Raw genomic sequence first — 55,690 nt, forward strand, 5'->3', positions numbered from 1 at the left:
TTCGGCCAGCGCCACGCGGTCATCATCGACCGCGAGACGGGCGACGAGTTCACGCCGCTGCTGTACCTGGCCGACGAGCAGGCCCGGTACAACGTCTACAACTCCCTGCTGTCCGAGTACGCGGCGATGGGCTTCGAGTACGGCTACTCGCTGGCCCGCCCCGACGCGCTCGTGCTGTGGGAGGCGCAGTTCGGCGACTTCGTCAACGGCGCGCAGACGGTCGTGGACGAGTTCATCTCGTCGGCGGAGCAGAAGTGGAACCAGACCTCCGGTGTGGTCCTGCTCCTCCCGCACGGCTACGAGGGCCAGGGCCCGGACCACTCCTCGGCCCGCCCGGAGCGCTTCCTCCAGCTGTGCGCGCAGAACAACATGACGGTCGCGATGCCGACCTCGCCGGCGAACTACTTCCACCTCCTGCGGTGGCAGGTGCACAACCCGCACCACAAGCCGCTGGTGGTCTTCACCCCGAAGTCGATGCTGCGCCTGAAGGCGGCGGCGTCGACGGCGGAGGAGTTCACGACGGGCCGCTTCCAGCCGGTCATCGGCGACGACTCGGTCGACCCGGCCGCGGTCAAGAAGGTCGTCTTCTGCGCCGGCAAGGTCTACTACGACCTGGAGGCCGAGCGGAAGAAGCGCGGCGTCACGGACACGGCCATCATCCGCATCGAGCGCCTGTACCCGCTGCCGGGTGCCGAGCTCCAGGCGGAGATCGCCAAGTACCCGAACGCCGAGAAGTACCTGTGGGCCCAGGAGGAGCCGGCGAACCAGGGTGCCTGGCCGTTCATCGCGCTCAACCTGATCGACCACCTGGACCTGGCGGTCGGCGCCGACGTCCCGCACGGCGAGCGCCTGCGCCGGATCTCGCGCCCGCACGGCTCGTCCCCGGCCGTCGGTTCCGCGAAGCGCCACCAGGCGGAGCAGGAGCAGCTGGTGCGTGAGGTGTTCGAGGCCTGATCCCTCGCACGGCCCGAGGTGAAGGGCGCGGCCCCCGGTGCTTCCGGGGGCCGCGCCCTTCACCGCGTTCCGGCCCATGGGGCGGGGGCGCATAACCTGGACGGGTAGGACCCGAGGCCCCAGGCGGCCCATTCCCAGGAGAGCACCTGTGTACTTCACCGATCGAGGCATCGAGGAACTGGAGAAGCGGCGCGGCGAGGAGGAGGTCACCTTCGAGTGGCTCGCCGAGCAGCTGCGGACGTTCGTCGACCTGAACCCGGACTTCGAGGTGCCGGTGGAGCGGCTGGCCACCTGGCTGGCGCGGCTGGACGACGAGGACGAGGACGAGTAGCAGCGCCCGTCCTCCCTTGCTGACCCCCGCGGGGTGCCGGTCACGGCACCCCGCGCTCGCATGTCCGGGAGACCTCGCCCGGCCCCGAGGACCACGGGAACGGGTGTCTTGACTTTCGCGTACCGCGATATATCGTGAACAGCGGAGGACGCGATATGGCGCGTTCGGTCGGGAGGTCTTCACCATGTCCGAGTGGTCCGTCGCGGATCCCGGGAAGCTCACGTTCGACGAGCCCGTGAGCGAGCTCCACGTGCGCATCGTCAACGGAACAGTGAACGTCGTGGGCACGGACGAGGGTTCCGCCAGACTCGAGGTCTCCGAGATCGACGGCCCGCCCCTGATCGTCACCCACCGGGACGGCACGCTCACCGTGGCCTACGAGGACCTGCCCTGGAAGGGCTTCCTGAAGTGGCTGGACCGCAAGGGCTGGCGCCGCAGCGCGGTGGTCTCCCTGGCGGTGCCCGCCCGCACGCGCGTGGAGGTGGGCGTCGTCGGCGCCGCGGCCGTGGTGTCCGGGATCGACGCGGGCACCGAGGTGAAGGGCGTCTCCGGCGACACCACCCTGGTGGGCCTCGCGGGACCGGTCCGCGCGGACACGGTCGCGGGGAATCTGGAGGCCCAGGCCCTCACCGGGGACCTCCGCTTCAACTCCGTCTCCGGGGACCTGACCGTGGTGGAGGCCGGCTCGTCCGTCAAGGCGGACTCGGTGAGCGGCTCGATGATCGTCGACCTCGACTCGGCCGACGGACCCACCGACATCAGCCTCACCAGCGTCTCGGGCGAGATCGCCATCCGGTTGCCCCAGCCGGCCGACGCCGAGGTGGAGGCCAACACCGCGAGCGGCACGGTCTCCAGCGCCTTCGAGGACCTCCGGGTGACCGGCCAGTGGGGCGCCAAGCGGATCACCGGCCGGCTCGGCGCGGGCAACGGCCGGCTGAAGGCCACGACGGTCTCCGGCTCCATCGCGCTGCTGCGCCGGCCGCCGGCGGAGGACACGCCGTGGGAGCCGGAACCGGAGGACACCGGACCGGCGGGCGGCACACCGGGCGGCCCGGGGGACAATTCCCCTTCCGGCCGGAACGACGGCACCACCGGCGCCCCGGCCGACGGCACGACCGACAAGAAGGTGCTCTGACATGCCCCCCGTCTTCGCCCACGGCCGCCTCCGCCTGTATCTGCTGAAGCTGCTCGACGAGGCCCCGCGCCACGGGTACGAGGTGATCCGGCTCCTCGAGGAGCGTTTCCAGGGCCTCTACGCGCCGTCGGCGGGCACGGTGTACCCGCGCCTGGCCAAGCTGGAGGCGGAGGGACTGGTCACCCACACCACCGAGGGCGGCCGCAAGGTGTACGCCATCACCGACGCGGGCCGCGCCGAGCTGGCCGACCGCAGCGGCGAGCTGGCCGACCTGGAGCTGGAGATCCGCGACTCGGTCGCCGAGCTCGCCGCCGAGATCCGGGCCGATGTGCGCGGCGCGGCCGGTGACCTGCGGCGGGAGATGCGGGCGGCGGCCGGCGAGGCCCGCCGGGGCAACGGCACCGCGGCCGAGGGCGCAGGGGGCCTCGGCGACAGTGCCGATCTGGGCGACAAGGAGGCCTGGCGCGCCGCCAAGGAGGAGATGCGCCGGGTCAAGCAGGAGTGGAAGGAGCAGGCCCGCCGCGCCAAGGACGAGAGCCGCCGCGCCCGTGACGAGGCCCAGCGGGCCCGGCGCCAGGCCAAGGAGGCGCAGGAGCGGGCCCGCGCCCAGGCGCAGGAGGAGGTGCAGCGCATCGCCCAGCGGGTGCAGGAGCAGATGCAGGACCACTTCTCGCGGGGAGACTGGCCGACGGGACTGCGCGAGGGCCTGGGAGAACTGGTCAAGGAGGTCGGCGAGTTCGGAAAGGACTTCGGGAAGGACCTCGGCAGGGACTGGGGCTTCGGCCGCACCGGCGCCGGCACCGGCACGTCCGCCTCGCGGCCGGACTACTCCCGCACTCCCGCGGACTTCCCGGCGGAGTACGAGCCGGCGTGGGCCCACGAGGACACCGCGGACTCCACCGGTGACCCGGCCCGCGACCTGGACCGGCTGCTGGACCGCTTCCGGGACGACATCCGTGACGCGGCCCGCGACCACGGCGTCACGGCCGACCAGCTCCGCGACGCCCGCGGCGAGCTGTCGACCGCGGCGGCCCGGATCGGGGCGCTACTGCGCATGCCGAAGGCCTGAGCAGGCACGGGAGGGGCTCGCGGGTCAGGCGCAGGCGGCCTCTCCCCCGCCGCCGAGCACCCTCGTCAGCGACTCGTGTGTCACCCCGTGATCGGCGAGCACCTCGGCGGGCAGCCCGGGGCGGACGGTCAGGGCGAGGAGAAGATGCTCGTCGCCGATGTGCCGGTCGCCGCGGGCGACGGCGACCCGCAGGGCGCTCTCCAAGGCCTTCTTGGCGTCCCTGCCGAATGCCCGGCGCCCGGACCACCGGCGTCCGCCCGCCCGGTTGCCGGACATCGCTCCGGCACCGTGGGCCTCCTCCACCCGGGCGACGATCTCCGCGACGTCGATCCCCAGCCCGGCGAGCGCCTCGGTCTCGGCCTGCGACAGGCCGGCTCGCCGCCGCGCCTCCTCCAGCGCCCGCCGCACCGACTCCCTGGCCTCGCCGGCCCCGAGCGCGGTCAGCGCGAACGAGGCGCGGCTGCCCTCCCGGTCCAGCAGGGCGAGGAGGAGGTGCTCGGCGCCGACGGTCTGCGCCTGCGTCCGTTCTGCGTGCTCGAAGGCCTCCTGGACCACGGCACGGGCATCCTTCGTGAACCGTTCGAACATCAATGCCTCCCGTACTTCTTGTGCACGGCCTGCCTGCTGACTCCGAGCTCCGTGGCGATCTCCTGCCACGACCAGCCCTGATTGCGCGCGCTGCGGACCTGCACCGCCTCCAGCTGCTCCAGCAGGCGGCGCAGTGCGGCGACGGCACGCAGCCCGACCCGGGGGTCGCGGTCGCCCGCACGCGCGGCGAGATCCGTTGCTTCACTCATGCGGTCAACCTAGGTTGACACCGTGGATGTGTCAACCCTCATTGACACCTCGTCCCGTCCGGGAACGCGAGCGGCGGGCCCGGAGCACCGGACCCGCCGCGCGCGGACGTGAGAGGGGGCTCAGGACCCGCTGAGCACGATCTTGCCGAACAGCTCTCCGGACGCCATCCGCTCGAAGCCCTCGCGGGCCCGGTCCAGCGGAAGCACCTCGTCGACGACCGGGCGGACGCCGGTGGCGGCACAGAAGGAGAGCAGGTCCTCCAGCTCGTCCTTGGTGCCCATCGTGGAGCCGACGACCTTGAGCTCCAGGAAGAAGATCCGGGTCAGCTCGGCGTGGGAGGGCCGGTCGCCGCTGGTGGCACCGGAGATGACGAGCGTGCCACCGGGCTTCAGCGACTTCACCGAGTGGGACCAGGTCGCGGCGCCCACGGTCTCGATGACCGCGTCGACACGCTGCGGCAGCCGGGCGCCGGGCTCCACGGCCTCCACGGCGCCCAGCTCCAGGGCCCTCTTCCGCTTGGCCTCGTCCCGGCTGGTGGCGAAGACCCGCAGTCCCGCGGCCTTGCCGAGCACGATCGCGGCCGTGGCGACCCCGCCACCGGCGCCCTGCACCAGCACCGAGTCCCCCGGGCGCACCCCGGCGTTGGTGAACAGCATCCGGTAGGCCGTCAGCCAGGCGGTCGGCAGGCAGGCGGCCTCCTCGAAGGAGAGCTCCTTCGGCTTGGGCAGGATGTTCCAGGTCGGCACGGCGACCTGCTCGGCGAACGTCCCCGGGTACCGCTCGGTGAGGATGGAGCGCGGCTCCCCGGGTCCGACCCCGTACCCGGTCTGGCCGATCACGGAGTGCAGGACGACCTCGTTGCCGTCGGCGTCGACACCGGCGGCGTCGCAGCCGAGGATCATCGGCAGCCGGTCCTCGGGGAGGCCGACACCGCGCAGGGACCACAGGTCGTGGTGATTGAGGGAAGCGGCCCGCACATCGACGACACTCCAGCCGGGACGGGCCTCGGGGGCCGGACGCTCCCCCAACTCCAGACCGTTCAGCGGCTGGTCGCGGTCGATTCGGGCGGCGTAGACAGCGAACATGACCTTGACGATAGGTTCCCCGACCGCCGACCGGAACCACACCGCCCTGTGACACACACCCTCTTGCCACACGGCTGCACGAGCTACGGACAGTCGCGCACATGGCTGCGGGCGATCGTGCCTCCCCCAGTGCCTGAACGGCCTGGGAGGTACCCCCAGGGCGGCACGGGTGGGCGGTGGGGGTCCCCCGCCCGAGCGAAGCCGAGAGTGAGTGGGGGAGGCGCCCCGCGACGCCGGTCAGCGCACCCACCCCCTGAGCCGAACCCCGACGACCCGAACCCCGGCCCAGCCCACCCCGGTCCCACCCAAGGCGAACGGCCCCGTCCACCAGGACGAGGCCGTTCACACGCAAAGGGTCACACCGTCACCGGCGCGCAACCCCCTCCGCCCGAGCCGCCGCAGCCACCGCCGCCGTGACGGCCGGCGCGACGCGCTCGTCGAACGGGGACGGGATGACGTAGTCCGCCGCGAGGTCGTCGCCCACGACGGAGGCCAGCGCCTCCGCCGCCGCGAGCTTCATGCCCTCGGTGATCCGCGACGCCCGCACCTGCAGCGCGCCCGCGAAGATGCCGGGGAACGCCAGCACGTTGTTGATCTGGTTCGGGAAGTCCGACCGCCCCGTCGCCACGACCGCCGCGTACTTGTGCGCGACCTCCGGGTGCACCTCGGGGTTCGGGTTGGCCATGGCGAAGACGAACGCGCCCTCGGCCATCGAGGCCACCGCCGGCTCCGGCACCGTACCGCCGGAGACGCCGATGAAGACGTCGGCGCCCGCGAGGGCCGCCTCCAGCGGGCCGGACAGCCCGGCCTTGTTGGTGAAGGAGGCCAGCTCCTGCTTGACCGGCGTCAGGTCGTCACGGTCGGCCGAGACGACGCCCTTGCGGTCGGCGACCGCGACGTCCCCGATGCCGGCCTCGACCAGCATCTTGGCGATGGCGACACCGGCCGCGCCCGCGCCCGAGATCACCGCCCGCAGCTCACCCAGCGCCCGCCCGCTCAGCCGCGCCGCGTTGCGCAGCGCGGCCAGCGTCACGACCGCCGTGCCGTGCTGGTCGTCGTGGAAGATCGGGATGTCCAGCCGCTCCTGGAGCTTGCGCTCGATCTCGAAGCACCGCGGTGCCGAGATGTCCTCCAGGTTGACTCCGCCGAACGAGGGCGCGAGGCGCACCACCGTCTCGACGATCTCGTCGGCGTCCGTGCAGTCGAGCGCGATCGGGACCGCGTCCACACCGCCGAACTGCTTGAAAAGGATCGCCTTCCCTTCCATCACCGGAAGAGAGGCCTCGGGACCGATGTCCCCGAGTCCCAGAACCGCCGTACCGTCCGTCACGACCGCCACGACCGACGACTTCCACGTGTAGTCGTGCACGAGGTCGGGCTGCTCGGCGATCGCGCTGCACACTTTCGCGACGCCGGGCGTGTACGCCAGGGACAGGTCGTCCTTGTCGCGGACCGGCACGGTGGCCTGCACAGCCATCTTGCCGCCGCGGTGCAGCGCGAACGCCGGGTCGAAGGAGTCGAGGGGCTCCGCCCCGGCCTCCTGCTCCGCACTGACGTCGCTGTCGCTGCGAGGATTGACGATCTCCGCTGCCACTTTGTCTTACCCCTTAAGTGTTCATGGTTTGAGGGTTTGTCCACTCCTGGTGAGGGGTGGGCGGGCACCGCCCAGGGACATGGCACGTTGATGCGCATGGGCCCCTGCGCGACGGGCGCGCCGCACACGCGCCCTGAGCCCCTGATGAGGGGTGTAAAGAACCTTCTTACCCGACGGACCGCTTCCGCGACGAGTCCGATAAGTGCAAGCTCACATGTCGGACGCCGCACGTCGCATGTCGGTGACATGACTCATAGCCGGTTATCCGGTCAACTTCTCGGCACCTCTTGACAGCCACGGAGAACCGCACTTCCACGGGCACGCGCGCCCGACGAACCACGTCCGCATGACGGGAAATACCGAAGATCTTTCGGCCGGAAGGACTGATTCCCGCAAAGGTTGGGTCGTGATGTACCGACCTGGTGCGGTTCGGGGGGTCACCCGTTATCCGATTTTGACATGACGGCTCCCCTGAATGGCCGAGTCCGAATGGCAAGATGCCGTAATCACACGAGGTCGCGGCACTCGAAGGTGTGTGCCCTCGTCGACCCACCGCGCCTGTCGGTCCCCCGGCCGGCGTCCCGTCCCATCGGCAACTCCATCATCCGCCGGAGGAACCACCATGACCGCAAGCTCCACCCGTCGTCCGACCGCCGCGCAGTCCCGGCTAGCAGCGGTCGGTGCGATCGCGGTCGCAGGCGCTCTGCTGCTCACCGGATGCGGCGACCAGACCAAGAAGAACGACGGCGGCGGCGACAGCGGGGCCACCTCGGGAGCCCCGCTGGCCGAAAAGCTGCCGCAGGCGATACGTGACAAGGGCGTCATCAAGGTCGGATCCGACATCGCCTACGCTCCGGTCGAGTTCAAGGACGACTCCGGCAAGACGGCCGGCATCGACCCGGACCTCGCGGCGGCCCTGGGCAAGCAGCTCGGCGTGAAGTTCGAGTTCCAGAACGCCACGTTCGACACCCTCGTCGGCGGTCTCGCCTCCAAGCGCTACGACATCGCCATGTCGGCCATGACCGACACCAAGGACCGGCAGGAGGGCATCGACGGCGACACCGGCAAGAAGGTCGGCGCCGGCGTCGACTTCGTCGACTACTTCACCGCGGGCGTCTCGCTCTACACCAACAAGGGCGACGACCAGGGCATCAAGACCTGGGACGACCTGTGCGGCAAGACCATGGCCGTCCAGCGCAACACCTTCTCCCACGACCTGGCCAAGGAACAGGCGCAGAAGTGCGAGAAGGCCGGCAAGAAGACGCTGAAGATCGAGGACTTCGCGACCAACCCCGAGGCCGAGACCCGGATGCGCTCCAAGGGCGCGAACGTCGTCTCCGCCGACTTCCCGATCGCCGCGTACTCCGTGAAGAACTCCGGCGGCGGCAACTACTTCGAGATCGTCGGCGACCAGGTCGAGGCGGGCCCCTACGGCATCGCCGTCGCCAAGGACAACACCCAGCTGCGCGACGCGCTGCAGGCGGCCGTGCAGGCCGTCATCGACAGCGGCGAGTACAAGAAGATCGTCGAGAAGTGGGGTGTCGCGGACGGCGCGGTCACCGAGGCCAAGATCAACGGCGGCTCCTGAACCGTCCCGTTCGACGCGGCTCTGAAAGGCTCCATCCGTGACTGTTGACGTCAACAAGACGACCGGTCCCGACGCGATGCCCCCCGCCGGGCCGGAGGCCATCAAGGCCATTCCGGTCCGGCACCCGGGACGGTACGTGTCCGCGGTCGTCGCGCTCGCCCTCCTGGGCGCGGTCGTCTACGCCTTCGCGCAAGGCAAGATCAACTGGGGAGCGATCCCCGACTACTTCTTCGACGACCGCATCCTCGACGGCGTCTGGAACACCCTGGTCCTCACGGTGCTCTCGATGGTGATCGGCATCGCCGGCGGCATCCTGCTCGCCGTGATGAGGCTGTCGAAGAACCCGGTGACCTCGTCGGTGGCGTGGTTCTACATCTGGTTCTTCCGCGGCACCCCGGTCCTGGTCCAGCTCTTCGTCTGGTTCAACCTGGGCCTGGTCTTCGAGTACATCAACCTGGGTCCGATCTACAAGGACTACTGGTCGTCCTTCATGACGCCGCTGCTGACGGCGTTGCTCGGCCTGGGTCTCAACGAGGCCGCCTACATGGCCGAGATCTGCCGCGCCGGTCTGCTCTCGGTCGACGAGGGGCAGACCGAGGCGTCGCACGCCCTGGGCATGAGCCACCCGAAGACGCTCCGCCGGATCGTGATCCCGCAGGCGATGCGGGTCATCGTGCCGCCCACGGGCAACGAGGTCATCAACATGCTGAAGACGACCTCGCTCGTCTCGGCGGTGCAGTTCTACGACCTGTTCAAGCAGGCCCAGGACATCGGCCAGAACGCGGGCTCCACGGTCGAGATGTACTTCCTGGCCGCCGCCTGGTACCTGATCATGACCTCGATCCTGAGCGTCGGGCAGTACTACGTCGAGCGCTACTACGCCCGCGGATCGAGCCGGTCCCTGCCGCCGACGCCGTTGCAGCGCTTCAAGGCCGCGGTTCTGCCCACGCGCCGTCCGAAGGGAGCCGCGGCATGAAGCAGTCCTCCTCCCACGCCATGGTCAAGGCCGAGGGCGTGCACAAGTCCTTCGGCGCGGTCGAGGTCCTCAAGGGCATCGACCTGGAGGTGAAGCAGGGCGAGGTGTTCTGCCTCATCGGCCCCTCCGGCTCCGGCAAGTCGACCTTCCTGCGGTGCATCAACCACCTGGAGAAGATCAACGCCGGACGGCTGTACGTCGACGGGGACTTGGTCGGCTACCGCCAGAAGGGCGACAAGCTCTACGAGCTCAAGGACAGCGAGGTCGCCCTCAAGCGCCGGGACATCGGCATGGTCTTCCAGCGCTTCAACCTGTTCCCGCACATGACGGCCGTGGAGAACGTCATGGAGGCGCCGGTCCAGGTCAAGGGCGTCAGCAGGGCGCAGGCCAGGGAGCGCGCCATGCAGCTGCTGGAGCGCGTGGGCCTGGGCGACAAGTCCGGCAACTACCCCTCGCAGCTCTCCGGCGGCCAGCAGCAGCGGGTGGCGATCGCCCGGGCCCTCGCGATGGACCCGAAGCTGATGCTGTTCGACGAGCCGACCTCGGCCCTGGACCCGGAGCTGGTCGGTGACGTCCTGGACGTCATGCGCGACCTGGCCGAGTCCGGCATGACGATGGTCGTGGTCACCCACGAGATGGGCTTCGCCCGCGAGGTGGGCGACAGCCTGGTCTTCATGGACGGCGGCGTGGTGGTCGAGTCGGGCAACCCGCGCGACGTGCTGACCGACCCGCAGCACGAGCGGACGAAGTCGTTCCTGTCCAAGGTGCTCTGATCACACGCACACGCCGAGGGGCGGTACGGAGATCCGTACCGCCCCTCGTCGTGCGGTCCTACTTCAGCGCCAGCAGCAGCGTGTCCGACGGCGAGCACCACACCGGCCGCACCTCGCCGAAGCCCTTCTCGCGCAGCACGCGCGCGTGCCATCCGGCCGAGGGCATCTCGCCGTCGGCGTGCTCGCCGTAGATCTCGAAGCGTCGGGCCGTGGGCTCGGCGAGGACGGGGTCCTTGGCGGCGAGCTGCCACCATTCGGACCAGTCGAGGGCACCTTCCCGCTTGGCCTCCTCCATGCGGGCGTGCCGCTGCGCGCGCTCGGCCGCGTTGATCCGCGGCGTGGTCTCGTCGATCATGTGGTCCGCGTTCATGAAGACACCGCCGTCGCGGACCAGCTCCGCGACCCGACCGTAGAGGGCGGCGAGGGGTTCGGCGTGGAACCAGTGCAGGGCCGTCGCGGTCAGGACGGCGTCGTAGGAGTCGTACGGGAGCTTCGCCGGCCAGTCGGGGTCCTTGAGGTCCGCGGTGACGAAGGAGACCCGGTCGTCACCCGCGAAGGTGCCCTCGGCGATGGCGAGGAGCGCGGGGTCGAGGTCCACGCCGGTGCTGACGGCGTCCGGGAACCGGGCGAGCAGCCGGGCGGTGATGGTGCCGGTGCCGCAGGCGAGGTCGAGCACGCGCGGTGCGGGGCCGGTCAGGGCCTCGACCATGTCGAGCATGATCCGGAAGCGTTCCTCGCGGTCCGGCATGTACCACTCCTGCTGCCGGTCCCAGCTCGCCTGCCACGCGTTCCAGTCCGCACCGGTCGTGGTGATCTCCGCGTCCGTCATCGAGCCCCTCCGTCACGTCGGCATACGTAATACCCTGTAGGCACGATCAGCTGTTACCTGACCGCAGGCACGACCATAGAGCCCCTTCGTAAGGACTACAAGTGGAACTGGCCTATTACTCGGATTACGCCGTACGCCTCGTCAACACCGAGGAACCGGCCCGGGGGCAGGACTCCCTGACCTCGGTCGAGGCCGTCCGCGAACTCTTCGGCGCCAACCAGTCGGCGGCCCGGCGGGCCACGGACTCGGACGTGACCCGGTTCCGCTCGGTCCGGGGGCGGCTGCGGGCGGTCTTCGAGGCGGCCGACGAGGGCGACGAGACGCTCGCCGTGGACCTCCTCAACTCCCTGCTCCTGGAGTTCCCGGTGAGCCCCCAGATCTCCGGCCACGACCACCGCGACGACGACGGCCGCCCCCTGTGGCACATGCACCTGGCGGACCACCCGTCCAACGCGACCGCCGGTTTCGCCGCCATCGCCGCCATGGGCCTGGCCTTCCACCTCACCGAGTACGGCGTGGACCGCCTCGGCCTGTGCGAGGCGTCCCCCTGCCGCAACGCCTACCTGGACACCTCCACCAACCGCTCCCGGCGCTACTGCTCCGACCGCTGCGCCACCCGCGCCAACGTGGCGGCCTACCGCGCCCGCAAGCGCCTGGAGGCGGACCGGTCGGACAGCACCGGCCTGAGCGCTGAGACGGCCCAGCGGGCCACGGCGAGCGGCGAGCGCTGACCGGGCCTGCGCGGCCGGTACCGGAAGCGCACCCTGCCCAGCACGAGGTCCTCGGGGACCGTCCCGTAGTCGGTGCTGTCGCCGCCGGCGAAGGCGTTGTCCCCGAGCACCCACCAACCCGCCCCGCGCCGCTCCGCCGCCCGCTTGACGACCAGCAGGTCCTGCTGGAAGGGATGCCGCAGCACGACCACGTCACCGGGCCTGATCCTGGCCCCCCAGTGCACGAGCAGCAGGTCCCCGTGGTGCAGCGTGGGCACCATCGACGGCCCGGTCACCTCGGCCGGCCCGAACGGCAGCGGCCCTCTCGCCCGTCCGGTCTCCTGCGACAGCTCCGGCATCACCCGGCACCTCCCCGGTCTTTCCTCCACCAGTCTCAGTCTCACCCCGGACTTTTGTCCTAAGCCCACGGGGGCACTCGCGAAATCGGGTCTCCCAGGGAGTAATGTCCCCCCTGAGAAGACGATCACGAGGAAGGAACGCTCCATGCTTTCCCGCCTGTTTGCCCCCAAGGTCACGGTCAGCGCCCACTGCGACCTGCCCTGCGGCGTGTACGACCCGGCCCAGGCCCGCATCGAGGCGGAGTCGGTGAAGGCCGTCCAGGAGAAGATGGCCGGCAACGACGACCCGCACTTCCAGGCGCGCGCCACGGTCATCAAGGAGCAGCGCGCCGAGCTCGCGAAGCACCACGTCTCCGTGCTGTGGAGCGACTACTTCAAGCCCCCGCACTTCGAGAAGTACCCGGAGCTGCACCAGCTGGTCAACGACACCCTGAAGGCCCTGTCGGCCGCCAAGGGATCGACCGACCCGGCCACCGGCCAGAAGGCGCTGGACTACATCGCCCAGATCGACAAGATCTTCTGGGAGACCAAGAAGGCCTGACCCGGGCCAGTCACTCCGCACGCCCGCGATCGGTGCACCATCGCAGGCGGACGGACACCCTTCGAGGGGCCCGGCCGCACCGCGCGGCCGGGCCCCTCGTGCGTGGGTCGCGGGTGGCGAGGCCCCGCGACGCCGGCATGATCCGAACGACAGGTTCTAGTGCGGCTCGCGCCACATGGGCCACATCCGGGGGCCGTCCGGCAGGTCCAGGGCGCGGCCGGTGAACTCGAAGCCGAGGCGTTCGTACAGCCCCCGGCTGCGGGCGCTGCTCGCCTCCAGATAGGCCGGCAGTCTCTCGCGGTCGCAGCGGTCGAGGACCGACTCGACGAGCGCGGTGCCCAGGCCCTCGCCCTGCCGTCCCGGGGCCACACCGATCATCCACAGGTACGCGTGGGCACGTCCGGCGGGGTGGATGTCCTCCGTCAGCCTGGCGATCCGCTCGACGCGCTCGTTGTCCGGGTCCACCGCCGCGCGCACCTGGGCGGGCCCGTCGGCGCCCCCGTCGTGCGCGTCGTCGTGCGCGTCCTCCGGCACGGACAGCCACAGCGCGCAGGCCGCGCCGTCCTCGGTGATGTCGATCCACCCGTCCGCGAGCACGGCGTCGGTGAAGGCGGCCATGAGCCGGTGGTGGGTCCCGCGGCGGTACTCGTCGCCGGGGAAGACCCAGCGGCTCACCGGATCGTCCTGGAACGCCTCGTCCAGCAGCCGCACGACCAGGTCCCGGTCGTGCTCCACCGCCGTCCGGATCGCCACACCCATGCCCAACCCGCCCTTCCACCTCAACAGCGCCCGTCCGTACGGCGGTTGAGCCTATCGGCAGGCACCGGCGGGGCGTGAACGGTGTTCCCGGCGGGGTGGCGGGCCCCGCACACCGTGGGGAAGTGCGGGACCCGCCGTACCGGAGCCCTGGGCGGTGCGGTCGTACGGCGGTCAGGTGCCGAACGGCCCTGTACGGGCTCCGGGGTCTTGCGCGGCCGTGGCCGTCAGGTGCTGCGCCGGGTCACGAACTCGGCCAGGGCGAGCAGGCCGCCCGCCGCCTCCGGCTCGGGAACCGCGCGGGCGAGCTCCTGCATGGCCCGCGCCATCCGGTCGGCCGCCTGGGCCTGTGCCCAGTCCCGGCCGCCCGCCCGCTCCACGGCCACTGCCGTGCGCTCCAGGTCCTCCTCGTCCTCCGTGTACGGCGCCGCGTACAGCTCGGCGAGCGCGGCGGCCTCCGGGGTGCCGGCCGCGAGAGCCGCGACCACCGGCAGCGACTTCTTGCGGGCGGCCAGGTCCGCGCCGGCCGGTTTCCCGGTGTGGCCCGGGTCGCCCCATATGCCGATGACGTCGTCGATGAGCTGGAAGGCCAGACCGGCCTCGCGGCCGAAGGCGTCCAGCGCCCGGACGTCCTCGTCGGCCGCCCCGGCGTACAGCCCGCCGATGGCACAGGCGCACCCCAGCAGCGCACCGGTCTTCGCCTCGGCCATCGCCAGGGTCTCACCGAGGGTGACCTCGCCGGGGGCGCGCCGCTCCATGGCGGTGTCCACCTGCTGCCCCTCGCACAGCTCGATGACGCAGTCCGCCAGCCGGACGGCCGCCGCGGCGGACGCCGGATGCGGGTCCGTCGCGAGCAGCCGCAGGGCCAGCGCCTGCAGGGCGTCCCCCGCGAGGATCGCGTCCGCTTGGCCGAACACGGCCCAGGCGGTCGGCCGGTGACGGCGCGTGGCGTCGCGGTCCATCACGTCGTCGTGCAGCAACGTGAAGTTGTGGACCAGCTCCACCGCCGCGGCCGCCCGTACCGCCGCCGCCCGGGCCCCGGCCCCGCCGAGCGCGGCGGCCGAGGTGAGAACGAGGGCGGGGCGGATCGCCTTGCCCGCGTTCGCGGAGGCGGGCGTGCCGTCCGCGTGCTGCCAGCCGAAGTGGTAGAGCGCGACCCGGCGCATGGCGTCGGGGAGCGTCGCCATGGCGGAGCGCAGTTCGGGATCGACCGAGGCCCGGGACCGGTGCAGGAGTTCCGCCGCCTCCTGCCCGTCGGACACGGGCGCCACCCCGGGCTCCCTGTCGCGCTGCCCCCCGATGGTCCCGTGCCGTTCCAGGGTTCCGGTGGGGTGGGGCGCCTCGGCGGCGCCCTGCCCGGCTTCCGTCATCGGCTCACCTCCCCCATGCGTCCGCCTCCGTACCCCCGGGGTGTACCCGCCCGGGCGGGCGGGAACACGGCGTTCGGGAGACTGGCGTCACCGCCAGCGGCCGATCTCGACGTTCTCCAGGACGCCGAGTGCGTCGGGCACGAGGACCGCGGCCGAGTAGTAGGCCGTGACCAGGTACTTGATGACGGCCTGTTCGTTGATGCCCATGAACCGCACCGACAGACTCGGCTCGATCTCGTCCGGGATGCCGGTGGCCCGCAGTCCGATGACGCCCTGGTCCGCCTCGCCCGTACGCATCGCGATGATCGAGGTCGTGCGGGCCTCGCTGACCGGGATCTTGTTGCAGGGGTAGATGGGGACGCCGCGCCAGGTCGGGATGCGGTTGCCGGCGATGTCGATCGTCTCGGGGACCAGTCCGCGCTTGTTGAGCTCGCGTCCGATGGCGGCGATCGCCCGCGGGTGGGCGAGGAGCAGCTTGGTGCCGCGCCGGCGGCTGAGCAGCTCGTCCAGGTCGTCCGGGCCGGGCACGCCGTCGTGCGGCTGGATCCGCTGGTCGTACTCGCAGTTGTGCAGCAGCCCGAACTCGCGGTTGTTGATCAGCTCGTGCTCCTGGCGCTCCTTCAGCGCCTCGACCGTCAGCCGGACCTGCTGCTCCGTCTGGTTCATCGGCTGGTTGTAGAGGTCGGCGACGCGCGAGTGGATGCGCAGCACGGTCTGGGCGACGCTCAGCTCGTACTCACGGGGCCGCGCCTCGTAGTCGACGAAGGTGTGCGGGATGTCCGGCTCGCCGCTGTGGCCGGCGGCGAGGTCGATGGCCTTCTCGCCGTGCTTGTTGGTCCGCTGCTCGGGGATCGAGCGCTGCCGCTGGAGGTGCTCGCGCAGGGTGTCCGAGCGCTCCGCGAGCTGCTCCACCTGCCGGCGGGGCAGGACGAGGACCGTGCAGGCGGTGACCGTGCGGGCGGTGTACTCCCAGATGGCGTCCCCGTCGAGCAGCGCCTGGTCGCCGAAGTAGGCGCCGTCGGCGAGGACTCCGAGCACCGCGTCGTCACCGTACGGGCCGGTGCCGATCTTCTCGACCTTGCCGTGCGCCAGCAGGTAGACCTCGTCGGCCTGACCGCCGAACGAGGCGATCACCTCGCCCGGGCCGAACTCCCGCTGCTCGCAGCGCTGGGCGAGTTCCGACAGGACCTCCTCGTCCTCGTAGGAGCGCAGGGCCGGCAGCTCGCCCAGCTCCGCGGGGATCACCTCGACGCGGTCGCCGGTCTTCACGAACGTCACCCGGCCGTCGCCGACGGCGAAGGTCATGCGCCGGTTCACCCGGTACGTGCCGCCCTGGATGTCCACCCACGGGAGCGTGCGCAGCAGCCAGCGCGAGCTGATCTCCTGCATCTGAGGTACGGACTTGGTCGTGGTGGCCAGGTTCCGCGCGGCCGCCGTGCCGAGGCTCTGCTGCGGCCTGGTCTGCTCGGTGCGGACCTCTTCGCCTACCGACATAAGGAATTGCCCTCCCGGTCATGCCGGACGCCTGCGTCCGGCATCGATGTGCGCGGACCAGCCTTCCTCACGCAACGTGCCGGTGCTATTACCCGAAAGAGCGGGAATGGATCACCGTCCGCCGGGGCAGGGAGAGGGGTTCGCACCGCCGCGCGAAGCAGGACCCCGCCGCCGTGCCGGGGCGGAGGATGTCCGGATCGGCTCGCACACGGCCCGAACAAGTCATAGGGACAGCTCCGTTTCGGTACAAGCACCGTACGAGGCGGTCGCGCCCGGCGGTCGTCGCGCAGCGTGAAGGAGTCGGTCATGGCCTCACCCATGTCCGCGGGCAGTTTCCTCAAGGCCCTGAAGGCCGAGGGTCTCACCGTCGTCGAGGTCGGCGACTGGCGGCACCACAACCGCAACCACAAGGGTCCGTGGGGCCCCGTCCACGGCGTGATGATCCACCACACGGTCACCAAGGGCAGCGCGCGGACCGTGGACATCTGCCGCAAGGGCTACGAGGGCCTGCCGGGCCCGCTGTGCCACGGCGTCGTCACCAAGGACGGCAAGGTCCACCTGGTCGGCTACGGCCGGGCCAACCACGCGGGACTCGGCGACGACGAGGTCCTGCGCGCGGTCGTCGCGGAGAAGGCGCTGCCCCGGGACAACGAGGCGAACACCGACGGCAACCGGCACTTCTACGGCTTCGAGTGCGAGAACCTCGGCAACGGCGAGGACCCCTGGCCGGCCGCGCAGCTGGAGGCGATCGAGCGGGTCGCCGCCGCCGTCTGCCGCCACCACGGCTGGACGGAACGTTCCGTCATCGGCCACCTCGAATGGCAGCCCGGGAAGGTGGACCCGCGGGGGTTCACGATGGCGTCGATGCGGGCGCGGATCCGGGACCGGCTGAAGTGACCGGACGCCGCGCGCCGAGCGGCGTGACAATGGCGGGGTGACCAGCACCGGACCCTCCGACTCCGCCGATCTCGCCGCCCTGCGCCCCCGGCTGCCCTCGCCGGTGCAGGAGGCCGTGGACGAGCGGTTCGAGCGGCGCGGGGTACGGCTGCTGCTGAAGCGCGACGATCTGATCCATCCGGACCTGGTCGGCAACAAATGGCGCAAACTCGCACCGAATCTCGCCACGGCGCACGGCCGTACCGTCGTCACCTTCGGGGGCGCCTACTCCAATCACCTGCGGGCCACGGCCGCCGCCGGACGGCTGCTCGGCCTGTCCACGGTCGGCGTGGTGCGCGGCCAGGAGCTGGCCGGGCGGCCGCTGAACCCGTCCCTGGCCCGGTGCGTGGCCGACGGCATGCGGCTGCACTTCACCGACCGCTCGGCGTACCGCCGCAAGGCCGATCCCGGGACCCTGGCGGCCCTGCTGCGGGCTGCCGGCGCCGAGGACGCGGTCGTCGTCCCCGAGGGCGGCAGCAACGCCGCGGCCGTCCGCGGCTGCCGGGCCCTCGGCGAGGAGCTGGCGGAGCACGCCGATGTCGTCGCGCTCGCCTGCGGCACCGGCGGCACGCTCGCCGGGCTGGCCGCCGGACTCCCCCGGGGCCGGCGGGCACTGGGGATCCCCGTGCTCAAGGGCGGCTTCCTGGCCGACGAGATACGACGGCTCCAGCAGAGGGCCTTCGGCGGACCGCGCGGCACCTGGAGCCTCGACGACCGCTTCCACGGCGGCGGCTACGCCCGCGTCTCCCCCGAGCTCGACTCCTTCGCCGCGGACTTCGAGCGACGTCACGGACTGCCCGTCGAGCGCGTCTACGTCGCCAAGATGCTCCACGGCCTGCTGACGCTGGCCGAGGAGGGCGCCTTCCCGCGGGGCACGACCCTCGCGGCGGTCATCACCGGCCGCCCCTTCCCCTGAGACCGGCCCGGCGCCCGTCCGGCGGATCACTCCACGGACGCGCGGTCCGGCACGCCCTCGCCCTGCCGAAGGGCATGGGCGCCGCCCCCGGCGGCGTGGCCGTCGGTCGCCCGCGCCGCCCCGCCCACCGGCACCGGTCCGGTGCCGCGCCTCCCCTGCGTCCTGTCCGCCGGACGGCCCTACGCGGTCTCCCGGTACGCCGCCGCCTCCTCCAGGTCCAGGCGGCGCAGCAGCGTCCGGAGCATCTCGTCGTCGATGTACCGGCCGTCCCGCAACCGGACGAACACCTCGCGCTCCGCGCTGATCATCTCCCGGGACAGTCGCCGGTAGGTGTCGTCGACGGTCTCGCCGGTGACGGGATTGGCCTGCCCGAGGCGTTCCCAGACGGCGTTGCGGCGGCGCTCCAGCACCGTGCGCAAGCGGTCGGCGAGGGGCGCCGGCAGGGCGTTGCGCTCGTCGGTGAGCAGGTCGTCCAGGCGCTGTTCGGCGGCCCGGGAGGCCTGCGCCTGGGCGTTGGCCTCCGCGAGCGTCTCGGCCTGCACGTCGTGCGCCGGGAACTTCAGCAGGCGGATCAGGGGCGGCAGGGTCACGCCCTGCACGACCAGGGTGCCGATGACCGTGGTGAAGGTCAGGAACAGGATGAGGTTGCGCTCGGGGAAGGGCCCGCCGCCGTGCACGGTGAGCGGGATGGAGAAGGCGATGGCCAGCGAGACCACGCCCCGCATCCCGGCCCAGCCGATGACGAACGGCCCCCTCCAGCCGGGGTCCTCCTCGCGCGCGCGGATGCGTGCCGACAGCATCCGCGGCAGGAGGGTCGCCGGGTACACCCACACGAAGCGGGCCGCGGCGACGACCAGGAACACGGCGATCGCGTACCAGGCGGCCTCGGCACCCTCGTACGCGCCGAGGCCCTTGAGTACCACGGGCAGCTGGAGACCGATCAGGGCGAACACGGCCGACTCCAGGACGAAGGCCACCATCTTCCACACCGCCTCCTCCTGGAGCCGGGTGGCGAAGTCGACCTCCCACGCGCGGTGGCCGAGGTAGAGCGCGACGACCACCACCGCCAGCACTCCGGAGGCGTGCACCTGCTCGGCGGCGGCGTACGCGACGAACGGGATCAGCAGGGAGAGCGTGTTCTGCAGCAACGCCTCCTGCACGTGCGTGCGCAGCCAGTGGATGGGCACCATCAGCACCAGCCCGACGCCGACACCGCCGACCGCGGCGATCAGGAACTCGCCGATCCCGCCGGCCCAGGTGGCGCCCTCGCCGACCGCCGCCGCGAGGGCCACCTTGTACGCGGTGATCGCGGTGGCGTCGTTCACCAGGGACTCGCCCTGCAGGATGGTGGTGATCCGGGACGGCAGCCCCACCCGGCGAGCGACCGCCGTGGCCGCGACCGCGTCCGGCGGGGCCACCACCGCGCCGAGCACCAGCGCGGCGGTCAGCGGCAGCCCCGGCACGATCAGATAGGCCGCGCAGCCGACCACGAAGGTCGCGAAGAGCACGTACCCGACGGACAGCAGCGCCACCGGCCGCAGCTGGGCCCGCAGGTCGAGGTAGGAGCTGTCGGTGGCGGCCGTGTACAGCAGCGGGGGCAGCAGCAGCGGCAGGACGATGTGCGGGTCCAGGGTGTAGTCGGGCACCCCGGGCACGTAGCTGACCGCCAGACCCGCCGCGACCAGCAGCAGCGGTACCGGCACCGGGATGCGCCGGCCCGCCGCGGCGATCGCGGCACTGCCCGCCACCAGCAACAGCAGCGGCATCACGTCCATGGTCCTCGCCCCACCCTTTTCTCCGCGCGGTCACCCGCACGCCCGTCGTAACCTGGCAATCATGAAACAGTGCACGCACGCCGACGCGCTGCCGCACCCGGAGCCGAGGCCGCTGGGAGACACCTGCCCGGAATGTCTGGCCGAGGGGACGGATCCGGTGCAGCTGAGGCTGTGTCTCACCTGCGGCCACGTCGGCTGCTGCGACTCCTCGCCGAGGCAGCACGCGACGGCGCACCACAAGGAGACCGGCCACCCCGTCATGCGGACCTACGAGCCCGGGGAGACGTGGCGCTGGTGCTTCGTCGACCACGTGCTCGTGTGACCCCCGTACGACGGCACCGGGGGGACGGTTCGACCGTCCGACGCCTGGGTACGTCAACCCGGCGCGCGCTCTCCCGATTTGAGCCCGTCGAACCCCTAGCCACTGTGCGTGTTCATGTGTTTACTATGAGTGACAGCAAGGGGTTGGGGTCTCGGGGACAGGAAAGTTCGGAGCGCGATAACGTCACCGCTGAACCACGTGTCGCGTTACCCCGAGGGGCGACCCTCGGCCCTGTAACGCTTGTACCACCTTGGAGGTGAGGGTGTCCCAGATCGCAGGCGAGCCCGCGACCCAGGACTTCGTGGAAGTCCGGCTGCCGGCCGCGGGTGCCTACCTGTCGGTGCTGCGTACGGCGACGGCCGGCCTCGCAGCCCGCTTGGACTTCACCCTCGACGAGATCGAGGACCTGCGCATCGCAGTGGACGAGGCCTGCGCGATCCTGCTGCAGCAGGCCGTGTCCGGCTCGGTGCTCAGTTGTGTCTTCCGCCTCGTCGACGACTCGCTCGAAGTCACTGTCTCGGCGCCGACCACGGACGGTCACGCCCCCTCACGGGACACCTTCGCCTGGACCGTCCTGTCCGCTCTCGCGGGCAAGGTCTCCTCCGCCGTGGACGAGGACAAAACCGTTTCGATCAGCCTCTACAAACAGCGCGGCGCGGGACCCGGGCCGACGTGAGGAACGGGGACGGGCCGGTGCGGGACGAAGAGCGCGGTACACGAGGACTGTCGGCCGAGGGCGCACGTTCGGAGAACGAGGCCCCGCGCATGGCGGACGGCATCGACGGCATTCCCGAGCAGGCCCGGCCGCACCCGGAGGACGAGGCCCCTCCGGGGAGCGGGGGCGGTGCCGTGCGGAGCGCGCCCGCGGCCGGGCGGACCGGGGGCACGCCCGCCCGGCCGGGCCGAGCGGAGGCGCGGGCTCGGGAAAGGGCGACGGGCGGGACGATGAGCGAGCACGAGCGACACTCCCACGACCGGGCGCCGGGCGCGCGCGGCACTCAGGGCACGCGGCACGACCCGCAGGACCGCAGCGGGGCGCGCGCCCTGTTCCTCGAGCTGCGCACGCTGACGAAGGACACGCCCGAGTACGCGGAACTGCGCAACCGGCTGGTCCGCATGCACCTGCCGCTCGTCGAGCACCTCGCACGCCGCTTCCGCAACCGCGGCGAGCCGCTGGACGACCTCACGCAGGTCGCCACCATCGGACTGATCAAGTCCGTCGACCGTTTCGACCCGGACCGCGGGGTGGAGTTCTCCACGTACGCGACCCCGACGGTCGTCGGCGAGATCAAGCGGCACTTCCGCGACAAGGGCTGGGCGGTGCGCGTCCCGCGCCGGCTCCAGGAGCTGCGGCTGGCCCTGACGACGGCCACGGCGGAGCTCTCGCAGCTGCACGGCCGCTCCCCCACGGTCCACGAGCTCGCCGAGAAGCTGTCGATCTCGGAGGAGGAGGTCCTCGAGGGCCTGGAGTCCGCCAACGCGTACTCCACGCTGTCCCTGGACGTCCCGGACACCGACGACGAGTCGCCGGCGGTCGCGGACACTCTCGGCGCCGAGGACGAGGCGCTGGAGGGCGTCGAGTACCGGGAGTCGCTCAAGCCGCTGCTGGAGGATCTGCCGCCCCGCGAGAAGCGGATCCTGCTGCTGCGCTTCTTCGGCAACATGACCCAGTCGCAGATCGCGCAGGAGGTCGGGATCTCCCAGATGCACGTGTCGCGGCTGCTGGCGCGCACGCTGGCGCAGCTCCGGGAGAAGCTGCTGGTCGAGGAGTAGCCGCCGGCGCCGGTCGCGCGGCTACTTCTCGGCGCGGCCGGGTCCGCGGATGCCGAGGGCCCGGGTCGTCGTGGGGTTCACCAGCAGGACCAGCGCCGCGACGGACACGACGGCCAGCACGATCCCCGCCGGGATGGCCACGCTGTCGGCCTGGAGGAGGTTGTAGGCGACCGGCAGCGCCATGATCTGCGTGATCACGGCGGGTCCCCGGCTCCAGCCGCGCCGGCCGAGCAGCCCGCGCGCGGCGAGCAGCGGCAGCAGGGCGAGGACGATCAGGGTGATGCCGCCGGTGACGGCCGAGGTCCGGTCGTCGGGATGCCCGGTGAGCCCTCCCACGAGCATCCAGGCACCGCCGACGACGAGCGCCAGCCCCTCCAGCGCGGCGAGCGCGGCCGCGACGGTCAGCCGGCCGGGACGGGGGCCCGCCTCTTCGGCGGCTTCGGCTTCGGGGGTGGGGTTCTGCTCACTGCTCACCCCTGAAGGGTAGCCCGCACGACGCCGGTGCCCGCGGGCCGGTCCCGCGCCGGTCTCTTACCTGATCCCTACCTCGGCCTGGGCCGGGGTACCGCCCAGTAGGTACCCTGCACACCATGCGTGCACTTCTCGTGGTCAATCCGGCGGCAACCACCACGAGCGCGCGCACGCGCGACGTGCTGATCCACGCGCTCGCGAGCGAGATGAAGCTGGAGGCGGTCACCACCGAGTACCGCGGCCACGCGCGCGACCTCGGCCGGCAGGCCGCGCTGAGCGACGACATCGAGCTCGTGGTGGCCCTCGGCGGCGACGGCACGGTGAACGAGGTCGTCAACGGCCTGCTGCACGCCGGCCCCGATCCGGACCACCTGCCCGGTCTCGCGGTCGTCCCCGGCGGTTCCACCAACGTCTTCGCCCGCGCCCTCGGCCTGCCCAACCACGCGGTGGAGGCCACCGGTGCCCTGCTGGACGCGCTGCGCGAGGGCAGCGAGCGGACCGTCGGTCTGGGACTGGCCTCCGGCACACCCGGCTCGGAGGACGAGGCCGTGCCGGCCCGCTGGTTCACCTTCAACGCCGGGCTGGGCTTCGACGCCGGTGTGGTCGGACGGGTGGAACAGCACCGCGAACAGGGCAAGAGATCCACACACGCTCTCTACGTCCGCCAGGTGGTGCGCCAGCTCATCGGGGAACCGCACCGCCGCAGCGGCACCATCACGCTGGAACGCGCCGGCGAGGACCCGGTCACCGATCTGGTGCTGTCCATAGTCTCGAACACGTGCCCGTGGACGTTCCTCGGCAACCGCCCGATCTACGCGTCGCCCGAGGCGTCGTTCGACACCGGGCTCGACGTGTTCGGGCTCAGCCGGCTGTCGACGGCCGCGGTCGCCCGGTATGGCACACAGTTGCTCACTTCGTCCCCCGAGCGCGGCCCCCGCGGGAAGCACGCCGTCTCCCTGCACGATCTGAGTGACTTCACCTTGCATTCGAAGGTGCCCCTGCCCCTCCAGATGGACGGTGACCACCTGGGGCTGCGGACGAGCGTGACGTTCACAGGCGTACGCCGTGCACTGCGTGTGATTGTGTGAGCAGAACCGGCAAAAGTCCTTTCACTCGAACGTTTAGGCCAGGGTCCACCCCATAGAAGTACGGCTGTGACCTAGTCGACACCGAAGAATCAAAAAAAACTTTCCGGAAGGGGTTGTATCCACCGCCGAGGTTTGCGAGTCTCTTCTTGGCGATCGGGACGGCCCGCAACACCGGCCTCCACAGATCACCGGAACCCCTCTTCAAACCCAAGGACCACGTCGGGAACCCGGCGGTAGGCCCTTCCCTTGTTGAGGGATTCGTGAAAGCGTTCACATTCACAAGCACCCTGCACAGTCATACCAAGGAGAGGTAGCAGCCATGGACTGGCGTCACCGCGCCGTTTGCCGCGAGGAAGACCCCGAGCTCTTCTTCCCCATCGGCAACACCGGTCCCGCGCTGCTGCAGATCGAGGAAGCCAAGGCCGTCTGCCGTCGCTGCCCTGTCATGGAGCAGTGCCTGCAGTGGGCGCTCGAGTCCGGTCAGGACTCCGGCGTCTGGGGTGGTCTCAGCGAGGACGAGCGCCGCGCGATGAAGCGCCGTGCCGCCCGCAACCGGGCTCGTCAGGCCTCCGCCTGACCAGTCACCCCTGCTGACAGCCTGAGCTTGGCGGCGCGTACAGCGAGTACGCAACTCCCGCCCCCGAGCCGCAGCGCGCAGTACCCCGATGCTCTTCCGCATCGCACGAGCACTGGCCTCGGACCGTCACCGGTCCGGGGCTTTTTGCTGTCCCGGAACCGTCCGGGACAGCAGAAAGCCCCGGACGCCCCCGCCCTGCCGCTCCTACTTCTCCGCCGGCACCGGGATGTCCAGGATCACGCTGGTACCGCGCTCGGGAGCCGGGACCATGTCGAAGGTGCCGCCCAGCTCGCCCTCGACCAGGGTGCGGACGATCTGCAGCCCGAGATTGCCGGAGCGGTGCGGATCGAAGTCCTCGGGCAGGCCGACCCCGTCGTCCTGGACGGTGACCAGCAGCCGGGCCTCCTTCGTCGTCCCCCCGCGGACCGCGGTGACCTCGACCGTGCCGGTGTCGCCCTCGCGGAAGCCGTGCTCCAGCGCGTTCTGCAGGACCTCGGTCAGCACCATCGACAGCGGGGTGGCCACCTCGGCGTCCAGGATGCCGAAGCGGCCGGTGCGCCGGCCGGTGACCTTGCCGGGTGAGATCTCGGCGACCATGGCCAGCACGCGGTCGGCGATCTCGTCGAACTCCACGCGCTCGTCCAGGTTCTGAGACAGCGTCTCATGCACGATCGCGATCGAGCCGACGCGGCGTACGGCCTCCTCCAGCGCCTCGCGGCCGCGCTCGGACTCGATGCGCCGGGCCTGCAGCCGGAGCAGGGCGGCCACCGTCTGGAGGTTGTTCTTCACCCGGTGGTGGATCTCCCGGATGGTGGCGTCCTTCGTGATCAACTCTCGTTCACGGCGGCGCAGTTCCGTGACGTCGCGCAGCAGCACCAGCGAACCGATGCGGGTGCCCTTGGGCTTGAGCGGGATGGCGCGGAACTGGATCACCCCGTCGTGCGCCTCGATCTCGAACTCGCGCGGCGCCCAGCCGCTGGCCACCTTGGCGAGTGCCTCGTCCACCGGCCCGCGGGACGGGGCGAGTTCGGCGGTGGTCCGGCCCAGGTGCTGGCCCACCAGGTCGGCGGCCAGGCCCATGCGGTGGTAGGCCGACAGCGCGTTGGGGGAGGCGTACTGGACGATGCCGTCGGCGTCGACCCTGACCAGGCCGTCGCCGACGCGCGGTGACGCGTCCATGTCGACCTGCTGGTTCTCGAACGGGAAGGCACCGGCGGCGATCATCTGCGCGAGGTCCGAGGCGCTCTGCAGGTAGGTGAGCTCCAGGCGGCTCGGCGTGCGCACGGTGAGCAGGTTGGTGTTGCGGGCGATGACGCCGAGGACGCGGCCCTGGCGCCGTACGGGGATGGATTCGACCCGGACCGGGACCTCCTCGCGCCACTCCGGGTCGCCCTCGCGCACGATCCGGCCCTCGTCCAGGGCCACGTCCAGCATGGGGCGCCGGCCGCGCGGGACGAGGTGGCCGACCATGTCGTCCTGGTACGAGGTCGGACCGGTGTTGGGCCGCATCTGGGCGACGGACACGTACCGGGTGCCGTCGCGGGTGGGGACCCACAGGACCAGGTCGGCGAAGGAGAGGTCGGAGAGGAGCTGCCACTCCGAGACCAGCAGGTGGAGCCACTCGAGGTCGGAGGCGTCGAGGGCGGTGTGCTGGCGTACGAGTTCGTTCATGGAGGGCACGTGGCTGAGCGTACCTGGCGGTACGGACAGCGATCGAAATCGGCCAGATTCCGCCGTGCCCGGGCCCTGGAGACACCCGCGGGCCGCGGCGCCTGGGAGGGACCCTCAACCCTCCCGGCACCGCAGCCCGGAGCAACATCGGCCGTGGGGTGTGCGGTCCCGGTCGGCCGAAGGATGAGGAGCCGGGGCAGTCAGGGCAGAGAGCTCCGGTTCCTCGGTCCGCCCTCCTGTGCGGGGAGGGCGGAAGTCCGACGTCCATCTCGCGTGGGTGTCGCGGCACGTGTCTCGGTGACCATTGTGGACTAGACCACTAGCCGTGTCCATGCGGTGGACGGTCTTTGCAGTTGTCGTGTTCCGACGGCCGCCCGGGCGTCCGGGCGGTCGCCTGAAGCCTAACCCTGTTGGCCCACGAGCGGGGCCGGACCGCGGGGGCAATTTCCCCGCGCACGGCGGCGCGCCCGCCCGGCGGGCCGCCGTTTCGGCACGCCCGCGAGGCCCTCCTCTGTTAGATTGGTCTAAACCACATAGCCAGTCCCGGGCACCGGGCGGGTCCCTCACTTCGAAACGGCAGGCAAGCGTGGAAGTTGTCATCGTTCCCGACGCCAGGGCGGGCGGCGAGCTCATTGCCGAGGCCATGGCGCAGCTGCTCCGGCGCAAGCCCGACGCCCTGCTCGGGGTCGCCACCGGCTCGACGCCGCTGCCCGTCTACGAGGCGCTGGCCGCCCGGGTGCGGGCGGGCTCCGTCGACACCGCGCGGGCGCGGATCGCCCAGCTCGACGAGTACGTGGGGCTGCCGGCGGAGCACCCGGAGTCGTACCGTTCGGTGCTCCGGCGCGAGGTGCTCCAGCCGCTCGGGATCGGCATGGACGCCTTCATGGGCCCGGACGGCACGGCCGCGGACGTGCAGGCCGCCTGCGAGGCCTACGACCGGGCGCTCGCCCAGGCCGGCGGGGTCGATCTCCAGTTGCTGGGGATCGGGACCGACGGGCACATCGGGTTCAACGAGCCGTGCTCCTCGCTCGCCTCTCGGACCCGGATCAAGACGCTGACCGAGCAGACCCGCGTCGACAACGCCCGGTTCTTCGACGGCGACATCGAGCAGGTCCCGCACCACGTGATCACGCAGGGCATCGGCACCATCCTGGAGGCCCGGCACCTGGTGCTGCTGGCCACCGGCGAGGGCAAGGCGGACGCCGTCGCCGCGAGCGTGGAGGGCCCCGTCGCGGCCGTCTGCCCGGCCTCTGCGCTCCAGTTGCACCCGCACGCCACGGTCGTCGTCGACGAGGCCGCCGCGTCCAAGCTGAAGCTCGCCGACTACTTCCGGCACACCTACTCCCACAAGCCCGACTGGCAGGGCATCTGACCGGCGGGTCCGCGCGCATCCCCCGCGGGCCCGAAGGCGGAAGGCGCCGCACCCCCCGGCCGGGAGGTGCGGCGCCTTCGTCGTGACGGGCCGGGTGCGCGGGTCAGGCGCCGGCGACGACCTCCGCCGCCGCCCGGCCGCAGACGCGGGCCGCGCCGTGGGTGGCCACGTGCAGGGCGCCGCGGGGCTCGGCCCCGGGGACCCCCATCTCGACCACGATCGTGTCGGGCCGGGCCGCCAGCAGGGTGTCGAGGGCCGCCGCCATCCAGGGGTGGCGGTGCTCGTCGCGGACGACCGCCACGACGCGGCGCGATCCGGACGCCGCCAGCACCTCGCCGCCGGCGTCCGCTCCGGCGAAGCTGCCGGTCTCGGTGCCGGGGAGCAGCCGGCCCAGCTCGGCGGCGACGCCCCAGGGGGTCTCGTCGCCGACCGCGATGTTGGCGACGGGGGTGAGCGCGGCGACGTACGGCGGTGCGGTCAGCGGGGTGAAGCCCTCGGCGCCGGTGACGCGCAGGGCGCGGCGGGCCGCGCGCAGGCCCACGTCGCCGTCGGCGGGCAGGGACCGCGAGGCGTCCGCCCGCTCCGCCGTCCAGCGGGCCAGGGCCCGCACCCGCCCGGCCGCGTCGGCCAGGCGCTCCTCGGGCAGCTCTCCCGAGCGGACCGCCTCCACCAGGGCGTCGCGGAGCCGTCGCACGGTCTCCTCGTCGGCCAGGCCGCCGCCCACGCAGATCGCGTCGGCGCCGGCGGCGACGGCCAGCACGCTGCCGCGTTCGATGCCGTAGGTGCCCGCGATGGCCCGCATCTCCATGCCGTCGGTGACGATCAGGCCGTCGTAGCCCAGCTCGCCGCGGAGCAGGCCGGTCAGGATGCGGCGGGACAACGTTGCCGGACGGTCCGGGTCCAGGGCGGGGACCAGGATGTGGGCGCTCATCACCGCGCGGGTGCCGGCGGCGACGGCCGCGCGGAAGGGCACCAGGTCGCGCTCGGCCAGCACCGAGGCGTCCACGTCGATGCGGGGCAGGGCGTGGTGGGAGTCGACGGCGGTGTCGCCGTGGCCGGGGAAGTGCTTGGTGCAGGCGGCCACGCCCGCCGACTGCAGCCCGGTGACGTAGGCCGCGGTGTGCCGGGCGGCCAGGTCGGTGCTCGCGCCGAAGGAGCGCACGCCGATGACCGGGTTGTCGGGGTTGGAGTTGACGTCGGCGGACGGGGCCCAGTTGAGGTTCACGCCGCAGGCCGCGAGGCGGCGGCCCAGTTCCGCGGCGACCTGCCGGGTGAGCCCCACGTCGTCCACCGCGCCGAGGGCGAGGTTGCCGGGGAAGGAGGAGCCGGTGCGCACCTCGAGACGGGTGACGTCGCCGCCCTCCTCGTCGATGGCGACCAGCACGTCCTCGCGCTCGGCGCGGAGCTGGGCGGTGAGGGCGGCCAGCTGCTCGTCCGAGGCGATGTTGCGCCCGAAGAGGCCGACGGAGGCCAGGCCCTCGCCGAGGCGGCGCAGCACCCAGTCGGGGGCGGTGGTGCCGGTGAAACCGGGCTGGAGGACGGTCAGCGCGTCGCGTGTGAGCGTGTCGGTGCCGCTGGCGATTGTCGTCATCGGATGGCGTTATCCCTTCACGGCGCCGGCGGTCAGGCCGCTGACGGCCTTGCGCTGCAGGAAGACGAAGAGGATCAGGATCGGGATGGCGAAGAGGGACGAGGCGGCCATGGTCGCACCCCAGTTGTCGCCGAAGACGGTCTGGAAGCTGGTCAGCCACAGCGGCAGGGTCTGGGACTCCGCCTCCTTGTTGACGACCAGGACGAGGGGGAGCTCGTTCCAGGCGGTGATGAAGCCGAACATCGAGGTGGACATCAGGCCCGGGGCGAGCAGCGGCAGGATGACCAGGCGGAACGACTGGGCGCGGGTGCAGCCGTCGACCATCGCGGACTCCTCCAGCTCCTTCGGCACGGCGGCGACGAAGCCGCGCAGCGTCAGGATGGTGAAGGGCAGGATCATCATCATGTAGAAGAGCGTGAGCGGGACGAGGCTGTTCAGCATCGACGCGTCGCGCACGATCATGTAGATGGCGATGACCATGACTTCCCAGGGCGCCATCTGGGCGAGCATGAAGCCGACGATGAAGCCGCGCCGCCCCTTGAACCGCATCCGCGCCAGGGCGAAGGCCCCGGCCAGCGCGATGATCAGCGAGAAGACGACCGCACAGACGGTGACGACGAGCGAGTTGGTGACGTACGTCCAGAAGTGGTCGGCGTCGACCGCGGTCCGGAAGTGCTCGAAGGTGATGTCGGTCGGGAACCAGACCGGGTCCTCCGAGATGATGTCGCCGGTCGGTTTGAAGGCCGTGGCGAACATCCAGTAGACGGGGAAGACGAGGCCGATGAACAGGACGACGGCCGTGACGTTGGGCCACAGGCGGCCGAAGAGTGAGCGCTTCACAGCTCGTCCTCCTCTTGCTTGAGCACGATCCTGAGGTAGTAGGCGGTCAGGCCGAGCAGGATCAGGATGGTCAGGACCGCGATCGCGGCGCCCATGCCGTAGTGCTGGTTGCCGACACCCTCGATGTAGGCGTAGACGGGCAGGATCTCGGTGAGACGGTCGGGGCCGCCCCCGTTGAACGTGTAGACCTGGACGAACGCCTTGAAGATCCAGATGATCTCCAGGAAGGTCGTCGCGTAGAGGAACGGCCGCAGGAACGGCAGGGTGACCGTGGTGAAGCTGCGCCAGACGCCGGCGCCGTCGAGGGAGGCGGCCTCGTACAGCTCGCCGGGGATGGTGGTGGTCGCGGCGTACAGGTTGATCGCGACGAACGGGACGGACATCCAGACGATCAGCACGGTGACGACGAAGAAGGTCGACATCTGGCTGCCGGTCCAGCTGAAGTCGGCCATGGAGTGCCAGCCGAGCTTGTCCAGGACCCAGTTGACGACGCCGAAGCGCTGGGCGAAGAGCCACTGGTAGACGGTGGTCGCGGCGACCACCGGCATGGCCCAGGCCAGCACGAGGCCGATCATCAGCACGAACCGCATCACCCTGCCGAGCCGGGCGAGCAGCAGGCCGATCAGGCCGCCCACCACCATGGTGAGAGCGACGTTGACCGCGGTGAAGAGGATCGAGCGGACGGTGACCCGCCAGAAGTCCTCGCCGGTGAGGACCTCCTTGTAGTTGTCGACGCCGGTCCACTCGGTGACGTGCTGGATCAGCTGCGCCATGTTGAGGTTCTGGAAGGACAGCAGGCCGTCCTTCAGCAGCGGCCAGCCGAGCAGCAGCACAGTGGCCGCGCAGGCCGGCAGCAGCAACAGGTACGGGACGAGCGCGCCGGCGCGGGACGCGGCTCTCGGTTTCGCCCGGCCGGTGTCTCCGCCGTCCGCCTTGCGGACGTCCGACGGGCCTCGGGGCGGCCGTTCGGTCTGCACGGTCATGCTCGCGGTCTCTCTTCTTCTCGGCCTGTCCAGCTCGAGCCGGGGCGGGGGCCGTCGCGTGCCGGCCCCCGCCCCGGCTCACCCGGGGTTACTGCTGCTGCGCCAGGCGCTTGTTGAACTCGCCCTCGACCTGCTCGGCGGCCTCGGCGGGGGACTTCCCCTTCAGCACGGCCGTCAGGTAGGTCTTGATCGGGTTGGGGTCGTTCTCGACCGCGGCCCACTCCGGGATCAGCGGCGTGGTGTCACCGCCCGCGGCGGCCGGCGCGGCGGCCTCGGCGGCGGCGTTGCCCTGCAGGTTGTTCTGCAGCGACTCCTTGTTCGGGATGACGCCGTTGGCCTTGGCCAGCCCGCCCTCGTACTTGTCGGAGAGGGCGAGCTTCAGGAACTCCTTGGCCAGCTCCTGCTTCTTGCTGCCCGCGGCGACGGCCAGGTTGGAGCCGCCGAGGAAGACGCCCTCGGGCTTGCCGGCCGTGGCACCGGGGATGGTGAAGTAGCCGAGGTCCTTCTCGATCGCCGGGTTGGCGGTGATCGCCGTGCCGGCCTCCCAGCCCATGCCGATGATGGCGCCGGTCTTGCCCTTGGCGAAGATCTCGCCCTGCTGCGGGGTGGCCTCGTCCTTGTCCTTGGGCGCCTTGGACAGGGCCTGGAACTTCTTGTACGTCTCCGTGGCGGCGGCGACCTTCGGGTCGGCCAGGTTGGAGACGTACTTGTCGCCGTCCTTCTTGACCAGCTCGGCGCCCTCACCGATGGTCAGACCCACGAAGTGGTACCAGTTCTGGCCGGGCAGGTAGATCGGCTCGGCGTCGGTCTTCTCGCCGATCGTCTTGAGGTCGTTGTAGAACTCGTCGCGGGTCTTGGGCGTCTCCTTGATGCCCGCGTCCGCCCAGATCTTCTTGTTGTAGATGACCACGCGGTTGACCACGAACCACGGGGCCGCGTACTGCTTGCCGTCGAAGACGGCCGACTTGTTGAGGGACTCGGACCAGTCGGCGCCGAGGCCGCTCTTGAGGTCGCTCAGGTCCGCCAGGCCGCCGGTCTTGGCGTAGGCCGAGGTCTGGGTGTTGCCGATCTCGAAGACGTCGGGCGGGTTCTCCTCGGAGAGGGCGGTGGTCAGCTTCTGCTGGATGCCGTTCCACTTCTGGATCTCGAACTTGACCTTGGCCTTGGTCTTCGCCTCGAACTCCTTGGCGAGGTCCGCCTGCCACTGGTCGGGCGAGGAACCGTCCATCACCCACACGGTCAGCGTCTGGCCGGCGTAGCCGTCCGCCCCGGCCTTCTTGCCGTCGTCGCCGCCGTCGTCGCCCCCGCACGCCGCGATCGAGACCATCATGCCCGCGATACCGATCGCGGCTATCAGCTTGCGCTTCACGCCACCCTCCTCAGGGATGCCACAAAACCCCCCTGCCTCCCCGCGGTTGCTCGTCGACGCGGACCGCCCATGGGGCCGGGACCTGGACCAATGGTGTAGACCAGTACGGGGAGCTTGGCCCAGACCAATAGGGCTGTCAAGGGTGTTCAAGCGGGCTCCGGGCGTCCGTGATGGGACCGAGATATGCAGGGACCTTTCATTGCGCAAGCGACACATCGGACGGACCGGCGCCGGGTGTACCACTCCCGCCCGACGAGGCGCCGGCACCGGTCCGCGGAGCACGTACCACCGGCGCCGGGCGGCGCGGTGGACTAGACCAACGGGGGCCTCGGAGGTATACAGAAGGGATCACGGAGCGTGCGGGATCCTCCCGGCACCAACCCGTGCCACGATGTGAGCCGTGGCCGATAGGTGATGTCGGTCGCTTCGGCACCCGGAGCCGGGAAGGCAGAGCATGAGCACCGACGTCAGCAGTGCGGAGAACGAGGGTGGGGCGACCGTCCGTACCGCGCGCGTGCCCAAGTACTACCGACTGAAGAAGCACCTGCTCGACATGACCCGGACGCAGGCGCCGGGCACGCCGGTCCCGCCCGAGCGCACGCTGGCCGCGGAGTTCGACACCTCGCGCACGACGGTGCGCCAGGCCCTGCAGGAGCTGGTCGTCGAGGGCCGCCTCGAGCGCATCCAGGGCAAGGGCACCTTCGTCGCCAAGCCCAAGGTGTCGCAGGCGCTGCAACTCACCTCGTACACCGAGGACATGCGGGCCCAGGGCCTGGAGCCGACCTCGCAGCTGCTGGACATCGGCTACATCACCGCCGACGAGCGGCTCGCCGGGCTGCTGGACATCACGGCGGGCGGTCGGGTGCTGCGCATCGAACGCCTGCGCATGGCCAACGGCGAGCCCATGGCCATCGAGACGACCCACCTGTCGGCGAAGCGCTTCCCCGCCCTGCGCAGGTCGCTGGTGAAGTACACCTCCCTCTACACGGCCCTCGCCGAGGTGTACGACGTCCACCTGGCCGAGGCCGAGGAGACCATCGAGACCTCGCTGGCGACCCCGCGGGAGGCCGGCCTGCTGGGCACCGACGTCGGCCTGCCGATGCTGATGCTCTCCCGGCACTCGCTGGACCGGACGGGCCAGCCGGTGGAATGGGTGCGGTCGGTCTACCGCGGCGACCGCTACAAGTTCGTGGCCCGCCTCAAGCGCCCTCAGGACTAGGGCCTGTCGTTTGGATCAGCCGCAGACGCGGGGCCTGGCACGCGCATCTGCCGCGTTGTCGTCGGTTGCCGACGCTCCGCGTCGACGCCCTCCTCCGCCTTGCAGCTGCACGCACCAGGCCCCGCTCACCGGCGCTGACAAGAACCGCCGCTGTCCCGCGACCTGATCCAAACGACAGGCCCTAGGGCTCGCCGTGCCCGCCCGGCACGCTTCATTGCAGTTGAGGACCGATATGCGGACGAGGTCTTCCGCTCTCTCGACGCCGTCACCTACATTTTCGTGCGCACTGCACCAGGTGATCAGCGAGGGGACGGAGCCACCGCATGTCACAAGCCCCGGAAGTGAACAGAGGGCCGACGGTGACGCCGGTGCGCGTCGTCATCGCCCTCTGTCTTGTCGCACCGTTCGTCGCCATGCTGTGGGTCGGCTCGTACGCCAAGACCGACCCCACGCTCATCGGCATCCCGTTCTTCTACTGGTACCAGATGGCGTGGGTGCTGATCTCCACCGTGCTGACGGTGCTCGCGTACAAGCTCTGGCAGCGTGACCAGCGCGCCCGCCGGGAAGGCGGTGCCAAGTGAACGACGGCGTGAACGGCGTCGCACTCGCCGTCTTCATCTTCTTCTTCGTCCTCGTCACCGCGATGGGCTTCATGGCCGCCCGCTGGCGCCGGGCCGAGAACGAGCACAGCCTGGACGAATGGGGCCTCGGCGGCCGCTCGTTCGGCACCTGGGTCACCTGGTTCCTGCTGGGCGGCGACCTCTACACGGCGTACACCTTCGTGGCCGTCCCGGCGGCGATCTACGCGGCGGGCGCGTCCGGCTTCTTCGCGGTGCCGTACACGATCCTCGTCTACCCGCTCATCTTCACGTTCCTGCCCCGCCTGTGGTCGGTCTCCCACAAGCACGGCTACGTGACGACCTCGGACTTCGTGCGCGGCCGGTTCGGCTCCAAGGGCCTGTCGCTCGCGGTCGCCGTCACCGGCATCCTCGCCACGATGCCGTACATCGCGCTCCAGCTGGTCGGCATCCAGGCCGTCCTGGACGTGATGGGCGTCGGCGGCGGTGAGGACACCAACTGGTTCGTCAAGGACCTGCCGCTGCTGATCGCCTTCGGTGTGCTGGCCGCGTACACCTACTCGTCGGGTCTGCGCGCCCCCGCGCTGATCGCGTTCGTGAAGGACACGCTGATCTACATCGTGATCGCGGTGGCGATCATCTACATCCCGATCAAGCTGGGCGGCTTCGACGACATCTTCGCCAAGGCGGGCGAGGCGTTCGGCCAGACCAACGAGGCGACCGGGAAGCCGCGCGGCGCGGTGGTGCCGGGCGAGGCGAGCCAGTGGACCTACGCCACGCTGGCACTCGGCTCGGCGCTCGCGCTGTTCATGTACCCGCACTCGATCACCGCGACGCTGTCCTCCCGCAGCCGTGAGGTGATCCGCCGCAACACCACGATCCTGCCGCTGTACTCCCTGATGCTCGGCCTGCTCGCGCTGCTGGGCTTCATGGCGATCGCGGCGGGGGTCAAGGTGAGCAACGGTCAGCTGGCGATCCCGCAGCTGTTCGAGGACATGTTCCCGGACTGGTTCGCGGGCGTGGCCTTCGCGGCCATCGGCATCGGCGCCCTGGTCCCGGCGGCGATCATGTCGATCGCGGCCGCGAACCTGTTCACGCGCAACATCTACAAGGACTTCATCAAGCCGGACGCCACCCCGGAGCAGGAGACCAAGGTCTCCAAGCTGGTGTCGCTGCTGGTGAAGGTGGGCGCGCTGATCTTCGTCCTCGGCATGGACAAGACGGTCGCGATCAACTTCCAGCTGCTGGGCGGCATCTGGATCCTGCAGACCTTCCCGGCCCTGGTGGGCGGCCTGTTCACCCGCTGGTTCCACCGCTGGGCCCTGCTCGCCGGCTGGGCGGTCGGCATGGTCTACGGCACGGCCGCCGCGTACGGGGTCGCCTCGCCGACGCAGGCGCACTTCGGCGGCTCCTCGAAGGAGATCCCGGGCATCGGGGAGATCGGTTACATCGGTCTCACCGCGTTCGTGCTGAACGTCCTGGTCACCGTGGTCCTGACCTTCGTCCTGAAGGCCGTCAAGGCGCCCGACGGCGTCGACGAGACCCAGCCGGGCGACTACACGGCGGACGCGGGCGACCCCGGCGTCCAGACGGAGCTGCCCCCGGCCACCGCGGGCACCTCGCACTGACCCCCCGCGGGCGACGGGCCGTCGGAGAAATCCGGCGGCCCGTCGTCGTGCCCGTCGGGCACACTCGGCCCATGGACTTCGCGATCCGGCCGGCGTCACCCGACGAGTACGGGGCCCTCGGCGACATCACCGCCCACGCCTATCTCCACGACGGCTTCCTCGACCTCGGTGAGAGCGACCCCTACCTCGGCGCACTGCGGAACGCGGCCGAGCGGGCCGCCGCCGCGGAGCTCCTGGTCGCCACGGCGGACGGCCGCGTCCTCGGCGGCGTGACCTTCGTGCCGTCCGGGGGCCCCATGGCCGACATCGCCCGGCCCGGCGAGGCCGAGATACGCATGCTCGCCGTCGCCCACGACGCGCGGGGACGCGGCGTCGGCGAGGCCCTCGTACGGTCCTGTGTCGACCGCGCGCGGGCGGTCGAGGGCTGCGCACGCGTCGTGCTGTCGACCCAGCGGACCATGCGCACCGCCCACCGGCTCTACGAACGCCTGGGTTTCACCCGCACGCCCGGCCGCGACTGGAACCCGCTGCCGGAGCTCGACGACATCACTCTGCTCACCTATCAACTGACGCTCTGACACCGGCACGGCACAACATCTGGGGGTGCTGGCGAGACCCGGCACAAGATGTATGCTCGTGCTCGCTGTCGCCGCAGGGGAATCCGGTGAGAATCCGGAACTGTCCCGCAACGGTGTACTTGTGCGTGTTCGCGTATCCGCGTGAGCGCACGGGCTTCAGTCCGAGGACCTGCCGACAGTGCGCCCGGCCGTCCCGGTCCGGGTGCCACGACGTCCGGGCCTCGCGGAATGGGCCGGTGGACGCGACGCCGCGTGCGCTCGTGAGCTGCCCCCTGCCCTCCGCCTGGCCCCGTGCCGAGCGAGGGAGTGCCCCACGTGACCATCGCGCCAGCCGACCCGGTCTCCACGTCCGCTGCGACGGCTTCTGCGACCCCCGTGGCCGAGGCGGCCGACGGGCCCGGTGCCGCCCTGCTGCGGACCCTGACCGACCTCACCGCGGACCTCCGGGGCGCCGACCCCGGGCGGGTCGCCGCCGCCGCGCTGCGCGGCCGGTCCGCGCGGGCCGACGAGGCGGAGCTGCGGGAGCTGGCCACGGAGGCCGCGGCCGGCCTGATCTCGGAGGACCCGGTCTACTCCCGGCTGGCCGCCCGGCTGCTGACCATCGGCATCCGCGCCGAGGCCGCCTCCCAGGGCGTCACCTCCTTCACCGAGTCCGTCGCCACCGGCCACCGCGAGGGCCTGATCGCCGACCGCACCGCCGCGTTCGTCCGGCTGCACGCGGCCCGCCTGGACGCGCTGACCGACCCGGCCGCCGACGACCGCTTCGGCTACTTCGGGCTGCGCACGCTGTACAGCCGTTACCTCCTCCGCCACCCGCACACCCGCAAGGTCGTCGAGACGCCCCAGCACTTCCTGCTGCGCGTGGCCGCCGGGCTCGCCGAGGACGACACGAGCAGGTCGGTGGACGAAGTCGCCGCGCTCTACGGGCTGATGAGCCGCCTGGACTACCTGCCCTCCTCCCCCACGCTCTTCAACTCCGGCACCCGGCACGCCCAGATGTCGTCCTGCTACCTCCTCGACTCCCCCAAGGACGAGCTGGACTCCCTCTACGACCGCCTCCACCAGGTCGCCCGCCTCTCCAAGCACGCCGGCGGCATCGGCATCGCCTACTCCCGCGTCCGCGCCCGGGGTTCGCTGATCCGCGGCACCAACGGGCACTCCAACGGCATCGTCCCGTTCCTGAAGACGCTGGACGCCTCGGTCGCCGCGGTGAACCAGGGCGGCCGGCGCAAGGGCGCGGCGGCGGTCTACCTGGAGACCTGGCACGCCGACATCGAGGAGTTCCTGGAGCTGCGGGACAACACGGGCGAGGACGCCCGCCGCACGCACAACCTGAACCTCGCGCACTGGGTGCCGGACGAGTTCATGCGCCGGGTGGACGCGGACGGGCCCTGGTCGCTGTTCTCGCCCTCGGACGTGCCGGAGCTGGTCGACCTGTGGGGCGCGGAGTTCGACGCGGCCTACCGGGCGGCCGAGGCGAAGGGACTGGCCAGGAAGACCCTCCCGGCGCGTGAGCTGTACGGCCGCATGATGCGCACCCTCGCGCAGACCGGCAACGGCTGGATGACCTTCAAGGACGCCGCCAACCGCACCGCCAACCAGACCGCCGAGCCGGGCCACACCGTCCACTCCTCCAACCTCTGCACGGAGATCCTTGAGGTCACGGACGACGGGGAGACGGCGGTCTGCAACCTCGGCTCGGTCAACCTGGGCGCCTTCGTGACCGGGGGCGACATCGACTGGGAGCGGCTGGACGCCACCGTCCGCACCGCCGTGACCTTCCTGGACCGGGTCGTCGACATCAACTTCTACCCGACCGAGCAGGCGGGCCGCTCCAACGCCCGCTGGCGCCCGGTCGGCCTCGGCGCGATGGGCCTGCAGGACGTCTTCTTCCAGCTGCGCCTGCCCTTCGGCTCCCCCGAGGCCAAGGCTCTGTCCACCCGGATCGCCGAGCGCATCATGCTCGCCGCGTACGAGACGTCCGCCGACCTCGCCGAGCGCAACGGCCCGCTGCCGGCCTGGGAGAAGACGCGTACCGCCCGTGGTGTGCTGCACCCCGACCACTACGACGTCGAGCACACCTGGCCCGAGCGCTGGGCGGCGCTGCGGACGCGCATCGCGACGACCGGGCTGCGCAACTCGCTGCTCCTCGCGATCGCGCCGACCGCGACCATCGCCTCCATCGTGGGCGCCTACGAGTGCATCGAGCCGCAGGTGTCGAACCTGTTCAAGCGCGAGACGCTGTCCGGAGAGTTCCTCCAGGTCAACTCCTACCTGGTCGACGACCTGAAGCGGCTCGGCGTGTGGGACGCCCGCACCCGGGAGGCGCTGCGCGAGGCCAACGGCTCGGTGCAGGACTTCGCCTGGATCCCCGAGGACGTGCGCGCGCTGTACCGCACCGCCTGGGAGATCCCGCAGCGCGCCCTGATCGACATGGCCGCCGCCCGCACCCCGTACCTCGACCAGGCCCAGTCGCTGAACCTGTTCCTGGAGACGCCGACCATCGGGAAGCTCTCCTCGATGTACGCGTACGCCTGGAAGCAGGGCCTGAAGACCACGTACTACCTGCGCTCCCGCCCGGCGACCCGCATCGCCCGCGCCGCCGGCCGCGCCGCCGTCCCCGTGCAGGCCGCCCCGGACCCCGAAGCGGTCGCCTGCTCCCTGGAAAACCCCGAGTCCTGCGAGGCCTGCCAGTGATGAACGACACCACCAAGAACCTGCTCGACCCGGGCTTCGAGCTGACCCTGCGCCCCATGCGCTACCCGGACTTCTACGAGCGCTACCGGGACGCCATCAAGAACACCTGGCACGTCGAGGAGGTCGACCTCCACTCGGACGTCGCCGACCTCGCCAAGCTCAGTCCCGAGGAGCAGCACCTCATCGGACGGCTCGTGGCCTTCTTCGCGACGGGCGACTCGATCGTCGCGAACAACCTGGTGCTGACCCTCTACAAGCACATCAACTCCCCCGAGGCGCGGCTGTACCTGAGCCGGCAGCTGTTCGAGGAGGCCGTCCACGTCCAGTTCTACCTGACGCTGCTGGACACCTACCTGCCCGACCCGGAGGACCGCGCCGCCGCCTTCGCGGCCGTCGAGAACATCCCCTCCATCCGGGAGAAGGCCGAGTTCTGCTTCCGGTGGATGGACTCGGTCGAGTCGATCGACCGCCTGGAGAGCAAGGCCGACCGGCGCCGTTTCCTACTGAACCTCATCTGCTTCGCCGCGTGCATCGAGGGCCTGTTCTTCTACGGCGCCTTCGCCTACGTGTACTGGTTCCGCAGCCGGGGTCTGCTGCACGGCCTGGCCACCGGCACCAACTGGGTGTTCCGCGACGAGACGATGCACATGTCGTTCGCCTTCGACGTGGTCGACACCGTCCGCAAGGAGGAGCCGGACCTCTTCGACGACCGGCTCCGGGAGCAGGTCACCGACATGCTGAGGGAGGCCGTCGAGGCCGAGCTGCAGTTCGCGCGCGACCTGTGCGGTGACGGCCTCCCGGGCATGAACACCGACTCGATGCGGCAGTACCTGGAGTGCGTGGCCGATCAGCGTCTGACCCGCCTCGGCTTCGCCCCGGTGTACGGCTCCGAGAACCCCTTCTCCTTCATGGAGCTCCAGGGCGTTCAGGAACTGACCAACTTCTTCGAGCGGCGTCCGTCGGCGTACCAGGTGGCGGTGGAAGGGACCGTCGACCTGGACGAGGACTTCTGAGCCTCCCTCCGCGTGGGCGTGACGGCCTTCCGCTCCTCCCGGTCCTTCTGGGCCTCCCTGATCTGACGGTCGATGCGCCGGTCGCGCACGATGCCGATCACCGAGGGGAGGACCATGAGGACCAGGAGTCCGAAGGTCAGGAGCATTCCGATCAGGGCTTCTGTCTGGTTTCCGGTCATGTCACCACTGTCGCGCCGGATACTCCTTACCGCGAGTGGCAGGACTGCCGTAAGACCTCGATTTCCTGCCACTCGCGAGGCACACTGGAGGCATGCTGCAGAACGTGGCCGCCGTCCTGCTGGACGGCGTGCATCCTTTCGAACTGGGCGTCGTCTGCGAGGTCTTCGGCATCGACCGGACCGACGAGGGCCTGCCGAAGTACGACTTCGCGGTGGTGTCGGCGGAGGGCCCGGCGCTGAGCACCCATGTCGGCGGCCTCTCCGTCTCCACGCCGTACGGGCTGGACCGGCTGGAGGAGGCGGATCTGATCGCCGTGCCGGCGGGGAGCGGCTACGCGCGCCGGGAGTACCCGCCCGAGCTGCTGGCCGCCCTGCGGCGGGCGGTGGACCGGGGCGCGCGGGTGCTGAGCGTGTGCTCCGGGGTGTTCGTGCTGGGCGCCGCCGGGCTGCTGGACGGACGGCGGTGCGCGGTCCACTGGCACCACGCGGAGGAGCTGGCCCGGCAGTACCCGGCCGTGGCCGTCTCGCCGGACGTGCTCTACGTGGACGCCGACCCGGTGATCACCAGTGCCGGCACCGCCGCCGGGATCGACGCCTGTCTGCACATCGTCCGCAAGGAACAGGGACCGGAGGTCGCCAACAAGATCGCCCGGCGCATGGTCGTGCCGCCGCACCGGGACGGGGGGCAGGCGCAGTACATCGAGCGGCCGCTGCCGCGCTCCTCCTGCGACACCGTCGGCGAGGTGCTGTCCTGGATGGAACAGCACCTCGACCAGGAGGTCACCGTCGAGCAGCTCGCGGCCCGGGCGCACATGTCCCCGCGCACCTTCGCCCGCCGTTTCCAGCAGGAGACGGGCACGACTCCCTACCGCTGGATCCTGCGCCAGCGCGTGCTGCTGGCCCAGCGGCTGCTGGAGGGGACGGACGAGACGATGGACGCGGTGGCCTGGCGCACCGGGTTCGGTACGGCGGCGGCCCTGAGGCACCAGTTCGTCAGGGCTCTCGGCACCACCCCGCACGCCTACCGGCGCACCTTCCGGGGCCCCGAGGCCGCAGCCTGAGCCGCGTCCCCGCCCTGCTCACCGCGCCACGGGCCGGACCAGCAGGTCGTGGGGACGCAGCGTGATGCCGACGCGCACCGCGTCGTTCGAGCCCGGCACCTGCTCGAAGCGGTACTTGGTGGCGAGCGCCGCCGTGATCAGTGTCAGCTGCGCCATGGAGAAGTGGTCGCTGGGGCACTTCCGATTGCCCACGCTGAACGGCCGCATGGCGTATTTCGGCAGTTCCGTCACGCGCTCCGGAAGCCATCGGTCCGGGTCGAACTCCAGGTTGCGGGCGTACGACTTCGGGTCACGCTGGATTGCGTACGGACTGTAGATGATGTCCGCCCCGGCCGGAATTCGATAGCCACCGAGTTCCGTCTCGACCACGGCGCGCCGCGTCAATACCCACACGGCGGGGCGCAAACGCATGGCCTCCACGATGACATTGCCGGTGTGCGTGAGCCTGCGGACGTCCTCGAATGCCACCGGTCGTCCACCGGTGACCGCTTCGACTTCGTCGCGTATGCGGTCGGCATGTTCCGGGTGTTCGGCAAGTGCCTGAAGCAACCACATGATCGTGGAGGCGATGGTTTCGCTGCCGGGGGTGAGTATCGCGACGACCTGGTCGTGGATCTCCTGTTCCCCGATCGGGTCGCCATTGTCGTCCTCGGCCTCGAGCAAAGCCGTCAGCAGATCGTCCGGCTTCTGACCGGATGCGCGGCGCTCGGCGATGATCTCGTCGACCACGCGGTGCAGGTCGGCCAACGCGTTGTTGAATGCGCGATTGGCCGGAAGCGGCAGCCGGTACAGCGGCCCCAGCGGGACGACCATCCGCCGGTACATGCCGCGGAAGACGGTGGCGAGGGCGACGCACAGGCGCTCGGCGCGCTCGTCCATGTACTGGCCGCGCAGCAGGCAGCGGGCCGCGACGCGCACGGCGACGCGGAAGGACTCGGAGGTGGCGTCGATCGTCCGCCCGGGCTGCCAGCGCTCGGTGAGCGCGTGCGCCTCCTCCTCGATGATCGGCCCGTAGGCGGGGATCGCGTCGAGCTTGAAGGCGGGCTGGATGGTGCGCCGCTGGCGCCGGTGCAGCGGGCCGTTGGCCGTGGCCACGCCCTCCTTGCCGAGCAGGCCCTCCAGCGACTCCCACAGCGGGCCGGCGATGTGGTAGTCGGGGCTCAGCGCGAGGGCGCCGGTGAGCGCCGGGGTGGTGACCGCGTACACGGTCTTCGGGCCGAGCCGGATGCGCACGATGTCGCCGTGGTCGCGCAGCTGGGCCATGAAGGCCAGCGGGTCGCGGGCCAGCTTCCAGCCGTGGCCGAGGAGCGGGACGCCGCCGCCCGCGACCGGTGGCTCGCGCAGCTCCGGCGCGGGTCCGGTCCGGGTCTCGGAGGGTACGGACTCGACGGTCATTTCTCACCTGCCGCTTCGTTGTTGACGTACGGGGGCGTGGACCGGTCGTCCCAGCTGTCGACCATGTACCGGCCGGACTCGTGGTGGAACCAGTACACGGAACTGAACCAGTTCCGCATATTGCCGACGGTGGCCCGCACGGCGCCGCCCAGTTCCTTTCCGTGCACGGTTCCGTCGTCGAGTCCGTCGGCGAACCGCAATACGTCCTGCTCGACGGAGAGGAATTCCGTGATGCACTCCTCCACTCGTCGCCGGACTTCCTCTATCGCTTCTTCCAGGGTCAGTCGGTGGTGGGTGATGAGACTGATTCCGAGATTGTGGACCTCGTCGCCCGCTATTTCCTTCGGCAGTGAGCAGAGGTCGTTGTACCAGGCGGCGAATTCCTGACTCAGCAGTGCCGCCCTCCGATATGCGGGATGTTTCCGCACCGCGCCCGGGAGTTCGCATCCCGCGCTCGGTTCCAGCAGGTCGGTCCAGATCCAGTGCGCGAAGGTGAGCCGGCGCAGCGCGAGGTACTCCTCGACTCCGGGGACGATTCCGTGGGTGCGGTTGTGGAATTCCCGGTCGTACGCGTCGATCACCGCGTGGAAGTGCCGGGCGAACCGGGCGTTCCACGTCGGCGTCAGGAAGGCGTACAGCCGCAGCACACTGTCGGCGAAACCGGCGACCAGCGCGTCCTCGTGGTGCAGGTGGTCCGCGGGTGAGTCCAGTGCCGTGTGCAGCCGGTCCCGCAACGTCCGCCAGGCGGCCGGACGGCCGTGGACGATGTCCCGGTCGTGCCGGTCGTCCCAGACGAAGAACCACGCGCTGTAGTCGGCTATCGCCTGAAGGACCTCGTCGGGGGCGCCCAGGTAGTACCCGGCCATGAGATCCGTGTAGCACAGGCCGTCGGCATATTCCTCGACCTTGTCCGCTGGCATGAGCCGTTTTTCGAGCAGCCAGGTACGGGTCTTCTCCTGGAGCTTCGGCCAATACGGGTGCAGTTGCCGGGGAAATGCCGCCTCGATCACCGGGAGTGAGAGCTGCGGTGGAACCGCGGTCGCGGTCGGTGTCGCTGTGGTGCCGTGTGGGAAAGCATGCACGAACAAACCCCTCTCAGCCGCCGGTGGCGCACTCCTCTCACTGAGCGGGGCGTGCGCCGTTGCGTATCCCCGCTTCTCCATTCAGCACCACAACTGACCGTTCTGGGAACGGATTTGCTCCATTCACTACCCTGCGGCGCCTGAATTCTCCTGTTGTGTGTCGGCTTCGGGATCAACGGGAGAGCGGCAGCGATCGGAGAAGTGACGGACGGACGAACGGCGCCCGCTCGGGTCGGACCCGAACGGACGCCGTGCGCCTGGGGCTTGTGAGGCCGGGGTGAGGTCTCAGTCGTTCGCGACCACGGGGTAGCGCGGCTCGTTCTCGGCCATCTGCCGCAGCGCGTCCTTGCGTTCGCGCTTGGACAGCCGGTCGATGTAGAGGTACCCGTACAGGTGGTCGGTCTCGTGCTGCAGGCACCGCGCGAAGTAGCCGGTGCCGCGCACCTTGACCGGGTTGCCCTTCTCGTCCTGCCCGGTCACCTCGGCGTAGTCGGGGCGGGCGAGCGGCGCGTAGGCGGTCGGCACGGACAGGCAGCCCTCGTTGCTGTCGTCCAGGCGGCGCCGGTCGGCGGGCAGTTCGACGAGGCGCGGGTTGCAGACGACGCCGACGTGGCGCACGCCCTCGTCGTCGGGGCAGTCGTAGACGAAGACCTTCTTGTCGACGCCGATCTGGTTGGCGGCCAGGCCCACGCCCTCGGCGGTGCGCTGGCTGGCGAACATGTCCGCGACCAGCTGCTGGAACTCCTCGCCGAAGTCGGTGACGTCCTGGCACTCCTTGTGCAGCACGGGATTGCCGACCACCGTGATCGGGCGCGAGGTCCCGCGCTCACGCCAGGCCGCCTCGCGCTCCTCGCAGTCCTCGGTGTCGACGACGAAGCCCTCGTCGTCCACGGGGAGCACGCCCGCGTGCTGCTGATCGGTGTCCTGCTGCGCCATGACCGACGTACGCCTTCCTCATGAAACCCGGGTTGATGCCTGTTACAGGGTACGGGGAACGGGACGACGACCTCAGCAGACCTCTTCGAGGTCCCGCCAGTCCCGGGAATCCGGGCTGTCCGCGACCCATCCGTCCAGCAGTCCCCGCACCAGCGAGGCCGGCGCGGCCACCCCGCACTCGCGCTCCGGCACCCACAGCTGCCCGTCGGTCCGGTGCCCGAGCGGCCCCGGGTGCCCCGGTTCGCTGTGGTCGTGCGGGTCGAGGTGCTCGCCGTCGCCCTCGTCGGACGGCATCCGGGACTCCGAGCACATCCGGCACAGCAGCCGCACGGAGGACGACCAGTCCTCGGCGGCGAACCCGGCGTCGGCGGCGAGCTGCTCCAGCGCGTCCCGGTCGGCCTCGGTGGCGGCCTCCAGGAGGACCACCCAGGTGGGGACGGGCGACGGCGCCCACAGCTCGATCTCGTCGAAGACCGGATAGGCGTGCCCGGCGGCCGTGGTCCGCTCCCCGTGCGGGACGCCGTCGTGCAGCACGACCTCGCCCCAGCGCCGCCCCGAGGACGGCAGCGGAATGGACAGCACCTCCACGCGGGCGGGGTCCAGCCGCCGACCCCACACCACCTCGGCCTCGCCCTCGGGGGACAACCGTACGGCCGCGCTGCCGAGGTCCATGCCGAGGGGTTCGCCGGCGTCCGTCGCGTCGCCGGGCGTCTTCAGCCCGTACGCCTGCCAGGCGCGGCGGGCCAGCGGCCAGTCCTGGAGGGCGGTCGCGGCGATGCCGACGTTCCACCAGTCGGGCGCTCCGCTGTCCCGGTCGAGCAGCGCCACGGCCCGCAGGCCCGCCGCTCTGGCCTGCTCCCAGTCGTGCCGGAACTTGTGCAACAGGGCGAGATTGAACCACGACTCCGACAGCCAGGGTTCCAGGTCGGCGGCCCGCGTCAGCAGCGCGCCCGCGTCCTCGTAGCGACCGTCGCCGATCAGCGTGAACGCACGGTCGGTGGCCTGCCGCCAGGAGGCGGAGGGCCGGTGCCGTCCCTTGCCGAAGATCCTCACGATTCCCGCCTGCCAGTTCCGTTCAGTGGGCTGGCTGTGCCTTTCGCGCCCCCGGACACCCTCTCCTGCGCATCAAACCATGTACGGCCTGCGGGGCGCTCATTACCCATGGGTTACCCAGCCGAGGGCGAGGTAAGGCTGCCTCGGGAGAGCACTCGGGCCAGTGCCTCCACCACGTCCGGAGCGTAGTCGCCGGCCGTGGCCAGGCGCAGCGTCTCCAGCGCGGTGAGGTCGCCGCCGGGCCCCGCCTCCCGCGCCATCTCCTCGTAGGCGTTCACGGCGCGCACGATCCGCGCGGCCACCGGCTGCTCGTGACAGGGGTCGGCCTGCCGCTCCACCACCACGGCGACCGCCGAGTCGACGCCGGTCTGGCGCACGACGGCCCCGCCGAGCAGCGCGATCCGCCGCTGTTCGGACACGGGCAGGCCGGCGGTGGCTCCCGCGGGGACGGGGTCGACGAGGCTCAGCTGTCCGATGTCGTGCATGAGGGCCGCGTACTCCAGCACCGTCAGCTCGGGCCCGGACAGCCCCAGGTCCCGGCCGACGGCCGCGCTGAGCTCGGCGACGCGGCGGGCGTGCCCGGCCGGGGTGTACCCGGCGATCTCGGTGGCCCGGGCCAGGGAGGCGATGGTCTGCCGGTAGGTGGCCCGGACGGCGGCGTACCGCCGGTAGGAGAGCTGGGTGAGCAGCAACGGCACGCAGAAGACGGGCAGCGCCCACAGTCCCGCGACGGCCACCGCGAGCGCCATGACCGCTCCGGTCGCGCAGACCGCGGAGGTGATGCCGACCATGGCCCGCAGTTCCTCGCGCAGCAGCGGGCCGAAGGGCCATCCGGTGCGCGCGTGGGCCGGTGCCGCGGCGAGCACGGCGTCGCACAGCGCGGTCAGGGCGAGCAGCGCGATCAGCAGCAGCGCGTGGGCGGGGCCGCCCCAGTCGCGGAAGGTGCCCCGGCTCGCCAGTGGCTGGAAGCAGACGGCGGCGAAGGCGACGGTGAGCAGGCGCCGCGCCAGGTGGTCGAGCACCGGCCCGTGCCCGCGCGCGATGTGCGGGACGCTGCCGAGCAGCGAGGCGACGAGCACCACGGTGACGGTCTGGGCGGCCCCGTGGTGCACGGGCTGTCCGGCGTTCTCCCCGAGCAGGGCGTACGCCAGCGCCCCGGCGGTCCCGAGCGGCGCCGTCTCCCGGCCCTCGCCCCCGGTCCGGCGGGTGAGCTCGCCGAGCACGACGAGGAGGCCGAAGGCGAGCGCGACGGGACGCTCCACGGTGCCCGACCACAGCACGGAGGCGAGGCTCACGAGCGCGACGAGGGAGGCGCCGGCGTACATGAGGAGCACCGCCGGGGTCCGCGCACCCGTCGCGGCCCGCTCCCGCCGGGTCCACGGGCCGGTCCGGCCACGGCCGACGCCGGCGGGGTGGAATCCGCCCGTCGCCCCTGCCGCCCCCGGCGGCGTCACCGCGCGCCCCTCGCGGTCCGCGGCACCGGCGGCATCACGAGGCCCCCCTCGTCACGCTGTCGTGCGCGTCCTCGCCGGAGCCGTCGGCCGGCCCGGAGGTCTGCGCGGGGGTGAGGTCGGAGGTCACCGCCGGGTGCCAGCCGTGGTGTTCCAGCGCCCGCACCAGGGCCAGGACCATCCGGGGGTCGAAATGGCTCCCCGCGCACCGCCGGAGCTCCGCCACGGCCGCGGCGACGGGCCGCGCCCTGCTGTAGGACCGCGTGGACGTCATGGCGTCGAAGGCGTCGGCGACGGCGACCACCCGGGCCGACTCGGGGATCTGGCCGCCCGCCAGCCCGTAGGGGTATCCGCTGCCGTCCAGCCGTTCGTGATGGTGCAGTACGGCGGCCCGGGCCTCGCCCAGGAAGCGGATGCCCCGGACCATCTCGTGCCCGTACTCGGGGTGCAGCTCGATCACGCGCCGCTCCTCGGGCGTCAGCGGCCCGTCCTTGCGCAGCAGCCGCGTGGGCACGCCCAGCTTGCCCACGTCGTGCAGGATCCCGGCGAAGCGGAGCGTCTCGACGCGTTCGTCGTCCAGCCCGAGCTCGCGGGCGATGAGCATCGAGGCGTGGCCGACCCGCTCGCTGTGCCCGCGTGTGTAGCCGTCCTTGATGTCCACGGCCTGCACGAGGGCGCGGATCGTCGCCTGGTGCGCGGCTCGCTCCCGGTGGTACTGGGCGAACGCCCACCACGCCACGCACATCGGCAGGAGCACGAGCAGTGCGGCGACCGGTCCGTAGGGGCTGCGCCACAGGACGGCCATCATCAGACCGGCGAGTCCGTGCACGGCGATCGGGGCGAGCGAGCGGGAGAACAGTCCCGGCCACGCCCGCCGGAACGGCACCCGGTCGGCCAGCGCCAGGATTCCGCCGTCCAGCAGGGTCAGCACCAGGCAGAAGCCCAGCACCGCGGCCCCGGCGGGCACGAGCGCGTAGGGGAAGTCGGAGGCGCCGACCGCGTCCCGTCCGCCGAGCTCCGCGTGCACGCGGGCCGCGGTCCACACGGCGAGTGCCGACTGGGCGGCGCGCCAGGTCCGCCGCAGGGCCGTCGGCCGCTGCGTCACCGGGGACAGCAGGGCGCCCGGCAGCGCCACGAGTGCGGCGGCGGGCGGCGGGAGCAGGAAGGCCCCGGCGAGCAGTACGGGGTAGCAGGTCCCGACGAACCGGGAGCGGGCGACGTGCTCGCACCCCGCGTACAGTCCGGCGAGCAGCAGCACGGCCCACCAGGGCGTGGGCGTCACGGGCAGCGGGCGCAGACAGAGCAGCGCGGCGAGGACCACGACGGCGGCATACGCCCGCGCGCGTGCGGGTACCGCGTCCATGAGCACTCCCCCCGGCCGTCCCTGTCAGGCTCGCGAGCCTAGGTTCGGGGGCGGGGGGAGGCGGGTGGATGCCCGCGGATTAGCACGTACGAGTGACGCGTCACGCGGGGCGTGGCGGGCTCAGGACTCCTGTGGAGTGGACGGCGCCGCCGTGACGTCGTGCTCGGGCACCGACTGGCCCGAGCGGATCAGGTCGATCCGGCCCATGACCTTGGAGCGCAGGTCACCCGGCACGTCGTCGTGTCCGCAGCACCGCTTGACCAGCTTCTTCACGGCCTGCTCCAGGCCGTACTTCTCCAGGCACGGCGAGCACTCCTCGAAGTGGTGCTCGAACTTCACGCAGTCCGAGTCCGGCATCTCCTTGTCGAGGAACTCGTAGAGATGATCGAGGATTTCGCTGCAATCCGTCTCGTGCGGCTCTCCGCAGCTCATGACCCCGAGCCTTTCGCTTCGTTCGACTCTCCGGCGCCGGCCGGGACCAGACCACGGTCGCGGGCGTAGTCCTCCAGCATGCCGCGCAGCTGACGGCGGCCCCGGTGCAGCCGGGACATCACCGTACCGATGGGTGTCCCCATGATGTCCGCGATCTCCTTGTAGGCAAAGCCCTCTACATCGGCCAGGTACACGGCGATGCGGAATTCCTCGGGGATCGCCTGGAGCGCCTGCTTCACGTCCGAGTCGGGCAGGTGGTCGAGCGCCTGCGACTCGGCGGAGCGCAGACCCGTCGACATGTGCGACTCGGCGCGCGCGAGCTGCCAGTCCTCGATCTCCTCGGCCGCGCTGCGCTGGGGTTCGCGCTGCTTCTTGCGGTAGGAGTTGATGAAGGTGTTGGTGAGGATGCGGTACAGCCACGCCTTGAGGTTGGTGCCCTCACGGAACTGATGGAAGGACGCGTACGCCTTGGCGTAGGTCTCCTGCACCAGGTCCTCGGCGTCGGCCGGGTTGCGGGTCATGCGCAGCGCGGCCGAGTACATCTGGTCGAGGAACTCGAGCGCGTCCCGCTCGAAGCGCGCACTGCGCTCCGCGGTCGACTCCGCGCCCGTGCCCCGGCCCTCGGGCTGCTCCGCCTGGCCGTGTTCGGTCCCTGCGTCGGTCCCAGTGACCGGACCCACCTCCTCCAGTGACGTCACGGTGCCGAAACCGGCCCCGCTCGAATCGGAGGATAGACGACGATCCGGTCCGCCCGCCGCCCGAACAGGGGCGGTCTTCGCCGCGTGCAGCACCGTCCAGTCCAGGTCGGCGCGGCTGCTGCGACTCGGGCAGAAGGCTGAACCCATGCGGCGGACTTCCTTTCCTACGGCGTCGGTGCTGATGCTCAGCAACGTACGTCCGCCACAACAGTGGTCGCCCGGCGGTCATTCCCGGGCCGTCAGCCGAGTGAGCGGGCCCACTCCGCGACGCCGTCGGTGATCAGCCGCAGGGCCTCCTCCTGTGTGATCCACGCCCGCTTGGGCACGGCGAAGCCGTGGTCCCCGAACGGCACCGGGTTCAGGTCGTAGGCCCCCTCGGGGAACTCCTCGGGCTTGCCGAACGGATCGTTACCGCCCTGCACGACGAGGGTGGGCACCCCGGCCCCGAGGAGTTCCCCGGCGCGTGACTTCTCCGGCTTGCCCGGCGGGTGCAGCGGGAAGCTCAGGGCGAGGACGGCGCGGGCGCCCAGCTCGGTCGCGGTGCGGCAGGCGACGCGGGCGCCGGCGCTGCGGCCGCCCGAGATCACGGGCAGGCCGGGGGCGCCGAGCGCGGGCCAGACTCCCCGCCAGCCGGTGTCCAGGGTCTTCGGGGCGGGCGCCAGCTTCTTGCCGGCCACCCGCCAGGGCTGCTCGACCAGGGCCACGGTCACGCCCCGCGCGGGCAGCGCCGCCGCCAGTGCCACGAGGTCGCGCGCCTCGATGCCGCCGCCGGCGCCGTGGCTCGCCGCGAGGACCAGCCGGGGCTTCGCGGCCGGGTGCCAGGTGATGCGGGCGGCGCCGGCCTCGGTGTCGATGATCTCCGTCTTCACGTCAGAAGAGTGTGCCCTCTTCCGGCCCGTCCAGCTCCTTCAGCAGCTCCGGCCCGTTGTTGCGGACGTTGCTCACGGCCGTGGAGACGGGGAACGCCCGCATCAGCCCGGCCGGCGGCGGCGTCAGCAGGGAGGCGAGGTCGTCGGGGTCGGTGCGCGCCGGGTCGAGCCAGGCGTCCCACCGCTCCGGCGTCAGCATCAGCGGCATCCTGGGGTGGATGTGGGACAGGGCGTGGGGGCCGTCGGCCGGGGCGGCGGCCAGGGGCGTGGTCTCCGCCTCGGTCGTGATCACCGAGCACGTCACCCACCAGGCTCCCGGGTGGTCGTCCGGCAGCGTCCTGTCCCGCCAGAACTCGTACAGTCCCGCCATGGCGAACACGGAGCCGTCGGCGGGCGTCACGAAGTACGGCTGCTTGCGGGGCCGCTTCCTGCGCCCCTCGACCTCCAGGTCCCGCTCCTGCTTGCCGGTGACCCACTCGTAGTAGCCGTCGGCGGGCAGGATGCAGCGCCGGGTGGTGAAGGCGCGGCGGTAGGACGGCTTCTCGTGGACGGTCTCCGCGCGCGCGTTGACCATCCGGGCGCCGCCTTCGGGGGTCTTGGCCCAGGAGGGGACGAGTCCCCACTTCAGTTTCCGCAGCTGGCGAACCGGCTTCGGGTCCGGCACGTCCTTCAGGGGACGGTCCAGGACGGCGTAGACCTCCTTGGTGGGGGCCACGTTGTAGTCGGGCTCCAGGGTCTCCTCGGGCTCCCACTTCTCGATCTCAAAGATTCCTGCGAGATCCTCGGGTCGACGACTCGCCGCATACCGTCCGCACATACGTGCCACACTGCCATGCCCCACGCTCGTACGAGGAGCCTTCACACCTCATGGACCACCTCGCATCGGTCTCGCTCACCTCCCTGTGGGACGAGGTCACCGGCACCCAGTCCGACCCCGAGCTGTGGGTGGTGGTCGCCACCCTGGTCGCCGCGCTCGCCGTCGTCGTGCCGCGCCCGCTGTGGCGGACGGCACGCAACGCGATCACCATCGCCCACGAGGGCGGTCACGGGCTCGTGGCGCTGCTCACGGGGCGCACGCTGACCGGGATCACCCTCCACTCGGACACCAGCGGCCTGACCGTGAGCCGGGGCAAGCCGCACGGACTCGGCATGATCCTCACCGCGGTGGCCGGCTACACCGCGCCCTCGCTGCTGGGCCTGGGCGGGGCCGCGCTGCTGGCCTCGGGGCGCGTCACGCTGCTGCTGTGGGTGGCGACGGCGTTGCTGGTCGCCCTGCTGGTGATGATCCGCAACGCCTACGGGGTGCTGACGGTCGTGCTGACCGGCGGGACGTTCCTGCTGGTGTCCTGGCTGGCCGGCCCGCAGGTGCAGGCGGCGTTCGCGTACGCGGCGGTGTGGTTCCTGCTGCTGGGCGGTGTGCGGCCGGCGTTCGAGCTGCAGGTCAAGCGGGCGCGGGGCGGGGCCGGCGACTCGGACGCGGACCAGCTGGCCCGGCTGTCCCACGCTCCGGCGGCGGTGTGGTTCTTCCTGTTCCACACGGTCTCGCTGTGCTCACTGATCGGCGGGGGCCGCTGGTTGCTGGAGCTGTGAGCGGGGTCCCCGGGGCCGGTGGCCGCGCACGCGCCGAGAACCGCCGCATATATGCACGGCAATTCCCCTGTCACGGTTTCGGTCGGATTTCGCCGTCTTTGATCAAGATCTCCGATCGGCTTCAGCCATTAAAGTGGGGCCCATGACCGTGAATTCCGCGCACACCGCCCTCTGGCCCGCCCCGCACGCGAGCGGAGCCGTCGACGCGACCGTCCATGTGCCGGGATCCAAATCGGTCACCAACCGCGCCCTGGTGCTGGCCGCCCTCGCCTCCGAGCCCGGGTGGCTGCGCCGCCCGCTGCGCTCCCGCGACACCCTGCTGATGGCCGGGGCGCTGCGGGCGATGGGCGTCGAGATCGAGGAGGGCGTCGGTCCCGACGGCACCGGCGAGTTCTGGCGGGTCATCCCGGCGGGTCTGCACGGTCCCGCCACCGTCGACGTCGGCAACGCCGGCACGGTCATGCGCTTCCTCCCGCCGGTCGCCACGCTCGCCGACGGACCCGTCCGCTTCGACGGGGACCCCCGTTCGTACGAGCGCCCGCTGCACGGGGTGATCGACGCGCTGCGCGTGCTCGGTGCCCGGGTCGACGACGACGGGCGCGGCGCGCTGCCGATGACCGTGCACGGCGGCGGCGCCCTGGAGGGCGGCCCGGTCGAGATCGACGCGTCGTCGTCCTCGCAGTTCGTCAGCGCCCTGCTGCTGTCCGGCCCGCGCTTCAACCAGGGCGTCGAGGTGCGCCACACCGGTTCGGCGCTGCCGTCCGTGCCGCACATCCGCATGACCGTCGACATGCTGCGCTCGGTCGGCGCCCAGGTGGACACCCCGGAGTCCGGCGGCGAGCCGAACGTCTGGCGGGTCACGCCGGGAGCGCTGCTCGGCCGCGACCTCACGATCGAGCCGGACCTGTCGAACGCCCAGCCGTTCCTGGCGGCGGCACTGGTGACCGGCGGCAAGGTGGTGATCCCCGACTGGCCGGCCCGCACCACCCAGCCCGGTGACCGGCTGCGCGAGATCTTCACCGACATGGGCGGCTCCTGCGAACTGACGGACTACGGTCTCGTGTTCACGGGATCGGGCGCCGTGCACGGCATCGACGTGGACCTCGGCGAGGTCGGCGAGCTCACCCCCGGTGTCGCGGCCGTCGCGGCCCTCGCGGACTCCCCCTCGACCCTGCGCGGGGTGGCGCACCTGCGTCTGCACGAGACGGACCGGCTGGCCGCGCTGACCAAGGAGATCAACGAACTCGGCGGCGACGTCACCGAGACCGCCGACGGGCTGCACATCCGCCCGCGCCGCCTGCACGGCGGTGTCTTCCACACCTACGAGGACCACCGCATGGCCACCGCCGGCGCGATCATCGGCCTCGCGGTCGAGGGCGTGGAGATCGAGAACGTGGCGACGACCGCCAAGACGCTGCCCGACTTCCCCGACCTGTGGACCGGGATGCTCGGGGCGTAGGGACCGTTCGCCATGCGCCGCTACGGCAAGCACACCGACGAGGACGACATCCGCTCCCGCCCCAACCGCAAGGGCAACCGGCCGCGCACCCACATCCGGCCCAAGCACGAGGACGCCGCCGAGGGCCTCGTCCTCACCGTGGACCGGGGCCGGCTGACCTGCCTCGTCGAGGACCGGGTCGTCATGGCGATGAAGGCACGCGAACTGGGCCGCAAGGCGGCGGTCGTCGGCGACCGGGTGGCACTGGTCGGCGACCTGTCCGGCACGAAGGACACGCTCGCGCGGATCGTCCGCATCGAGGAGCGCACCTCGGTGCTGCGCCGCACGGCGGACGACGACGACCCCTACGAGCGTGTGGTCGTCGCCAACGCCGACCAGCTCGCCATCGTCACCGCCCTCGCCGACCCCGAGCCACGCCCGCGCCTCATCGACCGCTGCCTGGTCGCGGCGTTCGACGGCGGTCTCACCCCGCTGTTGGTGATGACCAAGTCGGACCTCGCCCCGCCCGACGAACTGCTCGGCCTGTACGGCGCGTTGGACATCCCCTACGTGGTCACCAGCCGCGCGGAGCTGGAGGACGGGGACGCCGCCGACCGCGTGCGCGAGCACCTGGACGGCAGGGTCACGGCGTTCGTCGGCCACTCCGGTGTCGGCAAGACGACGCTGGTCAACGCGCTGGTCCCGGAGGACCGCCGCCGCACGACGGGCCACGTCAACGCGGTGACGGGACGCGGCCGGCACACGACGACGTCCGCCCTCGCCCTGCCGCTGTCCTCGGACCGGGGCGGCTGGGTCGTCGACACCCCCGGCGTACGGTCGTTCGGGCTCGCCCACATCGACCCGTCCCGTGTGATCCACGCCTTCCCCGACCTGGAGCCGGGCACGGAGGGCTGCCCGCGCGCGTGCAGCCACGACGAGCCCGACTGCGCGCTGGACGCGTGGGTCGCCGAGGGCCACGCCGACCCGGCGCGGCTGTACTCGCTGCGCCGGCTGCTGGCGACGCGGGAACGGACGGAAGGCGACTGACCTCCGCGTTGTTGGCCGTGCTCGCCTACCGGCAAGTGCATAATCGCACCAAGCCGGATCCAAGCCCGAGCAAAAGCCGACGGATCGACGAAGCGGTCACGGTACGGGACCACGGAAGGACGACACATGGCGTGGCTGCTGGTCATAGTGGCCGGGGTGCTCGAAACCGGTTTCGCCGTGTGTCTGAAGCTGTCGCACGGCTTCACCCGGCTCTGGCCCACGATCGCGTTCTGCGCCTTCGCGCTGGGCAGTTTCGGCCTGCTGACCATGTCGCTGAAGAAGCTCGACGTCGGCCCGGCGTACGCCGTGTGGACCGGCATCGGTGCGGCGGGGACCGCCATCTACGGCATGGTGTTCCTCGGTGACCTGGTCTCCACGCTGAAGATCGTCTCGATCAGCTTCGTCATCATCGGCGTGATCGGTCTTCAGCTGTCGGGCTCGGCACACTGACGCGTCCGCCCGTCACGGCGTCAACTGCCGTGGCAGGACGGTGCGGACGAGTTCCGACACGCCCCCCTCGCCGGGCGGGGCCGCGACGCACGACAGCGCGAGCCGGACGGTGAGTTCGCAGGTGCGGGCGAGGTCGGCGGCGTCCGCGCGGGGTGCGCCCGGCCCGGACAGGGCGGCGACGGCGCGGTCGCGGACGAGGGTCACGAAGTCGCCGGGCGAGGGCAGCGGACCGTCCGCCCGGCGCTGGGCCGGCACGGCCGAGGAGGACGGTACGGCCCCGGGCGCCGGGGCGGGCAGCCACGCACCCCAGCAGCCGGTGAGCATGGCCCGCACCAGCGCGTTCTCCCCGGCGGCGGAGGCCGTCCACTCGGCCGTCGCGGTGAGCCGCTCGCGCGGGTCGCCGAGCGCGGAGAGCGCGCGCTCCACACCGGCGAGGTACCCGTCCGCCTCCCTGCGGACGAGGGCCCGGCCGAGACCCTCCTTGCTCCCGAACTCGTTGTACAGCGTCTGCCGCGACACTCCGGCCGCCGCCGCCACGTCCACCATCCGCACGGCGGTCCACGGCCGCCGCGCCAGCGCCGCGTACGCGGCGTCGAGCAGGGACTCCCGGGCTGCCGGCACCATCGCCTCCCTCGGCCGGAGCGACTCAGCGCCCAGATTTGACGGGTATGCCACCCCTGTCAAGGCCCCGCGCAACCCACCGCACCAGCCGGGCAGTCACGCCCGCCGCCCTAGCTGCGGACAGTCGTGCCGCTGTGGCGGCACGGGTGGGCGCAGCGGCACCCCGCCACGCCGGACCGCGCACCCACCCCCGCCCCGCACCGGCCCGCCCGCACCCCTCGAACACCGGCTCACCGAACCGCGCCCCGCAACGCCGCACGCAAACC

Annotated in this window: 55 protein-coding genes and 1 riboswitch (1 of these 56 cut by a window edge); of the genes, 28 read left to right on the plus strand and 27 right to left on the minus strand. The window is 71.3% G+C overall.

The features are described from left to right. From ACGF3H_RS27060 to ACGF3H_RS27075, 4 genes are all read left to right on the plus strand, one after another. A protein-coding gene (locus tag ACGF3H_RS27060; RefSeq protein WP_362486758.1) for a multifunctional oxoglutarate decarboxylase/oxoglutarate dehydrogenase thiamine pyrophosphate-binding subunit/dihydrolipoyllysine-residue succinyltransferase subunit crosses the window boundary here: on the plus strand, positions 1–954 show its 3' end. 2,883 nt of this gene lie to the left of the window's left edge; only the last 954 of its 3,837 coding nucleotides appear in the window; its start codon lies beyond the left edge, outside the window; it ends in the stop codon at positions 952–954. 148 nt (positions 955–1,102) lie between these two features. Beyond that, positions 1,103–1,285 carry a DUF6104 family protein gene (locus tag ACGF3H_RS27065; RefSeq protein ID WP_003961784.1) on the plus strand — a complete coding sequence of 61 codons (183 nt, stop codon included), beginning with the start codon at positions 1,103–1,105 and terminating at the stop codon, positions 1,283–1,285. Between the two features lie 184 nt (positions 1,286–1,469). Continuing rightward, entirely contained in the window at positions 1,470–2,420 is a 951-nt protein-coding gene (locus ACGF3H_RS27070) for a DUF4097 family beta strand repeat-containing protein (RefSeq protein ID WP_362486760.1), read from the plus strand. Between the two features lies 1 nt (position 2,421). Beyond that, positions 2,422–3,489, plus strand: a complete 1,068-nt coding sequence (locus ACGF3H_RS27075; protein ID WP_362486761.1) for a helix-turn-helix transcriptional regulator — start codon at positions 2,422–2,424, stop codon at positions 3,487–3,489. A gap of 24 nt (positions 3,490–3,513) precedes the next feature. Here ACGF3H_RS27075 and ACGF3H_RS27080 read toward each other — a convergent pair whose 3' ends face one another. The 4 genes from ACGF3H_RS27080 to ACGF3H_RS27095 all read right to left on the minus strand — a co-directional run bounded on the left by ACGF3H_RS27080 (position 3,514) and on the right by ACGF3H_RS27095 (position 6,966). Next, positions 3,514–4,077, minus strand: coding sequence for a Clp protease N-terminal domain-containing protein (locus tag ACGF3H_RS27080; RefSeq protein ID WP_362486762.1), 564 nt, complete (start codon positions 4,075–4,077; stop codon positions 3,514–3,516). Continuing rightward, entirely contained in the window at positions 4,077–4,286 is a 210-nt protein-coding gene (locus tag ACGF3H_RS27085) for a helix-turn-helix domain-containing protein (RefSeq protein WP_055417899.1), read from the minus strand. Before ACGF3H_RS27085 ends, ACGF3H_RS27080 begins: the two co-directional genes overlap by 1 nt. Before the next feature lie 120 nt (positions 4,287–4,406). Next, positions 4,407–5,372, minus strand: a complete 966-nt coding sequence (locus tag ACGF3H_RS27090; RefSeq protein WP_362486763.1) for a zinc-binding dehydrogenase — start codon at positions 5,370–5,372, stop codon at positions 4,407–4,409. Positions 5,373–5,736: 364 nt separating this feature from the next. Then, the gene (locus tag ACGF3H_RS27095) at positions 5,737–6,966 is read right to left on the minus strand and encodes an NADP-dependent malic enzyme (protein WP_362486764.1); all 1,230 of its coding nucleotides are present in this window, start codon (positions 6,964–6,966) and stop codon (positions 5,737–5,739) included. 622 nt (positions 6,967–7,588) lie between these two features. Between ACGF3H_RS27095 and ACGF3H_RS27100 the strand changes: the two genes are divergently transcribed. Genes ACGF3H_RS27100 through ACGF3H_RS27110 form a run of 3 tightly spaced genes read left to right on the plus strand, consistent with a single transcriptional unit; the run spans position 7,589 to position 10,303 of the window. Then, positions 7,589–8,554 (plus strand): ABC transporter substrate-binding protein, encoded by a 966-nt coding sequence (locus ACGF3H_RS27100; protein WP_362486766.1) that lies wholly within the window; start codon positions 7,589–7,591, stop codon positions 8,552–8,554. Positions 8,555–8,591: 37 nt separating this feature from the next. Beyond that, positions 8,592–9,530 (plus strand): amino acid ABC transporter permease, encoded by a 939-nt coding sequence (locus ACGF3H_RS27105; RefSeq protein WP_362486767.1) that lies wholly within the window; start codon positions 8,592–8,594, stop codon positions 9,528–9,530. Further along, positions 9,527–10,303, plus strand: coding sequence for an amino acid ABC transporter ATP-binding protein (locus ACGF3H_RS27110; RefSeq protein ID WP_362486769.1), 777 nt, complete (start codon positions 9,527–9,529; stop codon positions 10,301–10,303). The genes ACGF3H_RS27105 and ACGF3H_RS27110 overlap by 4 nt, the downstream gene beginning before the upstream one ends. A gap of 58 nt (positions 10,304–10,361) precedes the next feature. On the opposite strand, the gene ACGF3H_RS27115 is transcribed toward ACGF3H_RS27110, so the two are convergent. Next, positions 10,362–11,132: a class I SAM-dependent methyltransferase gene (locus ACGF3H_RS27115; RefSeq protein ID WP_362486771.1), complete on the minus strand. Its 771-nt coding sequence runs from the start codon at positions 11,130–11,132 to the stop codon at positions 10,362–10,364. A gap of 101 nt (positions 11,133–11,233) precedes the next feature. Between ACGF3H_RS27115 and ACGF3H_RS27120 the strand changes: the two genes are divergently transcribed. Beyond that, positions 11,234–11,863: a CGNR zinc finger domain-containing protein gene (locus ACGF3H_RS27120; RefSeq protein WP_362486772.1), complete on the plus strand. Its 630-nt coding sequence runs from the start codon at positions 11,234–11,236 to the stop codon at positions 11,861–11,863. Here ACGF3H_RS27120 and sodX read toward each other — a convergent pair. After that, positions 11,767–12,201 (minus strand): nickel-type superoxide dismutase maturation protease, encoded by a 435-nt coding sequence (gene sodX / locus ACGF3H_RS27125; RefSeq protein ID WP_362486774.1) that lies wholly within the window; start codon positions 12,199–12,201, stop codon positions 11,767–11,769. The two genes, ACGF3H_RS27120 and sodX, sit on opposite strands and share 97 nt — an antisense overlap. A gap of 145 nt (positions 12,202–12,346) precedes the next feature. On the opposite strand from sodX, the gene sodN reads away from it, so the two are divergent. Beyond that, positions 12,347–12,742, plus strand: coding sequence for a superoxide dismutase, Ni (gene sodN, locus ACGF3H_RS27130; RefSeq protein ID WP_064729779.1), 396 nt, complete (start codon positions 12,347–12,349; stop codon positions 12,740–12,742). Between the two features lie 156 nt (positions 12,743–12,898). Here the strand turns inward: sodN and ACGF3H_RS27135 are convergent, their stop codons facing one another. The 3 genes from ACGF3H_RS27135 to ACGF3H_RS27145 form a co-directional block, all read right to left on the minus strand. Then, the gene (locus ACGF3H_RS27135; RefSeq protein WP_362486776.1) at positions 12,899–13,501 is read right to left on the minus strand and encodes a GNAT family N-acetyltransferase; all 603 of its coding nucleotides are present in this window, start codon (positions 13,499–13,501) and stop codon (positions 12,899–12,901) included. Between the two features lie 224 nt (positions 13,502–13,725). After that, positions 13,726–14,868: a family 2 encapsulin nanocompartment cargo protein polyprenyl transferase gene (locus ACGF3H_RS27140; protein ID WP_362486778.1), complete on the minus strand. Its 1,143-nt coding sequence runs from the start codon at positions 14,866–14,868 to the stop codon at positions 13,726–13,728. Between the two features lie 87 nt (positions 14,869–14,955). Further along, positions 14,956–16,362 (minus strand): family 2B encapsulin nanocompartment shell protein, encoded by a 1,407-nt coding sequence (locus ACGF3H_RS27145; protein WP_362486779.1) that lies wholly within the window; start codon positions 16,360–16,362, stop codon positions 14,956–14,958. A 306-nt stretch (positions 16,363–16,668) separates the two neighbouring features. Here ACGF3H_RS27145 and ACGF3H_RS27150 point away from each other — a divergent pair, with 306 nt between their 5' ends. Further along, entirely contained in the window at positions 16,669–17,259 is a 591-nt protein-coding gene (locus ACGF3H_RS27150) for an N-acetylmuramoyl-L-alanine amidase (protein WP_362486780.1), read from the plus strand. Positions 17,260–17,296: 37 nt separating this feature from the next. Further along, positions 17,297–18,214 carry a pyridoxal-phosphate dependent enzyme gene (locus tag ACGF3H_RS27155; protein WP_362486782.1) on the plus strand — a complete coding sequence of 306 codons (918 nt, stop codon included), beginning with the start codon at positions 17,297–17,299 and terminating at the stop codon, positions 18,212–18,214. 179 nt (positions 18,215–18,393) lie between these two features. Here the strand turns inward: ACGF3H_RS27155 and ACGF3H_RS27160 are convergent, their stop codons facing one another. Continuing rightward, the gene (locus ACGF3H_RS27160) at positions 18,394–19,989 is read right to left on the minus strand and encodes a Na+/H+ antiporter (RefSeq protein WP_362486784.1); all 1,596 of its coding nucleotides are present in this window, start codon (positions 19,987–19,989) and stop codon (positions 18,394–18,396) included. 61 nt (positions 19,990–20,050) lie between these two features. Between ACGF3H_RS27160 and ACGF3H_RS27165 the strand changes: the two genes are divergently transcribed. The 3 genes from ACGF3H_RS27165 (at position 20,051) to ACGF3H_RS27175 (ending at position 22,084) form a co-directional block, all read left to right on the plus strand. Beyond that, a complete protein-coding gene (locus tag ACGF3H_RS27165; RefSeq protein WP_362486786.1) occupies positions 20,051–20,311 on the plus strand; it encodes a UBP-type zinc finger domain-containing protein in 261 nt (86 codons plus the stop codon). Between the two features lie 262 nt (positions 20,312–20,573). Then, on the plus strand, positions 20,574–20,987 hold the full coding sequence (locus ACGF3H_RS27170) for an anti-sigma regulatory factor (RefSeq protein WP_077796544.1): 414 nt from the start codon (positions 20,574–20,576) through the stop codon (positions 20,985–20,987). A 17-nt stretch (positions 20,988–21,004) separates the two neighbouring features. Beyond that, positions 21,005–22,084: an RNA polymerase sigma factor SigF gene (locus ACGF3H_RS27175; RefSeq protein WP_393586426.1), complete on the plus strand. Its 1,080-nt coding sequence runs from the start codon at positions 21,005–21,007 to the stop codon at positions 22,082–22,084. A gap of 21 nt (positions 22,085–22,105) precedes the next feature. Here the strand turns inward: ACGF3H_RS27175 and ACGF3H_RS27180 are convergent, their stop codons facing one another. Further along, the gene (locus ACGF3H_RS27180) at positions 22,106–22,558 is read right to left on the minus strand and encodes a hypothetical protein (RefSeq protein WP_362486790.1); all 453 of its coding nucleotides are present in this window, start codon (positions 22,556–22,558) and stop codon (positions 22,106–22,108) included. Between the two features lie 116 nt (positions 22,559–22,674). Between ACGF3H_RS27180 and ACGF3H_RS27185 the strand changes: the two genes are divergently transcribed. Continuing rightward, positions 22,675–23,643 (plus strand): diacylglycerol kinase family protein, encoded by a 969-nt coding sequence (locus ACGF3H_RS27185; RefSeq protein ID WP_362486792.1) that lies wholly within the window; start codon positions 22,675–22,677, stop codon positions 23,641–23,643. Positions 23,644–23,962: 319 nt separating this feature from the next. After that, entirely contained in the window at positions 23,963–24,220 is a 258-nt protein-coding gene (locus ACGF3H_RS27190; protein ID WP_003973730.1) for a WhiB family transcriptional regulator, read from the plus strand. Between the two features lie 204 nt (positions 24,221–24,424). Here ACGF3H_RS27190 and ACGF3H_RS27195 read toward each other — a convergent pair whose 3' ends face one another. Beyond that, on the minus strand, positions 24,425–25,900 hold the full coding sequence (locus tag ACGF3H_RS27195) for a PAS domain-containing sensor histidine kinase (protein ID WP_362486794.1): 1,476 nt from the start codon (positions 25,898–25,900) through the stop codon (positions 24,425–24,427). A gap of 577 nt (positions 25,901–26,477) precedes the next feature. On the opposite strand from ACGF3H_RS27195, the gene nagB reads away from it, so the two are divergent. After that, complete coding sequence (gene nagB, locus ACGF3H_RS27200; RefSeq protein WP_362486796.1) at positions 26,478–27,263, plus strand: glucosamine-6-phosphate deaminase; 786 nt, start codon at positions 26,478–26,480, stop codon at positions 27,261–27,263. 103 nt (positions 27,264–27,366) lie between these two features. Here nagB and ACGF3H_RS27205 read toward each other — a convergent pair whose 3' ends face one another. The 4 genes from ACGF3H_RS27205 to ACGF3H_RS27220 form a co-directional block, all read right to left on the minus strand. After that, on the minus strand, positions 27,367–28,854 hold the full coding sequence (locus ACGF3H_RS27205) for a glycoside hydrolase family 3 protein (RefSeq protein ID WP_362486798.1): 1,488 nt from the start codon (positions 28,852–28,854) through the stop codon (positions 27,367–27,369). 9 nt (positions 28,855–28,863) lie between these two features. Next, the gene (locus tag ACGF3H_RS27210; RefSeq protein WP_362486799.1) at positions 28,864–29,694 is read right to left on the minus strand and encodes a carbohydrate ABC transporter permease; all 831 of its coding nucleotides are present in this window, start codon (positions 29,692–29,694) and stop codon (positions 28,864–28,866) included. Next, entirely contained in the window at positions 29,691–30,677 is a 987-nt protein-coding gene (locus tag ACGF3H_RS27215; RefSeq protein WP_362486800.1) for a sugar ABC transporter permease, read from the minus strand. The genes ACGF3H_RS27210 and ACGF3H_RS27215 overlap by 4 nt, the downstream gene beginning before the upstream one ends. Positions 30,678–30,765: 88 nt before the next feature. Continuing rightward, on the minus strand, positions 30,766–32,046 hold the full coding sequence (locus tag ACGF3H_RS27220) for an extracellular solute-binding protein (protein WP_362486802.1): 1,281 nt from the start codon (positions 32,044–32,046) through the stop codon (positions 30,766–30,768). Positions 32,047–32,500: 454 nt separating this feature from the next. Between ACGF3H_RS27220 and ACGF3H_RS27225 the strand changes: the two genes are divergently transcribed. The 7 genes from ACGF3H_RS27225 to ACGF3H_RS27255 all read left to right on the plus strand — a co-directional run bounded on the left by ACGF3H_RS27225 (position 32,501) and on the right by ACGF3H_RS27255 (position 40,999). After that, positions 32,501–33,265, plus strand: a complete 765-nt coding sequence (locus ACGF3H_RS27225; RefSeq protein WP_239762586.1) for a GntR family transcriptional regulator — start codon at positions 32,501–32,503, stop codon at positions 33,263–33,265. A 323-nt stretch (positions 33,266–33,588) separates the two neighbouring features. Continuing rightward, on the plus strand, positions 33,589–33,846 hold the full coding sequence (locus ACGF3H_RS27230) for a DUF3311 domain-containing protein (RefSeq protein WP_362486805.1): 258 nt from the start codon (positions 33,589–33,591) through the stop codon (positions 33,844–33,846). Beyond that, positions 33,843–35,471 (plus strand): monocarboxylate uptake permease MctP, encoded by a 1,629-nt coding sequence (gene mctP, locus ACGF3H_RS27235; protein ID WP_362486806.1) that lies wholly within the window; start codon positions 33,843–33,845, stop codon positions 35,469–35,471. The genes ACGF3H_RS27230 and mctP overlap by 4 nt, the downstream gene beginning before the upstream one ends. A gap of 71 nt (positions 35,472–35,542) precedes the next feature. Continuing rightward, positions 35,543–36,049, plus strand: a complete 507-nt coding sequence (locus ACGF3H_RS27240) for a GNAT family N-acetyltransferase (RefSeq protein ID WP_362486808.1) — start codon at positions 35,543–35,545, stop codon at positions 36,047–36,049. Positions 36,050–36,084: 35 nt separating this feature from the next. Then, positions 36,085–36,241: riboswitch (cobalamin riboswitch) on the plus strand. Positions 36,242–36,364: 123 nt separating this feature from the next. Next, the gene (locus ACGF3H_RS27245) at positions 36,365–38,746 is read left to right on the plus strand and encodes a ribonucleoside-diphosphate reductase subunit alpha (RefSeq protein WP_362486810.1); all 2,382 of its coding nucleotides are present in this window, start codon (positions 36,365–36,367) and stop codon (positions 38,744–38,746) included. Next, positions 38,746–39,759, plus strand: a complete 1,014-nt coding sequence (locus ACGF3H_RS27250; protein WP_362486812.1) for a ribonucleotide-diphosphate reductase subunit beta — start codon at positions 38,746–38,748, stop codon at positions 39,757–39,759. Before ACGF3H_RS27245 ends, ACGF3H_RS27250 begins: the two co-directional genes overlap by 1 nt. A gap of 271 nt (positions 39,760–40,030) precedes the next feature. After that, complete coding sequence (locus ACGF3H_RS27255) at positions 40,031–40,999, plus strand: helix-turn-helix domain-containing protein (RefSeq protein ID WP_362486814.1); 969 nt, start codon at positions 40,031–40,033, stop codon at positions 40,997–40,999. Positions 41,000–41,017: 18 nt separating this feature from the next. On the opposite strand, the gene ACGF3H_RS27260 is transcribed toward ACGF3H_RS27255, so the two are convergent. The 10 genes from ACGF3H_RS27260 to ACGF3H_RS27305 form a co-directional block, all read right to left on the minus strand. After that, positions 41,018–42,394, minus strand: a complete 1,377-nt coding sequence (locus ACGF3H_RS27260; protein WP_362486816.1) for a cytochrome P450 — start codon at positions 42,392–42,394, stop codon at positions 41,018–41,020. Beyond that, the gene (gene cyc1 / locus ACGF3H_RS27265) at positions 42,391–43,476 is read right to left on the minus strand and encodes an epi-isozizaene synthase (RefSeq protein ID WP_362486818.1); all 1,086 of its coding nucleotides are present in this window, start codon (positions 43,474–43,476) and stop codon (positions 42,391–42,393) included. Before cyc1 ends, ACGF3H_RS27260 begins: the two co-directional genes overlap by 4 nt. A 285-nt stretch (positions 43,477–43,761) precedes the next feature. Then, on the minus strand, positions 43,762–44,412 hold the full coding sequence (gene def, locus ACGF3H_RS27270) for a peptide deformylase (protein ID WP_362486820.1): 651 nt from the start codon (positions 44,410–44,412) through the stop codon (positions 43,762–43,764). Positions 44,413–44,484: 72 nt separating this feature from the next. Then, complete coding sequence (locus ACGF3H_RS27275; protein ID WP_189228735.1) at positions 44,485–45,465, minus strand: hypothetical protein; 981 nt, start codon at positions 45,463–45,465, stop codon at positions 44,485–44,487. Positions 45,466–45,578: 113 nt separating this feature from the next. After that, positions 45,579–46,790 (minus strand): HD-GYP domain-containing protein, encoded by a 1,212-nt coding sequence (locus ACGF3H_RS27280; RefSeq protein ID WP_393586671.1) that lies wholly within the window; start codon positions 46,788–46,790, stop codon positions 45,579–45,581. Between the two features lie 163 nt (positions 46,791–46,953). Next, complete coding sequence (locus ACGF3H_RS27285) at positions 46,954–48,279, minus strand: HD-GYP domain-containing protein (protein ID WP_362486822.1); 1,326 nt, start codon at positions 48,277–48,279, stop codon at positions 46,954–46,956. Between the two features lie 120 nt (positions 48,280–48,399). Beyond that, complete coding sequence (gene rsrA, locus ACGF3H_RS27290) at positions 48,400–48,711, minus strand: mycothiol system anti-sigma-R factor (RefSeq protein WP_362486824.1); 312 nt, start codon at positions 48,709–48,711, stop codon at positions 48,400–48,402. Then, the gene (gene sigR / locus ACGF3H_RS27295) at positions 48,708–49,391 is read right to left on the minus strand and encodes an RNA polymerase sigma factor SigR (RefSeq protein WP_003973756.1); all 684 of its coding nucleotides are present in this window, start codon (positions 49,389–49,391) and stop codon (positions 48,708–48,710) included. The genes rsrA and sigR overlap by 4 nt, the downstream gene beginning before the upstream one ends. Before the next feature lie 257 nt (positions 49,392–49,648). Continuing rightward, on the minus strand, positions 49,649–50,278 hold the full coding sequence (locus tag ACGF3H_RS27300; protein WP_362486827.1) for an alpha/beta family hydrolase: 630 nt from the start codon (positions 50,276–50,278) through the stop codon (positions 49,649–49,651). Position 50,279: 1 nt separating this feature from the next. After that, positions 50,280–51,095 carry an SOS response-associated peptidase gene (locus tag ACGF3H_RS27305; protein ID WP_362486828.1) on the minus strand — a complete coding sequence of 272 codons (816 nt, stop codon included), beginning with the start codon at positions 51,093–51,095 and terminating at the stop codon, positions 50,280–50,282. 50 nt (positions 51,096–51,145) lie between these two features. Between ACGF3H_RS27305 and ACGF3H_RS27310 the strand changes: the two genes are divergently transcribed. The 4 genes from ACGF3H_RS27310 to ACGF3H_RS27325 all read left to right on the plus strand — a co-directional run bounded on the left by ACGF3H_RS27310 (position 51,146) and on the right by ACGF3H_RS27325 (position 54,803). After that, on the plus strand, positions 51,146–51,868 hold the full coding sequence (locus ACGF3H_RS27310) for a M50 family metallopeptidase (protein WP_393816539.1): 723 nt from the start codon (positions 51,146–51,148) through the stop codon (positions 51,866–51,868). Between the two features lie 142 nt (positions 51,869–52,010). Further along, positions 52,011–53,327: a 3-phosphoshikimate 1-carboxyvinyltransferase gene (gene aroA, locus ACGF3H_RS27315; protein ID WP_362486831.1), complete on the plus strand. Its 1,317-nt coding sequence runs from the start codon at positions 52,011–52,013 to the stop codon at positions 53,325–53,327. Between the two features lie 12 nt (positions 53,328–53,339). Next, entirely contained in the window at positions 53,340–54,353 is a 1,014-nt protein-coding gene (gene rsgA / locus ACGF3H_RS27320; protein ID WP_362486833.1) for a ribosome small subunit-dependent GTPase A, read from the plus strand. Between the two features lie 126 nt (positions 54,354–54,479). Further along, entirely contained in the window at positions 54,480–54,803 is a 324-nt protein-coding gene (locus ACGF3H_RS27325) for a multidrug efflux SMR transporter (RefSeq protein ID WP_030145926.1), read from the plus strand. Positions 54,804–54,815: 12 nt separating this feature from the next. Here the strand turns inward: ACGF3H_RS27325 and ACGF3H_RS27330 are convergent, their stop codons facing one another. Beyond that, complete coding sequence (locus tag ACGF3H_RS27330) at positions 54,816–55,427, minus strand: TetR/AcrR family transcriptional regulator (protein ID WP_362486835.1); 612 nt, start codon at positions 55,425–55,427, stop codon at positions 54,816–54,818. Between the last annotated feature and the right edge of the window lie 263 nt (positions 55,428–55,690).

The organism is Streptomyces sp. NPDC048185 (assembly GCF_043202495.1).
Lineage (GTDB): Bacteria > Actinomycetota > Actinomycetes > Streptomycetales > Streptomycetaceae > Streptomyces.

Coding starts and splice junctions, on each gene's coding strand:
- ACGF3H_RS27085 (WP_055417899.1), bottom strand. CDS start 4,286: ATGAGTGAAGCAACGGATCTCGCCGCGCGTGCGGGCGACCGCGACCCC.
- ACGF3H_RS27205 (WP_362486798.1), bottom strand. CDS start 28,854: ATGACGACAATCGCCAGCGGCACCGACACGCTCACACGCGACGCGCTG.
- ACGF3H_RS27330 (WP_362486835.1), bottom strand. CDS start 55,427: ATGGTGCCGGCAGCCCGGGAGTCCCTGCTCGACGCCGCGTACGCGGCG.
- ACGF3H_RS27135 (WP_362486776.1), bottom strand. CDS start 13,501: ATGGGTGTGGCGATCCGGACGGCGGTGGAGCACGACCGGGACCTGGTC.
- ACGF3H_RS27325 (WP_030145926.1), top strand. CDS start 54,480: ATGGCGTGGCTGCTGGTCATAGTGGCCGGGGTGCTCGAAACCGGTTTC.
- ACGF3H_RS27285 (WP_362486822.1), bottom strand. CDS start 48,279: ATGGACGCGGTACCCGCACGCGCGCGGGCGTATGCCGCCGTCGTGGTC.
- sodN (WP_064729779.1), top strand. CDS start 12,347: ATGCTTTCCCGCCTGTTTGCCCCCAAGGTCACGGTCAGCGCCCACTGC.
- ACGF3H_RS27160 (WP_362486784.1), bottom strand. CDS start 19,989: ATGGACGTGATGCCGCTGCTGTTGCTGGTGGCGGGCAGTGCCGCGATC.
- ACGF3H_RS27140 (WP_362486778.1), bottom strand. CDS start 14,868: ATGACGGAAGCCGGGCAGGGCGCCGCCGAGGCGCCCCACCCCACCGGA.
- def (WP_362486820.1), bottom strand. CDS start 44,412: ATGGCGCAGCAGGACACCGATCAGCAGCACGCGGGCGTGCTCCCCGTG.
- ACGF3H_RS27070 (WP_362486760.1), top strand. CDS start 1,470: ATGTCCGAGTGGTCCGTCGCGGATCCCGGGAAGCTCACGTTCGACGAG.
- ACGF3H_RS27305 (WP_362486828.1), bottom strand. CDS start 51,095: ATGTGCGGACGGTATGCGGCGAGTCGTCGACCCGAGGATCTCGCAGGA.
- ACGF3H_RS27165 (WP_362486786.1), top strand. CDS start 20,051: ATGAAACAGTGCACGCACGCCGACGCGCTGCCGCACCCGGAGCCGAGG.
- ACGF3H_RS27240 (WP_362486808.1), top strand. CDS start 35,543: ATGGACTTCGCGATCCGGCCGGCGTCACCCGACGAGTACGGGGCCCTC.
- rsgA (WP_362486833.1), top strand. CDS start 53,340: ATGCGCCGCTACGGCAAGCACACCGACGAGGACGACATCCGCTCCCGC.
- ACGF3H_RS27075 (WP_362486761.1), top strand. CDS start 2,422: ATGCCCCCCGTCTTCGCCCACGGCCGCCTCCGCCTGTATCTGCTGAAG.
- ACGF3H_RS27110 (WP_362486769.1), top strand. CDS start 9,527: ATGAAGCAGTCCTCCTCCCACGCCATGGTCAAGGCCGAGGGCGTGCAC.
- ACGF3H_RS27215 (WP_362486800.1), bottom strand. CDS start 30,677: ATGACCGTGCAGACCGAACGGCCGCCCCGAGGCCCGTCGGACGTCCGC.
- ACGF3H_RS27080 (WP_362486762.1), bottom strand. CDS start 4,077: ATGTTCGAACGGTTCACGAAGGATGCCCGTGCCGTGGTCCAGGAGGCC.
- ACGF3H_RS27255 (WP_362486814.1), top strand. CDS start 40,031: ATGCTGCAGAACGTGGCCGCCGTCCTGCTGGACGGCGTGCATCCTTTC.
- ACGF3H_RS27100 (WP_362486766.1), top strand. CDS start 7,589: ATGACCGCAAGCTCCACCCGTCGTCCGACCGCCGCGCAGTCCCGGCTA.
- ACGF3H_RS27310 (WP_393816539.1), top strand. CDS start 51,146: ATGGACCACCTCGCATCGGTCTCGCTCACCTCCCTGTGGGACGAGGTC.
- ACGF3H_RS27150 (WP_362486780.1), top strand. CDS start 16,669: ATGGCCTCACCCATGTCCGCGGGCAGTTTCCTCAAGGCCCTGAAGGCC.
- ACGF3H_RS27250 (WP_362486812.1), top strand. CDS start 38,746: ATGAACGACACCACCAAGAACCTGCTCGACCCGGGCTTCGAGCTGACC.
- ACGF3H_RS27115 (WP_362486771.1), bottom strand. CDS start 11,132: ATGACGGACGCGGAGATCACCACGACCGGTGCGGACTGGAACGCGTGG.
- aroA (WP_362486831.1), top strand. CDS start 52,011: ATGACCGTGAATTCCGCGCACACCGCCCTCTGGCCCGCCCCGCACGCG.
- ACGF3H_RS27145 (WP_362486779.1), bottom strand. CDS start 16,362: ATGTCGGTAGGCGAAGAGGTCCGCACCGAGCAGACCAGGCCGCAGCAG.
- ACGF3H_RS27280 (WP_393586671.1), bottom strand. CDS start 46,790: ATGTACGCCGGCGCCTCCCTCGTCGCGCTCGTGAGCCTCGCCTCCGTG.
- sodX (WP_362486774.1), bottom strand. CDS start 12,201: ATGCCGGAGCTGTCGCAGGAGACCGGACGGGCGAGAGGGCCGCTGCCG.
- ACGF3H_RS27190 (WP_003973730.1), top strand. CDS start 23,963: ATGGACTGGCGTCACCGCGCCGTTTGCCGCGAGGAAGACCCCGAGCTC.
- ACGF3H_RS27090 (WP_362486763.1), bottom strand. CDS start 5,372: ATGTTCGCTGTCTACGCCGCCCGAATCGACCGCGACCAGCCGCTGAAC.
- ACGF3H_RS27260 (WP_362486816.1), bottom strand. CDS start 42,394: ATGACCGTCGAGTCCGTACCCTCCGAGACCCGGACCGGACCCGCGCCG.
- ACGF3H_RS27230 (WP_362486805.1), top strand. CDS start 33,589: ATGTCACAAGCCCCGGAAGTGAACAGAGGGCCGACGGTGACGCCGGTG.
- rsrA (WP_362486824.1), bottom strand. CDS start 48,711: ATGAGCTGCGGAGAGCCGCACGAGACGGATTGCAGCGAAATCCTCGAT.
- ACGF3H_RS27185 (WP_362486792.1), top strand. CDS start 22,675: ATGCGTGCACTTCTCGTGGTCAATCCGGCGGCAACCACCACGAGCGCG.
- ACGF3H_RS27225 (WP_239762586.1), top strand. CDS start 32,501: ATGAGCACCGACGTCAGCAGTGCGGAGAACGAGGGTGGGGCGACCGTC.